Source organism: Streptomyces sp. NPDC054783 (assembly GCF_053611725.1).
On sequence record NZ_JBSHAY010000039.1, the window covers coordinates 1 to 55,546 of the forward strand.

A 55,546-nucleotide genomic window follows, 5' to 3' on the forward strand; every position below is an offset into this window, starting at 1 on the left:
GCGGGGCGGCGGCCCGCCGGCCGCCGGACCTGCGCTGATTTCGTCGCCGAACGCGGTGCCCCGAGAGCAGCACCATCACCGCCGACGACCACCGGGGACGGCGGCCGCCGGCAGCCAAACCTGCGCCTTGCATCAGCGAACACCGTGGCCCTGGGGGGAACGCCATCGCCGCCGGCGGCCGACGGGAGCAGCCGCCCGGTGGCAGCCGGACCGTGCGGCTTACGCCACCGGATGCGGGGGCCTGGGTGGAGGGCCTTCGTCGTGGGCGGCTGTCGGGGGCTGGTGGCGGACGGCTGTCGCCCATTGAGGTCCGAGGGTGGCGGATGGTGGCGGGGACAGGTGGCCCGCGAGGTCTGCCCTGGCGAGGGCGGTCAGGAGCCGGATACGGGGCGCAAGGGGGTTCTGGCTGGTGGTCGGCCATGTGCCCGCGGCCCTCGGCGGCGGGCACCGCACCGCAGGGGTCACCCGCATCCGGCGACCAGAGCCGCGCGGGGGGGGGCGGGCGGGAAGCACAAAGCGGCCTACGGCGGAGCCGCGGCCGCTTGTGCGACGTCAGGATCAGACCTGAAGCAGTGCCTCCAGCGGGGCCCCGCCCAGCGCCGGCTCCAGCCGGACCCGGCCGCCCAGGAAGCCCAGTTCCATCAGCACCGCCAGCCCGGAGACCTCGGCGCCGGCGCGCCCGATCAGCTGGATCGCGGCCTCGGCCGTACCGCCCGTGGCGAGGACGTCGTCCACGATCAGCACCCGGTCACCCGTGGCCAGGTCCTCCGCGTGCACCTCGATCTCGGCAGAGCCGTACTCCAGGTCGTAGGCCTGGCGCAGCGTCGCTCCGGGGAGCTTGCCCGCCTTGCGGACCGGGATGAAGCCGAGGCCCGCGCGGACGGCGACCGGGGCGCCCAGGATGAAGCCCCGGGCCTCCAGGCCGACGATCTTCGTCGCGCCGGTGTTCGCGGCGATCTCGGCCAGCGCGTCGGTGAGCGCCGTGAAAGCGGCCGGGTCCGCCAGGAGCGGGGTGATGTCCTTGAACATCACGCCCGGCTCCGGGTAGTCGGCGACGTCCCGGATCCGGCTGAGCAGCAGTTCCCTGATGTCGGTCATCGGCGCTTCCCGGAAGGCCGACCACGGCCCCGGCTGCGGGACGCGGGCTGGTTACGGGGGCCCACGACAGCGGGGGCCGCATCGGCGGAGTCGTCGGCGCCCGAGCGCTCCGCGGCGAGGTCCTCCTCGGCGGCGGCCTGGGCGCGCTTGGCCAGGACCCGCTTGGTGAGGGCCTTCATCGCCGGCTCGCGCTCCTTGAGGTCGGCGACGAGCGGCGTGGCGATGAAGATCGAGGAGTACGCACCGGCCGCGAGGCCGACGAACAGCGACAGCGAGATGTCGTTCAGCGTGCCGGCGCCGAGGAAGCCGCCGCCGATGAACAGCAGGCCCGCCACCGGCAGCAGCGCCACCACGGTGGTGTTGATCGAACGGACCAGGGTGCCGTTGATCGACATGTTGGCGATGTCGCTGTAGGTGAAGCGGGTCTGCTTGGTGATGTCCCTGGTCTGCTCCTTGAGGCTGTCGAAGACGACGACCGTGTCGTAGAGCGAGTAACCGAGGATCGTCAGCAGACCGATGACCGTACCGGGCGTGACCTCGAAGCCGACGAGGGCGTAGATACCGGTGGTGATGGTGATGTCGTGGATCAGCGCGACCAGGGCCGCGACGGCCATGCGCCACTCGAAGGCGATGGCCAGGTAGATCACCACGAGCACCATGAAGATGCCGAGACCCTCCCAGGCCTTGTTGGCGATCTGCTGGCCCCAGCTCGGGCCGACCAGGTCGGCGGCGAGCTTCTCGGGGTTGAGGTTCAGGTCCTTGGCCAGTTCCTGCTTGATCTTGTCGGACTGGCCGGTGTCGATGCCGGCGATCTGGATGCGCAGGCTGCCGTTGCCGAGCTTCTGCACGATCGCCTCATGGCCGGAGGCGTCCTTGGCGTAGGTCTCCGCCTGGGTCACCGAGGTGCTCATGTGGGTCGGCGTGGTGAAGACCGCGCCGCCCTTGAACTCGATGCCCATGTTCAGCCCGCGCACCGCCAGGCCGAGGATGGCCGTGATGGTGATCAGGATGGAGACGCCGTACCAGATCTTGCGCTTGCCGACGAAGTCGTACGAGATCTCGCCGCGGTGGAGTCGAGCGCCGAGGTTGCCGAGTTTCGACATCTCAGGCCTCCTTCGGGTCGACAGAGCCGGCGGCGGGGCCGGCGGGACGGCGGGTGCGGCGCAGCGGCGGCTTGGCACCCAGGCTCTTCGGGTCGAGGCCGGACCACTTGTGGCCGCTCGCGAAGAACTTGCGGCGGGCGAGGAGCGTCATCAGCGGCTTGGTGAACAGGAAGACGACGACGACGTCGAGCACGGTGGTCAGGCCGAGGGTGAACGCGAAGCCCTGGACCTTGCCGACGGTCACGATGAACAGGACGGCGGCGGCGAGGAAGGACACGAAGTCGGAGACCAGGATGGTGCGCCGGGCTCGCGGCCAGGCCCGCTCGACGGCGGGTCGCAGCGAGCGGCCCTCGCGGATCTCGTCCCGGATGCGTTCGAAGTACACGATGAACGAGTCCGCGGTGATACCGATGGCGACGATGGCACCGCAGACGGCCGGCAGGTTCAGCGCGAAGCCGATGGCCGGGCCGAGCAGCGACATGATCACGTAGGTCAGGATCGCGGAGACCAGCAGCGAGGCCATGGCGACAAGCGACAGACCGCGGTAGTAGACCACCAGATAGAGCACGACGAGCGCGAGGCCGATCGCGCCGGCGAGCAGACCTGCGTGCAGCTGCTCACCGCCGAGGGCGGCGGTGACGGTGGTGACCGACTGCTCCTGGAAGGAGAGCGGCAGGGCGCCGTACGACAGCATGTTGGCGAGGCTCTGGGCGTCCTGCTGGGTGAAGCTGCCGGAGATCTCCGCCTGGCCGCCGGTGATGGCCTGCTGCACGAACGGGCTGGAGACGACCTCGCCGTCCAGGACGATGCCGAACTCGTTCTGCGGGGACTGGTTCTTCGCCAGCTGGCCGGTGATGTCGGCGAACTTCTTGGCGCCGCTGTTGCTGAAGGTCATCTGGACCTGCCAGCCGGAGGCGCCCTGGGTGTCGAAGACGGCCTGCGCCTTCTTCACCTCGGTGCCGTCGACGGCGGCCGGGCCGAGCACGTACTTGTACCAGACCTTCCGGATCTGGCCGCAGGCAACCGTGGGCTCGCTGGGCTTCGCGGCGCCACCGACCTTGGCCCGCTCGGCGGGCTTGGAGCAGTCCAGGGCGGCGTACTGGGCCTGGAGCTTGGCGGCGCTGGAGGAGGCCGAGGGGGTGGCCGAGGGGGTGGCCGACGGCTTGGAGCTGCCGGAGGCGGAGGTGCTCGGCGAGGGCGTGGAGCCGGCCTTCAGCGCGTCGGTGACGGCGCGGCCCTGCGAGGTCGCCGAGGCCGTGGGGGACGCGGTGGAGGACGAGGACGCCTTCTGCTTCGAGGACGCGCTGGTGGAGGGGCTCGCGCTCGGCTTCGGCGAGGAGCTGCCGCTGGGGGTCGCGCTCGGCGACGGGCTCTTGGGGGCGCCGCCGCTGGGCTCGCTGGCCAGGACCGGGCGGAAGTACAGCTTGGCGGTGGTGCCGACCTGCTGCTGTGCTTCCTTGGAATTGGTGCCCTTGGGGATGTTGACGATGATGTTGTCGGTCCCCTGGGTCTGCACCTCCGCCTCGGAGACGCCCAGGCCGTTGACACGGTTGTTCATGATGTCGACCGCGGTGGCCATGTTGGCCGCGTTGATCGCGGACCCCTGGTCGGCCTTCGCCTTGAGCGTGATGCTCGTACCACCGGCGAGGTCGATACCGAGACGCGGAGTCTTGTTCCCCGAGAGGAACATGCCTCCGGTCAGCGCCACGATGGCGATCAGGATGAGGGCCAGCGAGCGCCCTGGCTTGCTCTGGGCACTCGCGCTCCGGCCCCTCTTAGGTGCTGCCACCTTCTCGTACTCCCTCTCGGGCCGGCCCGCGCGGTCGGCGCGGTCGGCCATGACATGGTGTCGGGCTGTTCCGTTCGGGAAACAGACGCGCCCGGTGGTGCGCGGGGCGGGATTATGCCGCGCGGCGCACCACCGGGACGTGACTACTTCGCGTCGGAGTCGCCGTCGGTCTTCTTCGGCTCGTCCTCCGCCTTGGCCTCGGCGGCCTCGGCCGTGTCGGTGCCGTCCTCGTCGGCGTCCTTCTTACCGAGGTCGACGGCCTTGTCGTCGGAGGCGGCGGCAGCGGGCGAGTCGGACTCGTCGGTCTCGGTGAGGGAGGAGGCGTCGTCCGGGACGATGTCGGCGTCGGACTTCAGGTCGTGCTCGACGCCGTGGACGATGCGGTTGTACTCGTCGTCGGTGAGGACGGCGCCGATCGCGTTCTTGGCGAAGAGGAGCTCGACGCCCGGGCCGGCGTCGAGAAGGACCGTGTCCTCGTTGACCTCCTTGACCGTCGCGTACATCCCCCCGATGGTGCGGACACCGGAGCCGGGCTGCATCTCGTTCCGCATGGTGGCGGCCTGCTGCTGCTTCTTCTTGGCCGAGCGTGTCATCAGGAACATGGCCGCGATGAGCACGATGAAGGGGAGAAGGGTAAAGGCATTCACGGGACGGGGTTTCCTTCGCGCGACCGCGACGGGAAGCGGCCTATGGGATGGGGGTGTGGGTCGGCGCCGCCCGCAAGGGCGGCATCGGCGGAGTCTAAGCGAGTCCGCGCGCATGGAACAACGCTCAGCATGGCACCTGAGTTCCTGCCCGGGCCAATGCCCTCGCCGTCACTCATACATCATCGCGCAGTCAGGTCCCGAACAGGTCCTGTTGTCCGTTTCCCCCGGTCGTCCCGCCGCTCGCCGAGGGGGGCGGGGTCAGGCCGAGGTGCGCCCAGGCGGCCGGTGTGGCGACCCGGCCGCGCGGGGTGCGGGCCAGCAGTCCCTCCCGGACGAGGAACGGTTCGGCGACCTCCTCGACGGTCTCCCGCTCCTCCCCCACCGCGACGGCCAGCGTGGACAGGCCGACCGGACCGCCGCCGAACAGCTTCAGCAGGGCTTGCAGGACGGCGCGGTCGAGACGGTCGAGGCCACGCGCGTCGACCTCGTAGACGGCGAGGGCCGCCTCGGCGATGTCGCGGGTGATCAGACCGTCCGCCTTGACCTGCGCATAGTCGCGGACTCGGCGCAGCAGGCGGTTGGCGATGCGGGGCGTGCCCCGGGAGCGGCCGGCGATCTCGGCGGCGCCGTCCGGCTCGATCTCGACGTCCAGCAGGCTCGCCGAGCGGTGCACGACCCGCTCCAGCTCGTGCGGCTCGTAGAACTCCATGTGCGCGGTGAAGCCGAAGCGGTCGCGCAGCGGGGGCGGCAGCAGGCCCGCGCGCGTGGTGGCGCCGACCAGGGTGAACGGCGGCAGCTCCAGCGGGATCGCGGTGGCGCCGGGGCCCTTGCCGACGATGACGTCGACGCGGAAGTCCTCCATCGCCATGTACAGCATCTCCTCGGCGGGTCGGGACATGCGGTGGATCTCGTCGAGGAAGAGGACCTCGCCCTCCTGGAGTGAGGACAGGATCGCTGCGAGGTCGCCGGCGTGCTGGATGGCGGGACCGGAGGTGATGCGGATGGGGGCGCCCATCTCTGCGGCGATGATCATGGACAGGGTGGTCTTGCCGAGGCCGGGCGCGCCGGAGAGCAGTACATGGTCGGCGGTGGCGCCCCGCGCGCGTGCCGCCCGCAGGACGAGGTCGAGCTGTTCGCGGACCTTCTCCTGGCCGATGAACTCGCCGAGGTCCTTGGGGCGCAGGGCGGCCTCGACGGCCTGGTCCTCCCCGTCGGCGGACGCGCCGACGAGCCGCTCGGGGGCGGGGGTGTCGGTCGTGTCGTCCCAGTTCATGTGGTGTGCCTCGATCGTCGTGGGTCAGCGGGCGCGGTTCGGCGGGCCGGGTTCGCGGGGGATCAGCGGGCGCGGTTCAGGGTCTGCAGGGCGGCCCTCAGCAGCTGTCCGACCTGCGGGGTACCGCCGGCGGCCTCGGCCTGGGGCGCCACCGCGGTGACGGCCTCGTCCGCCTCGCGGGTGGCGTAGCCGAGGCCGATGAGGGCCGCGTGCAGCTGGTCGCGCCAGCCCTGGGTGACCGGGGCGCCGACCACGGGCGCGCCGACGGGCTCGCCGAGCCGGTCCTTCAGCTCCAGCAGCAGCTTCTGGGCGCCCTTCTTGCCGATGCCGGGGACGGCGGTGAGGGCCTTCTCGTCACCGGTGGCGACGGCGCGGCGCAGGGCGTCCGGGGTGTGCACCGCGAGCATGGCCTGGGCCAGGCGCGGGCCGACTCCGCTCGCGGTCTGCAGCAGCTCGAAGACCTGGCGCTCGTCGTCGTCGGCGAAGCCGTACAGGGTCAGCGAGTCCTCGCGGACGACGAGCGAGGTGTGCAGCTTGGCGGACCGGCCGACACGGAGCGTGGACAGCGTGTTCGGGGTGCACTGGACGGCCATGCCGACGCCGCCGACCTCGACGACCGCAGTGTCCGGGGCGAGCGCGGCGACCGTGCCGCTGACGAAGGCGATCATGCCGTACGGCCTTTCGTTGCGTTGACTGTGTGGCGGGCGACCGCCTGCTGGAGCCGGTTCTGGGCGGGGGCGCGCCAGATGTGGCAGATGGCGAGCGCGAGGGCGTCGGCGGCGTCGGCCGGCCTGGGCGGTGCCGACAGCCGGAGCAGCCGGGTCACCATGGCCCCGACCTGCGCCTTCTCGGCACGGCCGCTGCCGGTCACGGCGGCCTTGACCTCGCTGGGGGTGTGCAGGGCGACCGGGATGCCGCGGCGGGCGGCGCACAGCATGGCCACGGCGCTGGCCTGGGCGGTGCCCATCACCGTGCGCACGTTGTGCTGGCTGAAGACACGCTCGACGGCGACGCACTCGGGCCGGTGCTCGTCCAGCCACTGCTCCAGGCCCTGCTCGACGGCGAGGAGGCGGCGGCTGAGATCGGCGTCCACGGGCGTGCGTACGACACCGACGCCGAGCATGGTGAGCGGGCGGCCCGCGACGCCTTCGACGACGCCGACACCACACCGGGTCAGTCCCGGGTCCACCCCCATCACCCGCACCGGGCCCCTCCTTCGCCGACTCGTTCGCCCCCGGCCACCGCTGGGCACTACCCCCAGTTCGTGCAGGCTATCGGGTGCCACTGACAATGACGGCGGGCCGGTGGGACGTGTCCCACCGGCCCGCCGGAAATCCGCTGAACCCGCGCGGCGTTACGCGTCGACCTTCTCCATGATCTCGTCGCTCACGTCGAAGTTGGCGAAGACGTTCTGCACGTCGTCGCTGTCCTCGAGTGCGTCGATCAGCTTGAAGATCTTCTTGGCGCCCTCCTCGTCCAGCTCGACCTGCATGGTCGGGACGAAGTTGGCCTCGGCCGACTCGTAGTCGATGCCCGCCTCCTGGAGGGCGGTGCGGACCGCGACCAGGTCGGTGGCCTCGCTGATGACCTCGAAGTTCTCGCCGAGGTCGTTGACCTCCTCGGCACCGGCGTCCAGGACGGCGCCGAGCACGTCGTCCTCGGTCAGCTCGCCCTTGGGGACGATGACCACGCCCTTGCGGTTGAACAGGTACGACACCGAGCCCGGGTCGGCCATGGAGCCGCCGTTGCGGGTCATGGCCACGCGGACGTCGGAGGCGGCGCGGTTGCGGTTGTCGGTGAGGCACTCGATGAGCACGGCGACGCCGTTCGGGCCGTAGCCCTCGTACATGATCGTCTCGTAGTCGGCGCCGCCGGCCTCGAGACCGCCACCACGCTTGATCGCGGAGTCGATGTTCTTGTTCGGCACCGACTGCTTCTTGGCCTTCTGGACGGCGTCGTAGAGCGTCGGGTTGCCGTCGACGTCGACGCCGCCCATGCGGGCCGCGACCTCGATGTTCTTGATCAGCTTCGCGAAGAGCTTGCCGCGCTTGGCATCGATCACGGCCTTCTTGTGCTTCGTCGTGGCCCATTTAGAGTGGCCGGACATCTGCCTGTCTCCTTCGCGTAACCAATCTCTGTACGAACGTCAGAGATCCTACAAGGACTCCGGCGCTCGGTTGGCGCGCACCATGTCGACGAACAGGGAGTGCACGCGGTGGTCGCCGGTCAGTTCCGGGTGGAACGACGTGGCGAGCACGTTGCCCTGGCGGACGGCGACGATGTGACCGTCGTGCTCGGCGAGCACCTCGGCCCCGGCGCCCACGGACTCCACCCAGGGGGCGCGGATGAAGACGCCCTCCACAGGATCGCCCGCGACGCCCTTCACGTCGACCGCGGCCTCGAACGACTCGTTCTGCCGCCCGAAGGCGTTGCGGCGCACGATCATGTCGATGCCGCCGATGGTCTCCTGGCCCGAGCGCGGGTCGAGGATCTTGTCGGCGAGCATGATCATGCCCGCGCAGGTGCCGTAGACGGGCATGCCGTCGGCCACGCGCGCGCGAAGGGGCTCCATCACGCCGAAGAGGATGGCCAGCTTGGAGATGGTGGTGGACTCGCCGCCGGGCAGGACGAGGCCGTCGACCTCGGCGAGTTCCTCGGGGCGCCGCACCGGCCTGGCCACGGCGTCGGCCGCGGCCAGGGCGATGAGGTGCTCCCGTACGTCGCCCTGGAGGGCCAGGACGCCTATGACGGGTGCGTCAGTCATGTGTTTCGTGCAGTCCTCTGGGGGTGGGAATTACCAGCCGCGGTTCGCGTAGCGCTCGGACTCGGGGAGGATGTCGCAGTTGATGCCGACCATGGCCTCGCCCAGGTTGCGGGACGCGTCCGCGATGATCTTCGGGTCGTCGTAGAAGGTGGTGGCCTTCACGATGGCGGCGGCGCGCTTGGCCGGGTCGCCGGACTTGAAGATGCCGGAGCCGACGAACACGCCCTCGGCGCCGAGCTGACGCATCAGGGCCGCGTCGGCCGGGGTGGCCACGCCGCCGGCGGAGAAGAGGACCACCGGGAGCTTGCCCAGTTCGGCGACCTCCTTGACCAGCTCGTACGGGGCGCGCAGCTCCTTGGCGGCGGCGTACAGCTCGTGGTTGTCGAAGCCGCGCAGCTTGGCGATCTCGTTCTTGATCTGGCGCAGGTGGCGGACGGCCTCCACGACGTTGCCGGTGCCGGCCTCGCCCTTGGAGCGGATCATCGCGGCGCCCTCGGCGATGCGGCGCAGGGCCTCGCCCAGGTTGGTGGCACCGCACACGAACGGGGTGGTGAAGGCCCACTTGTCGGAGTGGTTGACCTCGTCGGCCGGAGTGAGGACCTCGGACTCGTCGATGTAGTCGACGCCGAGGGCCTGCAGCACCTGGGCCTCGACGAAGTGGCCGATGCGGGACTTGGCCATGACCGGGATCGAGACGGCGTTGATGATGCCCTCGATCATGTCCGGGTCGGACATGCGGGCCACGCCGCCGTCCTTGCGGATGTCGGCCGGGACCCGCTCCAGGGCCATGACCGCGACGGCGCCCGCGTCCTCGGCGATCTTCGCCTGCTCCGGCGTGACGACGTCCATGATCACGCCGCCCTTGAGCTGCTCGGCCATGCCACGCTTCACGCGCGCGGTGCCGGTCTCGGGAGCCTGGTTCTCGGTGGTGGACACGGGTGACCTCACTGAAGTGAAAGAGGGTTTCTCTGCAGCATCGAGGAAACGTGAGTGGACCAGGCCACAGCAAGGGCCAATGGCAAGCCGGTGGATCCTTTTCGTGCAGGGAGGGTTCTCCCGGGGTTCAGACGGCCCGCTCCACCAGGGCCGCGGGGGGCTCGTCGTCCATCTCGAAGGCCAGGGGGAACGGGGCGTGGCCGGCCAGCCGGAACCAGCGGACCTTGCGGTGCTCGCGGAGCCTGCGGGCGGCTCCTACGGCGTCGTTGTGGAAGCGGCGGGCCATGGGGACCCGGCGGACGGCCTCGGCCAGCTCATGGGCCGCCTCCTCCCCTCCTGGGGCCTCCCGTACGGCCTCCACCTGGGCCGGATCCTCGAAGACCGCGCGCAACGCCTGGCTCAGCTCGCTCTCGGCGACCTCCCGCTGCTCCTCCTCGGCCTGCCGGGCGGCGTGCGCGGCCTCGTAGAGCACGATCGAGGCGGCCGGGTCCAGCACGCCCGAGGTGGCCAGTTCCTGGGCCACGGAGGCGCGGCGCAGCAGCTGCGCGTCGAGCGCGGCCCGCGCGGCGTCCATCCGCACGTGCAGCCGGTCCAGCCGCCCGGCCGTCCAGCTCAGGTACACGCCGATCGCGACGACTGCGACGAGGATCCAGATGAGGGTTGCGGTCACGCCGGAAGGCTATCGGCTGCGGGAACCGGCCCCTCACGGCGATCCCACCCCGGCTCCGCCGCCCGGCGGGCGGCTCGGCCCACACGCCCGAGGGCCGCTGCCGTTCGGCCCGGCCCATGGCCGCGGCCTCAGTCGCGGGCCAGTCCGAAGCGTGCTCTGAGTCCGGTCGTGCGCTCGTCCGCCGCGACCGCCGCCGCGCCGGCCGTGACCGTCTCGTAGACGGACAGGATGTCCGCGCCGACCGTGGACCAGTCGAAGCGCCGCACGTGGGCGCTGCCGCGCTCGCGCAGTTCGGTGCGGCGGGTAGGGTCCGCCAGGAGCCGTACGGCGGCGTCGGCCAGCGCGTCGGCGTCCTCGTTGGCGAAGACCTCGCCCGCCGCGCCCTGGTCGAGGACCTGCACGAAGGCGTCCAGGTCGGAGGCGAGCACGGGGGCGCCCGCCGACATCGCCTCGACCAGGATGATGCCGAAGCTCTCGCCGCCGGTGTTGGGGGCGACGTACAGGTCGACGCTGCGCAGGAGGCACGCCTTGTCCTCGTCGCTGATCATGCCGAGGAACTCCACACGCGCGCGTAGTTCCTTCGGCAGGTCCTCGACGGCCGCCTCCTCGTCGCCGCGGCCCGCGACCAGCAGGCGGGTCTGCGGACGGGCGGCAAGGATCTCCGGAAGGGCCTTCATGAGGACCGGCAGGCCCTTGCGGGGCTCGTCGATACGGCCGATGAAGCCGATGGTGTCGCCCTGCCACTCCGGCTTGGGCTCTGCCTTGGCGAAGAAGTCCACGTCGACGCCGTTGGGGATGACGACCGCGTCCCCGCCGAGGTGCTCGACCAGCGTCCGCCGGGCGTACTCGCTGACCGCGATCCGGGCGCTGATCTTCTCCAGGGCCGCCTGGAGGATGGCGTAGGCGGCGATCATCGCGCGCGAGCGGGGGTTGGAGGTGTGGAACGTGGCCACGATCGGGCCGGAGGCCGCCCAGCAGGTCAGCAGGCCCAGCGAGGGAGAGGTCGGCTCGTGGATGTGGACCACGTCGAAGGCGCCCTCGTGCAGCCAGCGCCGTACCCGCGCGGCCGACAGGAAGCCGAAGTTCAGGCGGGCCACGGAACCGTTGTAGGGCACCGGGACGGCGCGGCCGGCCGAGACGACGTACGGCGGCAGCGGGGTGTCGTCGTCGGCCGGGGCGAGCACGGAGACGTCGTGGCCGAGGCGGAGGAAGTACTCGGCGAGGTCGCGGATGTGGAACTGGACGCCGCCGGGCACGTCCCAGGAGTACGGGCAGACGATCCCGATTCTCACGAGGGTCCCTTCGCGGGGTCGAGGTCGGCGAGCCACAGCCGCTGGAGCATGTGCCAGTCCTCCGGATGGTCGGCGATCCCGGTGGCGAAGGCGTCGGCCAGCGCCTGTGTCATGACAGACGTCTTCTCGGCCCTGGTACCTGACTCGGGTACGTCGATCGGGGGGTGCACACGGCCCTGCATGACGGGTGAGTCGTCGTACCAGAGCGTGACCGGCAGCAGCAGCGCGCCGGTCTGCTGGGCGAGAAGGGCCGGGCCCGCGGGCATCCGGGTCTTCTCGCCGAAGAAGCCGACCTCGACGCCGGAGGCGGACAGGTCCCGGTCGGCGACCAGGCAGACCAGGCCGCCGTCACGCAGCCTGCGGGCCAGGGTACCGAAGGCGGAGCCGCCGCTGTGCGGCAGGACCTCCATGCCGAGGCCCTCGCGATAGGCGACGAAACGGTCGTACAGCGTCTCGGGCTTGAGCCGCTCGGCGACCGTCGTGAACGGCGTCTCCAGCTTGGTGGTGACCCAGGCGCCCGCGAGGTCGTAGTTGGCCATGTGCGGCAGCGCGAGGATCAGGCCCTGGCCGGAGGCGAGCCCGTCGGTCAGGAAATGTATGTCCTTCGGGTCGAAGCCCGACTTCACGCGCTCCCGGCTCCAGGCGGGCAGCCGGAAGGACTCCATCCAGTAGCGCAGGTACGAACGCATGCCCGCGCGGGACAGCTCGCGCAGGCGCTCGGGTCCGGCGTCGGGCAGCACGCGCGCGTAGTTCGACTCCAGGCGCTGTACGCCCTTGCCGCGCTGCTTCCAGGCGAGGTCGGCGATGGCGTGCCCGAGACGGACCGCGACGGGTTCGGGGAGCTTCTTGACGGTGCTCCAGCCGAGCCCGTACAGCCCGTCGGTGAGCCGTTCGGCGGCGCTCACTTGGCGGCCTCACTGGGGCTCTGCCGGGCCGCGGCGGCCTCCGCCTCGGCGGACTCGCGGCGCACGGTGACGACCCGCTGGATCAGCGTGACGAGGCTGCCGACGGCGACGATCCACAGGGCGATCGGCAGCAGCCACTGGATGCCCGGCACACCGAACTTGTGCATGCCCGCGAAACCGGCCGCGACCAGCGAGATCACCAGCCGTTCGGCGCGTTCGACGAGGCCGTTGACGGCGACCGGCAGCCCGATCGACTCGCCTCGCGCCTTGGTGTACGACACCACCTGCCCGCTGGCCAGGCAGAAGATCGAGACGGCGCACAGGACGTTGTCGTTCCCGTTGCCCGCGTACCAGAGCGCGAAGCCGCCGAAGATCGCGCCGTCGGCGACCCGGTCGAGGGTGGAGTCCAGGAAGGCCCCCCAGCGGCTGGAGCGGCCCAGCTGGCGGGCCATGTTGCCGTCGACCAGGTCGGAGAAGACGAACAGGGTGATCACGACCGTGCCCCAGAAGAACTCGCCCCTGGGGTAGAAGACCAGCGCGCCCGCGACCACACCGGCCGTGCCGATGAGCGTGACCGTGTCGGGGCTCACGCCCCGGCGGATGAGAAACGCGGCGAACGGTGTGAGGACACGCGTGAAGAATGCACGCGCGTACTTGTTCAGCATGGCCTTCCCGACGGTCGGTGTCGCCGCGGCCCCTGGTGGCCTCCGGCTGGCCCATCGTAGTCACGCGCGCGCGTGCGCGGCGGGCGGGCACCCGCGGCCCGTGGCGCGAACCGGTGTGTGCCGCCGTGCGCGGGGCGCGCGCGGCGCGATCGGCGGCCGCCGCTGTCGTTCGTATGGACGCAACGTGACGGGAGTGGAAAGCTCGAATAACCGCGGGCGTCGCCGGAGCCGCCAGTGCACGCGGGTCCCGCGTGTCCGCGCCCACAGTGACCTCACCGTGCACGGGAGGCAGGATCATGGGCGACAAGACTCAGACACACCACCCCGGGGCCGCCGGCAGGGCTCTTGAGGCCGACCAGCCCGCATCCGTACGGAACGTGGTGCTGGTCGGCCACTCCGGTTCGGGCAAGACGACTCTGGTGGAGGCCCTCGCCCTGAGTGCGGGGGCGGTCAACCGGGCGGGCCGCGTGGAGGACGGCGGCACCGTCTCGGACTACGACGAGATCGAGCACCGGCAGCAGCGCTCCGTACAGCTCTCCCTGGTGCCGGTCGAATGGGACGGCATCAAGATCAACCTGCTCGACACCCCCGGGTACGCCGACTTCGTCGGGGAGCTCAGGGCCGGTCTGCGCGCCGCGGACGCGGCCCTCTTCGTCGTCTCGGCCTCGGACGGCGTGGACGGCTCCACCCGGATGGTCTGGGAGGAGTGCGCGGCCGTCGGCATGCCGCGCGCGATCGTGATCACGCACCTGGAGGCGGCGCGCGCCGACTTCGAGGAGATGACCCGGATCTGCGCGGAGGCCTTCGGCGGGGACGACCCCGATGCCGTACTGCCGCTGTACCTGCCGCTGCGCGGGCCCGAGGCTCCCGACGGGCACGCGCCCGTGACCGGGCTGGTCGGGCTGCTGTCGCAGAAGCTGTTCGACTACTCGACCGGGGAGCGCAAGGACTCCGAGCCCGGCGAGGACCAGCTGCCGGGCATCGAGGAGGCCCGCAACCGGCTCATCGAGGGGATCATCGCCGAGAGCGAGGACGAGACCCTCATGGACCGCTATCTCGGCGGCGAGCAGGTCGAAGTCAAGACGCTGATCCAGGACCTGGAGCGGGCCGTCGCCCGCGGCTCGTTCTTCCCCGTCCTGGCGGCCGCCCCCGCCGCCGACGGCGCCAAACAGGGGCTCGGCACGGTCGAGCTGCTGGAGCTGGTCACGGGTGGGTTCCCGACCCCCTTCGAGCACCCGCTGCCCGAGGTGACGACCCTCGACGGCAAGTCGCGCGAGCTGAAACCCTGCGACACCGGCGGCCCGCTGGTCGCCGAGGTCGTCAAGACCTCCTCCGACCCCTACGTCGGCCGCGTCTCGCTGGTGCGCGTCTTCTCCGGCGCCCTGCGCCCCGACCAGACGGTGCACGTGTCCGGGCACGGGCTGGCCGACCGCGGCCACGAGGACCACGACGTCGACGAGAAGGTCGGCGCGCTGTCCATGCCCTTCGGCAAGCAGCAGCGCCCGGTGACGCACGCCGTCGCCGGCGACCTGGTGTGCGTGGCCAAGCTCGGCCGGGCCGAGACCGGGGACACGCTCTCCGGGAAGGACGACCCGCTGCTGATGGAGCCCTGGCGGATGCCCGACCCGCTGCTGCCGCTCGCCATCCAGGCGCACAGCAAGGCCGACGAGGACAAGCTCTCGCAGGGCCTGTCCCGGCTGGTGGCCGAGGACCCGACCATGCGGCTGGAGCAGAACCAGGACACCCACCAGGTGGTTCTGTGGTGCCTGGGCGAAGCCCACGCGGACGTCGCCCTGGAACGGCTGCGCAGCCGCTACGGCGTCCAGGTCGACGTCGTCCCGCACAAGGTCTCCCTGCGGGAGACGTTCGCGAACAAGGCGACCGGGCGCGGGCGGCATGTGAAGCAGTCCGGCGGGCACGGGCAGTACGCCATCTGCGAGATCGAGGTGGAGCCGCTGCCGGGCGGCTCGGGCATCGAGTTCGTGGACAAGGTGGTCGGCGGCGCCGTACCGCGGCAGTTCATCCCGTCCGTGGAGAAGGGCGTACGGGCCCAGGCCGCCAAGGGTGTCGCCGCCGGATATCCGCTGGTGGACGTGCGGGTCACGCTCCTGGACGGCAAGGCGCACTCGGTGGACTCCTCCGACGCCGCCTTCCAGACCGCGGGCGCACTCGCGCTGCGCGAGGCCGCGGCCGACACCCGCATCCATCTGCTGGAGCCGGTGGCCGAGGTGTCCGTGCTGGTCGGCGACGACTACGTGGGTGCCGTCATGAGCGACCTGTCCAGCCGGCGCGGCCGGGTGCTCGGCACCGAACAGGTGGGTTCCGGGCGGACCGTGATCAAGGCCGAGGTGCCCGAGTTCGAGATCGGCCGGTACGCCGTCGACCTGCGCTCGCTGTCGCACGGCACCGCACGGTTCGACCGCTCCTACGCCCGGCACGAGCCGATGCCGCCGCAGATCGCCGAACGGATCCGCGAACAGGCGGGTGACAACGGGTAGTTCAGCGCCCGCGAGCCGGGTGCGCGGGCGGGCGGCTTCGGCCGTCCGCCCGCCGGTTGTCGGTGGGGGCGGATACGCTGATCACCTGATCGCGTCGTGCCGCAGTCGTCCGGTTGTGACGGGTAATCGACGCGACGGCCTGTTCAACAGGTGTGCGGAGCGAGGAAGTCGGGAAGGCCGCAGAAGCGACACCGGCGGCGATGGGGGCGGGAATGTCGTTGGGAACGGAGTGGGACGGACCCCAGGTGCCCGTCTCGGGAGACGAGGGGCAGGCGGCGACCTCCGCGCTGGCCTCGGCGGCGTACCGGGACAGCCCGATGGAGGAGATCAAGAAGGCCGACAACGAGTGGCACGAGTCGACCCTCAAGCCGGGCAGGATCGCGCTGCTGAGGCCCAACCTCGGTGAGGCGTTCTCGCGGGCCGTGATCGGCCGGATGCTCCCTCCCGACCGCAAGCCGCTCATCCAGTCCTTCGGCACGGAGCCCCAGTTCGTCGTCGAGCACTGCCTCGCCGCCAACAACATCCGCCGGGAGCGCGACAACCGCCTGACCGCCGTGACGGTCCTGTGCGGCGTGCTCTTCCTGCCCGGGCTGGTCGCCTGGCTGATCGTCTTCCAGCTGCGCACGTTCGTCGCCACGCGCGAGGACAAACGGGCGGGTGCGCTCGCCACCGCTCTGCTCCTGGGTGTCGGCGTGCTCGCCGCGCTGTTCCTGATCAAGATGCCGTTCACCGGCTTCTGGGCGTGGTACGCCCGGGCGTGCGTCGTGCTCCCCGTGCTCGGCTGGTTCTGGGCCAAGCGGATCTGTGAGCGCACGGCCAAGGATCTGCGGGCCCGCTGGGACGGCCTGCTCTCGGGGACCAGTGTCGGCGCCAAGGTCCCCGAGGCCGTGCCGCGCGGCCCCAACCAGACCGCGGCCGAGGAGCTGCGCCAGTCGCTGGCCCGGCTGAGCGCCGAGCAGCAGTCCAACGCGGTCTTCTACGCCGGCCCCAAGGGAATACTCGGCATGGGCACCCGCTGGGGCGCCTGGCAGCTCGCCGAGGACCTGGTGTCCGCCGACCCGACCCGGGAGATCCACCCCTTCCGCAGCTGGGACGTCATACGCGCGATCCACGACCAGCTCGCCCGGCTGGAGCGCGGCCCGCTGAACACCGGCGGCTTCCCCAAGCCGTCCATCAAGCACTGGATCGTCACGCCGATCGGCGAGAAGGCCGCAGCGGTGTCCCGGCCCGAGGGCACCGATGTCGAGGCCTTCCAGGTCAAGCCGCACGCGATACAGGAGATCTGCAACAAGCAGCAGTTCGGCAGCGGCGACCGGCACTATCTGGGCGTGCAGTGGACGCTGTGGGACGGGCAGCTGGTCCTCACCACGCTGATCACGGTGACGGTGCTGCACGAGACGCTGCGCATCGAGGTGACCGGGCACGCGCTGGGGCCGGTGAACCCGCTGTTCACCTCCAAGCCGGAGCCGCCGAGCAAGGAGGTCTCCAAGTCCCTCAAACCCTGGGAGACCAGGAAGGTCATGCTGCCGCTGGTCACCACCGACGAGGTGGTACGGCTCGCCACGCGCGCCCCGCTGACCTGGTACCCGCCGCTGCTGAACTGGCTCGGCGGCTCGCTCGTCCTGCCGGAGCCGTTCGGGCTGCGGCACGCCTGGGCCGACCAGCCCTGGCGGCACCGCTTCATGGCCGACGACGCGCTGCGCGCCGCCACGCCGGTGCTGCGGGTGGTGCACTCGGCGGCGATCAGGGTGCTGGAGGAGAACGGCGTGGACACGGAGAAGTTCGGCACGCGCTCGGCCTTCCTCAGCGGACAGGTCCAGGACCCGACACCTAAGAAGGCGGACCTCTACGACGCGTGAGCGGTGCCCTCTGCGGAGGGCACCCTGGGCCTATGCCGGCCAGGCCTCCGCCAGCATCTTCCTGGTGTCGGCCAGGAGCTGCGGCAGCACCTTCGTGTGGCCGACCACCGGCATGAAGTTCGTGTCGCCGCCCCAGCGCGGGACGATGTGCTGGTGCAGGTGGGCGGCGATGCCGGCGCCCGCGACCGTGCCCTGGTTCATGCCGATGTTGAAGCCGTGCGCGCCGGACGCGGTGCGCAGGGCGGTCATCGCCTGCTTGGTCAGCTCGGCGAGCTCCGCGGTCTCCGCACCGGTCAGGTCCGTGTAGTCGGCGACATGGCGGTAGGGGACCGTCATCAGATGGCCGCCGTTGTACGGATAGAGGTTGAGGACGGCGTAGACGTGCTCACCGCGCCGGACGATCAGTCCGTCCTCGTCGGACTTGGCCGGGATGGTGCAGAAGGGGCAGCCGTCGTCGGCCCCCGGACCGGTCGGCTTGTTCTCGCCCTGGATGTAGGCCATCCGGTGGGGCGTCCACAGGCGCTGGAACGCGTCCTGCGTCCCCACTCCGATCTGCTGCTCCGGCTCACTCGTCATGCTAGGCAGCATATGGCTTCGCCCGTTCGCGGCGTGTCGCCGGGGCGGCGCGAGAAGGGTCACCGGCCAAGCTTGGCCGGTGGTCGACGACAGCCGTGTGAAGCGCTGGGAGCAGCGCACCGAGATCCCCCTCTTCCTGGCGTCGCTGGTCTTCCTGGCCGCGTATGCCACCCACGTCCTGGTGCCGGACCTGCCCGACTTCTGGCACGGCGTGTGCAAGTTGGTGATGCTCGCCCTCTGGGTGCTCTTCGTCGCGGACTACGGGGTGCGCTGGCGGCTCAGCGGGCAGGGGCTGCGCTTCGTCCCCACGCACGTGCTGCACACGGTGGTGGTCATTCTGCCGCTGCTGCGCCCGCTGCGGATCGTTCCGCTGTACGACGCGGTACAGCGCAAGGCCGGACAGCCCCGGATCTCGCTGCACGCGCGCGTGATCTCCTACGCCGGCCTGTCCACCCTGCTGCTCGGTTTCTCCGGTGCTCTCGCGGTCTACCAGGCGGAGCGCGGCGCCCCCGGCGCCACCATGCGCACGTTCGGGGACGCCGTGTGGTGGGCGGCGTCGACCCTCACCACGGTCGGGTACGGCGACGTCACCCCGGTCACCCCGATGGGCCGGACGATCGCCATCGGGATGATGATCGGCGGCCTCGCCCTGCTCGGCGCGGTGACGGGCTCGTTCTCGTCCTGGCTGATGCAGACCTTCACCCGCGAGGGAGACGAAAGGCCCCCGGGAGGCTGAACCTCCCGGGGGCCTTCGTACGGAGCGGGCGCCGGATCAGACCTGGACCCGCTCCTGAACGACCTGCGCGATCTTCGCGATGGCCTCGTCGAACGGGATGCCGTTCTCCTGGGAGCCGTCGCGGTAGCGGAACGACACCGAGCCGTTCGACATGTCCTCGTCGCCCGCGATGACCATGAAGGGCACCTTCTGCTTCTGGGCGTTGCGGATCTTCTTCTGCATGCGGTCCGAGGAGGAGTCCACCTCGACGCGCAGGCCCTGCTTCCGGGCCGCGGCGGCGAACTTCTCCAGGTACTCCACGTGCGCGTCGCCGATCGGGATGCCGAGCGCCTGGACCGGGGCCAGCCAGGCCGGGAAGGCGCCCGCGTAGTGCTCCAGCAGCACGGCGAAGAACCGCTCGATGGAGCCGAACAGGGCGCGGTGGATCATGACCGGGCGCTGCTTCGCACCGTCCGGGCCCGTGTACTCCAGGTTGAACCGCTCGGGCAGGTTGAAGTCGAGCTGGATGGTCGACATCTGCCAGGTGCGGCCGATCGCGTCCTTGGCCTGGACGGAGATCTTCGGACCGTAGAAGGCGGCGCCGCCCGGGTCCGGGACCAGCGGCAACCCCTGCTTCTCGGCGACCTGGCGCAGGGTCTCGGTCGCCTCCTCCCAGACCTCGTCGGAGCCGACGAACTTCTCCGGGTCCTTGGTGGACAGCTCCAGGTAGAAGTCGGTCAGGCCGTAGTCGCGCAGCAGGCCGAGGACGAAGGTGAGCGTCTTGTCCAGTTCCTCGGGCATCTGCTCACGGGTGCAGTAGATGTGCGCGTCGTCCTGCGTGAAGCCGCGGGCACGGGTGAGGCCGTGCACGACGCCCGACTTCTCGTACCGGTACACGGTCCCGAACTCGAAGAGGCGCAGCGGCAGTTCGCGGTAGGAGCGGCCGCGCGCGTCGAAGATCAGGTTGTGCATCGGGCAGTTCATGGGCTTGAGGTAGTAGTCCACGCCCTCGTCGAGCTGCATGGGCGGGTACATGCCCTCGGCGTACCAGTCCAGGTGTCCGGACGTCTCGAAGAGCTTCCCCTTCGTGGCGTGCGGGGTGTAGACGAACTCGTAGCCCTCCTCCTCGTGGCGGCGCCGCGAGTAGTCCTCCATGACCCGGCGGACGATGCCGCCCTTGGGGTGGAAGACGGCGAGGCCGGAGCCGATCTGCTCCGGGATGGAGAACAGGTCCAGCTCGTTGCCGAGCTTGCGGTGGTCGCGCTTCTCGGCCTCGGCGAGGAAGTCCAGGTACGCCTTCAGCTCGTCCTTGGACGGCCAGGCGGTGCCGTAGATGCGCTGGAGCATCGGGTTCTTCTCGCTGCCTCGCCAGTAGGCGGCCGCGTTGCGCATCAGCTTGAACGCCGGGATCAGTCGGGTCGAGGGCAGGTGCGGACCGCGGCAGAGGTCCTTCCAGCACAGCTCGCCGGTCTTGGCGTCCAGGTTGTCGTAGATCGTCAGCTCGCCGGCGCCGACCTCGACGTCCGCGCCGTCGTCGGAGGAGGCCGAGCCCTTGAGGCCGATCAGCTCCAGCTTGTACGGCTCGGCGGCCAGCTCCTCGCGGGCGGCCTCGTCGGTGACCACACGGCGGGCAAAGCGCTGCCCGCGCTTCTGGATCTCCTGCATCTTCTTCTCGATGGCCTTGAGATCCTCGGGCGTGAACGGCTTCTCGACGTCGAAGTCGTAGTAGAAGCCGTCCTTGACGGGCGGGCCGATGCCCAGCTTGGCCTCGGGGAACAGCTCCTGCACGGCCTGCGCCATGACGTGCGCGGTGGAGTGGCGCAGGATGTTCAGGCCGTCCTCGGACGAGATCTCGACGGCCTCGACGGTCTCGCCGTCCTCGACCTCGTGGGCGAGGTCCTTCAGCTCGCCCCCGACACGCGCGGCGATGATCGAGCGCTCGCCCGCGAAGAGGTCGGCGGCCGTAGTGCCCGTCGTCACCACGCGTTCTTCCCGCTCGGAATCGCGTTGGATGATCACACGGACGTCTGACACCGGTCTCTCCTGACTGAAGGTGGGGTGCGGCGCCATACCAGGAGCGCGCGCACAGGCGATCGTACCGACCCCACGGCACCGACCGCGAAACGGTCACCCACAGTCCCCTGTCCGATACTCCTCAGTCCTCGTCCCCGTACGCCTCCCCGCAGGCCTCCTCGAAGAAGTCGAGGTTCTCCTGCAGGGACTTCAGCAGCCGGTCCCGCTCGCCCTCGTCCACCTGGACGGGTACGACCCCGGAGGCGCCGGTGAGCCGGCGGAAGCCGCCCCGGCGCTCCAGCCGGCCATGCACGCGCACGGGGAGTCCGACGAGGTGGGCGTGGCCGGCGATGCGGTAGTCCTCCTCGTCCAGGGTGACGCGGACGTGCGTGACGTCGGCGCCGGCGAGGACGCGCAGCCGCACGATGCCCTCGCCGCCGGGTCCGGAGCGGCGCATGCGGACGACGGCGCCGGTGACGCGGACCGGCACGGAGGGTTCCTCGCGCAGATAGCGGGCGGCGGCCTCACGCAGCACGGGCAGGTCGCCGGGTGAGAACTCGACGGGCTCGGCCGAGGGGGCGCAGCCCTCGGGGACGCCGGCGCCGGGTGCCCAGGCGACGGCGATCCGGGCGCCCTCGGTGCCCCGGACGAGCGCGGCGAGCGCCTCGGTCAGTTCGCGGCTGACGCCGGCCTCGACCGCGCCGTCGAAGGCGTCCATGCCGCCGGTGGCCCGCTGGTAGTCGACGGCCTCGCGGGCGGCGTTGAGGGCCTGGTGCAGGCGTACGGCGAGCGGGCGGCCGGTGGGCACGGGCACGAAGGCGGTGAGGTGCCGGCCCTCTGCGGCGGGGCCGACGAGGACGTCCTGAAGGAGTGCGGCGGCGGAGCGGCGGTGGCGGGCGCCGTAGTAGCCGGCACGCGCGCGTGTGGCGAGCGCGGCGGCGAGCAGCATCTGCCGGGCGGCTGCGCGCAGTTGCTCGTCGGCGGTCCAGGGCGCGGCGCCGACGGGTCCGCCCGGGGTGTCGCGCCACCAGCGGATCTCGTCGCTGGGCACGGCGAGGGAGATCAGCACCTCGCGGGCCGCGGGCGTGGCGCTGCGGGCGAGGGCGTCGAGGGCCTCGCCGAGCAGGTCGTCGCTGTCGGGGAAGGCACGGCTCTCGGGCACCAGCAGGCTGGTCCCGCCGGCGCCCGGTCCCGGCGGGGTCCAGCGGCCGTAGCGCCCGGGGGCTCCGCCGCGCCGCTGCCAGCCGTGCCGGTGCAGCAGGGCGCCGAGCACGGCGGGGTCGACCTCGGCAGGTTCCGGGGGCCGGTTCCAGGAGAGGTCGTCGGGATGCGGCCGGACCTGGCGCGGCAGTTCCTCGTACGGACGGCTCCTCATGGCCTGCCTCCCGTCCCGACCCGCGTCATGATCTCGCAGAGCGCCCGGTCGTCGAAGATGCGTGTGGTCGGTATCCGCACGGTGGTCCGGTGCCGGCCGGTGATGGGGTGGCCGGCGAGGTTGACCCAGTAGCAGCAGTGCCTGAGGTCGAGCCGGTCGTGGCTGGCGCGCAGCCAGTCGTCCTGCGAGCGCGGGACGAGCATGACGACCAGGATCTTGTGCACCGAGACGGGTGTGCGGGCGAGCTTGCGCAGATGGTCGTTGTCGAGGGTGAAGGAGAACGTGCGCCCCGGCGGGTTCGGCGCGACCTGGTACGTGGCCTTCAGCTGCACCTTGATGGTGACCTCGTCGTCGACGGTGTGTCCGGCCGCGCTGTGGCTGACGTGCCAGTCGATGCCGTTGTCCGGGAAGGGCTGGGACAGCGAGCAGCCGGCCGCGGCGGCGACCGCGTGCAAGTAGCCGACCTGCAGTGTCTCCATGCAGGCGGTGGTGGCGAGCGTGCCGCGAAGGGGGCCCGTGCGATCGGGCAGCAGCCCGCCCCGCTCGGGCTGCGCTATGGCCATGACCAACAGCCTTCCAAGCCAAGAGTTTCCCCGCTGCGGGCCGCTGAACTGCAAAGACCCGTACTCCTGTTGTCTCCCACCGGCGTACGGCGCAAACGGCCCGGGTATCACCAAACGGGCAGAAGACGGAACGTCACCTGCCCTGGGTGAACGAGGAGTTGGGTTGGGATGACGTACTGGTACGAGGGGCCGCTGGCCGCCTTCGACACGGAGACGACGGGCGTGGACGTCGAGACCGACCGGATCGTGTCGGCCGCCGTCGTCGTCCAGGACGCGCCGGGGACCCGGCCCCGGGTCAACCGCTGGCTGGTGAACCCGGGTGTCCCGGTGCCCGAGGAGGCCACGGCGGTGCACGGTCTGACGGAGGAGCACCTGCAGCGCAACGGCCGCTGGCCGGCGCCGGTGATGTACGAGATAGCCGAGCAGCTGGCGGAGCACGCGGCGATGGGCCGCCCGCTGGTGGTGATGAACGCGCCCTTCGATCTCACGTTGCTGGACCGGGAGTTGCGTCGGCACCGGGCGTCGTCGCTGGACCGCTGGTTCGAGGCGGCCCCGCTCAGGGTGCTGGACCCGAGGGTGCTGGACAAGCATCTGGACCGCTACCGCAAGGGCCGCCGCACACTGACCGACCTGTGCGACCACTACGGCGTGACACTGCAGGGCGCGCATGACGCCGGGGCGGACGCGCTGGCCGCGCTGGACGTCGTACGGGCCCTGGGCCGCCGTTTCGCGACCCGTCTGGAGCGCCTGACCCCCGCCGAGCTGCACACCCTCCAGACGGGCTGGCACGCGGCACAGGCCCGCGGGCTGCAGGCGTGGTTCGCGCGCAGCGGCTCGGAGGAGATCGTCAGCACGGACTGGCCGCTCAGGCCGGAGCTGCCGGCGGCGGCGTGACCTTGCGGCTCCGGCCGGCTGCGGCACCGGGGACGGCGGTGTGGGTGGCGGAGCCCCCACTTCGCACGGCGAAGCGGCGCAAAAAACGAAGAGAGCGACGTGGTCCGCGCCTTCTGCGGACACACGTCGCTCTCGCGAACGTGGGCGATACTGGGTTCGAACCAGTGACCTCTTCGGTGTGAACGAAGCGCTCTCCCACTGAGCTAATCGCCCGGGAACGCACTGAACAATACAGGCCCCGGCGCCGATCCTTCAAACCGCTTGGAGGCGGCGCAGCAGTCCGCGACGTCCGGACCGCATCATGAAGCGGTGGTTGGCGCGGAAGACCGGGCGGCCGGGTACGGCGAGCCGGCGCAGCAGCGGCTTGTGCACGTCCACTTCCTGGTCGTAACGGGCCAAGGTCCCCGGGCCCTCGGCCGTTACCGTCCAGCGCACCCAGCCCTCGATGTCACCGGACAGGGTGACCTCCAGCACACCGGCGCCGGGGTCGCGGCGGCTCTGCCGGGCGGTGAAGGTCATGTCGTACGGCAGGACGGACCGGACGGTGATCACGCCGGTGTCCGCGTCCAGCCTGGTCACCGAGCGGACCTGCGGCCACCAGCACGGGTAGTCCTCGGGCCGCTCCAGCACCGCGTACACGACGGCCGGCGGGGCGGGCAGGGACCACAGGCTGCGGAAGCGGTAGTGGGTCCAGTCCATGGCGGAAGTCTGCCCGGCCGGACGCATCAATCTGAGTACGGGTACTCATGCACCACACCGTGGCGCGGGCCACACTCTTCGGGAGCGCCGTCGCCCGTGCGTCGGCGCTCCCCCGTCCACCGGCTACGACGGCATCCAGTCGCCGAGCAGCGCCAGGTTCTCGATGGCCGCGAGGCCGTAGAGCGCGGTGTCGTTGCTGGACACCCAGCTCGCCTCGCCGTCCTCGACCAGGGCGACGGGGCCGGTCAGCCTCTCGGTCCTCCACGGCGAGGACTCGGTGTAGCCGTCGGAGCCGCAGAACTTGGTCCAGGCGCGCTGGGCCAGCGTCGCGTCGCCGGTCTGTACGGCGGCATAGGCGTCGAGGCGCGAGTGGCCCTGGAAGAGCAGCAGGGTGCCGAAGTCGGAGCCGTAACGGGCCTTCTGTTCGGCCTTGGTGGCGTTGAAGTAGCGGCAGTAGTCCAGGTAGACCTCCTTGAACTTCGGCATGTCGACGAGGTGGATCAGCTCGGCGCACAGTTCGTTGAGGCCGAAGACGGCCGAGAGGTGGGAGACGGAGACGACCGGCCGGCCGGCGACGGCGAACTCGCCGGTGTCGAGGTCGTACAGCCCGCTGCCCTGGACGAAGCCGTTCGGCTGGGCGGCGATGCCCTCCATCGTGGACAGCACGCGCGCCTTGGCCTTGTCCCGCTTGGGTCCCTTGCGCTCCCACTCCGTGAGCCACGCCGACACCAGGCCGCTCCAGTCCGTGCCGAAGCCGATCGACAGGGCGTGCCGGTCGGGGGTGTAGGGGTCGGTGCGGACCTTGCGCTGGGGGTCGAGGACGAGGAAGGTCTCGTCGGAGTCGACGTTGGCGTGCATGAGGTCGCCCACGCGTTCGTCGGCGGTGAGGAAGTAGTAGAAGCGCCGGTAGGTGGTGTTGGCGATGCGCTGCTGTTTGGCGCTGTCGCCGAAGTGCTGCACGCCGTGCCGGGTGCCGAGGCCGGCCCACTTGCCGAGGTGGTAGACGTCGACCTCGCCGGTGTGCCGGGTGAGCGCCTCGGCGAAGCGGAAGAGGTCGGAGCGGCCGCTCCGGAGGTACGCGTACCAGAGCCACAGGTCCGGCGAGAGCTCGGAGTTGTCCCAGGCGTAGCCGCCGACGTCGTACCGCCACTGGTGGCGCACGGTGTCGTACGTGTGCATGAAGTCGCCGTAGTCCCAGAAGCCGTACCAACGGCGTTGCTCCACCTGGTCCTTGTAGTAGGTGAAGAGGAAGTCGAGGTGGTCCTCGATCCTCGCCTTGGCCGGGGTGGAACGGTCGGGCTCGGAGTACAGGCCGGGGCCGAAGACCCCGGCCCTGATCGGTTGCCTGGGCGGGGCCGCGAGCTGCGGCAGCACCCGGACGGCCTGGACCTGCCGGGCGAGGGTGTCGGCGTCGGGGGTGGAGGCGTTGGCCCAGAAGAGGAGTTCGGAGGTGCGGGCGATGCCGTAGGGGGTGCCGAACCCGGGCTCGTAGTCCTCGTAGGTGATGTTGAGGCCTTCGAGCTGCTCGGCGTAGGTGTCCTGGCCCATGCCGTCGTGGTAGAAGCGCAGGTCCATGGGCTGGGCCTCGGGCGACCAGAGCCAGAGGGTGACGGTGGCCTCGTCGGTGTGGGCGTCGCGGATGTCGAGCTGGGCCGGGAACTTCTCCCAGAAGTCGCGCAGTCCGAAGGAGAGTCCGCCGCTCGCGCCGCCGACGTACCCGAAACCGGAGGCCCGCTTGCCGCCGCCGGCGGCGATCCAGCCGTAGCCCTTCTTGGTGCGCTTGCGCAGGGTGAAGCCGTCGGCGGAGAGCTGGGAGAGGGTGTAGTCGCCCCAGTGCGGGATGTACTGCAGGCGGCTGGTGACCCGCTGGTCCCAGGTGGACGGGGCGGGCAGCTTCCTGCCCTCGTACTGGGCCGTCTGGACGGCCGCGCCGGGGTCGCGGCGCAGCCCGGTGATGCCCTGCACCGCCTCGCGCAGCAGGCCGGTGCCCTCGCCGCCGATGCGGATGTGCCGGTCGTACGCCGCGTCGCGCATCGGCACCGTGAAGCGGACGCCGAGCCCGCGGACGAAATCGCCGCTGCTTTCGCCGGGTTCCTGTTTCCCGTCGTAGGTGATGGTGTGCACCATGCGGAAGGAGTCGGCGCCGGCGTAGAAGTAGAGACGGAGGGAGAACGGCAGCCAGCCGCGGTCGCCCTTGCGGTGCTTGCCGTCGATGCGGACGACCGCGCGGACCGGGCCGTCCTGTTCGACGGTCACCTCGTCGACGGCGCCGTCGAACCGCTCGGTCTTCACCGTGCCCTGGTCCTCGTCCTCGATCTCGGGCTGCCGGATGAGGACGAGCCGTCCGTTCTTGGCGATCTCGGTGGAACCACGGGTGACGGTCTTGATCAGCGTGGCACCGTCCTTGCCGATCTTCGCGGTGATGACGCCGGTGGAGACGTCGACGGTGCCGCCGCTCCGGTCGACGGTGACCGTCCTGTCCGGTGCGGCGGGCGTCCCGGGACCCAGCGTCAGCTTTCCGCTGCCCGAACTCACCGCGTGCGCCGTCCACTTGAGGGAGCCGTCGGGCCAGTGGGCGAGGGGCCAGCTCTGGACGGGGACGTCCTTGCCGTCGGCGTCGGTGAGCGCGAAGGCCTGGTCCTCCTGGTGGGTGCCCATGGGCCAGGGCACACCGACCGTGGAGCCGGGGGCGGCGCCGAGGCCGCCGCCCTCCAGCCAGTCGAGGGTGACGGGGTCGGCATCGCCGGCCGCGGCGGCGGGCGCGGCCTGCGCGTTCCGTGCCCCGAGCGCCCAGCTGAACTGGGCGGCGGCGCCGGCCGCGGCGGCCGCCTTGAGGAGGGATCTGCGGGGGATGGGAGACATGGCCTTCCTTCCAGGGTGATCCAGGGTGGATGGTCAGGGGCATGACAGAGACGGGACTTACGGCACTCGGGGCGCCGATCTTGCATGCGGGCACCGCCGGCTCAGCGGCGCCGGTACCGCTCCTCCACGGCGACGGCCGCCGCCGCGACGGCCCCGAGCACCGGGACCGCCAGCGGGGCGATGAGCAGGGCGGAACAGACGACGAGAACCGCTCCGCCGACCAGCAGGAAGGATCCGGCGGGGTCGCGTACGGTACGGCGCCCGGCTGCGGCGAGCAGCACCCGCCACCGCTCCCCCGGTGTCCACACGGCCGCCGCGCGCAGTCCGGCCACGGCGAGCCCGGTCAGCGCGAACAGCCCCACGGCCCCCGCCGCCGGCCCGCCGGGCAGCCCGGCGCGTACGGCCTGTACGTCCACCCAGGCCAGGGCCGCGAAGGTCCAGCCGGCGAGCCCGCCCGCCCAGCCTCCACGCAGGGCGGCCCGGAAGTCGGCGGCGAACTCCCGCCAGCCGCCGCCCCGGTGGCCGGTACGGCGGCGCAGGTGCCGGGCGCCGGCGGCGAAGGCGGCCGGGTAGGTGACGACCCCGAGGGAGGCCACCGCGATCCACACGCCGGTGAGCAGACACTCGGCGAAGACGGCGAACCTCTCGGCGAACACGGACTCCCTGCGTGCCTTCACACGTGCTTCGGCCATGCCGGTCGCCTCAGCCCTTCAGTCCGGAGGTCGCCATTCCGTCGATCAGATACCGCTGGAAGGCGAGGAAGAACAGCAGCACGGGCACCAGCGCGACCAGGGACATGGCGATCATGCCGCCGTAGTTGGCCGCCACGCCGTCGGAGTCGCGGAACATCATCAGGCCCAGGGAGACCGTGTACTTGCCGGGCTCGTTGAGGTAGATCAGCGGGCCCATGAAGTCGTTCCAGGCGTTGATGAAGGTGAAGATCGCGCTGGTGATGAGCGCGGGCCGGCACAGCGGCAGCACGATCGACCAGTAGATGCGCGGATGCCCGCAGCCGTCGAGCCGGGCGGCCTCGTCCAGCTCACGGGGCAGGTTGCGCATGAACTGCACCATGAGGAAGACGAAGAACGCCTCGGTGGCCAGGTACTTGCCGATCAGCAGCGGGGCGTAGGTGTTGATCCAGCCCAGCTTCTGGAACATCACGTACTGCGGGATCAGCAGCACGTGGTACGGCAGCAGGAGCGTGCCGATCATCAGGGAGAACAGCAGGTTGCGCCCGGCGAACCTGATGCGCGCGAAGGCGTACGCGGTCAGCGAGCAGGAGATCAGGACGCCGACGACGGCACCGACGGCGTAGACGAGCGAGTTCTGGAAGAAGGTCCGGATGCTGATGTCCGCCATGCCGTCGGCGAGGCCCTTGAAGTTGGACAGGATCGGGTGGGACGGGACCAGCGTGAGGCTGTTGATGACGTCCTTGCTGGGCTTGAACGAGGCGCCGATCACCCAGACGACCGGGTAGAGGATGACGGCCAGGATCAGCAGGGCGCCCACGTGCCAGGCGAGCGAGCCGGTGCGCTTGCGGGTGAGTCCCCCGCCGGGGGGTGTGGCGGTGGACGGGGGCGCCCCCGGCTCGAGCGAAGCCGGGAGGAGATCGGGGGAGCTCATCGGACGTCCTCCTCGTAGTGCACCCACTTCCTCTGGGACCAGAAGAGGACGGCCGTCACCAGGCCCACGGCGAGCAGCAGCATCCAGGCCATGGCGGAGGCGAAGCCCATCTGGGCGTTCTTGAAGCCCTGCTGGTACAGGTAGCAGGTGTAGACGAGCGTGGCGTCGGCCGGACCGCAGGAGGTGTTCGAGACGACGTAGGCCGAGCCGAAGATCTGGAAGGAGTGGACGGTCTCCAGGAGCACGTTGAAGAACAGCACCGGGGAGATCATCGGCAGGGTGATGTTCCAGAACCTCCGGAACGGGCCCGCGCCGTCCATCTCGGCGGCCTCGTACAGTTCCTTCGGCACCTGCTTCAGCCCGGCCAGGAAGATGACCATCGGCGCGCCGAACTGCCACACCGTCAGTGCGACCAGGCAGTACAGCACCCAGTCCGCGTTGCCGACCCAGCCGCCGACATGCCAGCCGAAGAACGTCTGGGTACGGTCCACGATCGCGCCGTCGGAGAACAGCGACCGCCAGACGAAGCCGACCGAGACGCTCGCGCCGATCAGCGAGGGGGCGTAGAAGGCGGCCCGGTAGAAGGCCTGCCCGCGGCGGCTCTGCGCGAGCAGCAGGGCGACGCCGAGGGCGAGCAGCAGCTTCAGCGGGGTGCCGATGATCACGTACTTCGCCGTCACCTCCACCGACTTCTGCCAGCGGGGGTCGTCGAACATCTTGGTGAAGTTGTCGAGCCCGACCCACTTGGGGGTGTTGAAGAGGTTGTAGTCGGTGAACGCGAAGTACAGCGAGGCGACCATGGGGCCGGCGGTCAGCAGCAGGAAGCCCGCGATCCACGGGGACATGAAGAGGTAACCGGCGAGGTTCTCGCGGCGGCGGCCGGGCCGCCCCGTGGTGGCGGGGGCGGCCGAGCGCGCCCCGCGGGCGGCGGGCAGGGAGTCCTTGACGAGCGTCACGGCGCGTCCCATCAGGCCTGGAAGGCGGCCTCGGACTCGGTGAAGAACTGCTTCACCGCGTCCGCGACCTTCGTCCTGCCCTGCCCGAGGTCGCCGCCTATGCGCAGGAAGGAGGCCTCGATGGTGTCGGCACCGGAGGGGTGCGGGGTGATCTCGCCGAGGACGCCCGCCTTGGCGGTGTCGACCTCGTACTGCGCGATCTCCTTGTTCACCTCGTCGGTCGGCTTGTACGCCGCGTACTGCGCGGTGCTGGCGAGGATGCCCCGGTCGTAGCCCATGATCCTGCCCACCTCGGGGTCGTGGACCATGAAGTCGATGAACTGCGCGACCTCCTTGGGGTGGGAGGTGTGGGCGGAGGCGCTGAGCATCAGCGAGGCGAGGTACTGACCGGTGTGCTTGCCGTCCGTGGTGGGGATGGGCGCGAGGCCGTAGGTGCTGTTGCCCTCCGCGGAGTAGCGGACGGTGAAGTTGTCCCAGGTGAACTCCGAGGCGCCGTGGCCGGCCGAGAGCGAGGACTTGGGCGTGTCCTGCTGGACGACCTTCGGGTCGGTGACGATGCCCGCCCTGACGCGGTTGTAGCCGTCGGTCCACCACTCCGTCAGGTCGGCCTTGTCGAAACCGAGTCCGTCCTTGGTGAAGAACGCCTTGCCGTTCTGGCGGAGGTAGAGGTCGTACAGGTACATGATGGCGAAGTAGCCGGTGTCCCCGGGGACCTTCGTCCTGTCGTGGATGGTCTTCAGGGCCTTGAAGTAGTCGTCCCAGGTCCATCCCGGGTGCGGCTCGACGCCGGCCTTCTGGAACACCTTCTTGTCGACGACGAGCGCCATGGTGTTGGACCCGACGGGAATTCCGAGCTGCTTTCCGTCGACCTGGCCGACCTTGGTCACGCCCTCCCGGAAGTGATCCAGGATCAGATTACCTGCCTGGGCCTGGGACTTGAGGTCGAGGAGAATTCCCCGCTTGTCGTACTTCCGAAGAAAGGTGACGGCATTTTGGAAAACGTCCGGGGGATTTCCGCCGGCGGCCTGGGTCTGGAACTTCTCCCAGAAGGACGCATACGTCTGGAAGTCGGTCTTGACCTTGATCTTCGGGTACTTCTTCTCGAAGAGGGCGATGGTCCGGTTGATCTTCTTGGCCCGCTCCTCGGCGCCCCACCAGGAGTAACGGATCGTCACCGTCCCGTCCCCGGAACCGCTTCCGCCTCCGCACCCGGTCGTCGCGGCGAGCCCGAGCGCGGCCGCCGAGGCCCCGGCCGCCCTCAGGATCGTACGCCTCTCAAGATTCCTGCTGGTTCCCATGGTCGGGCCCTCCCCGCGACGTCGTCTCCGCCGTCATGAACGTGGTCATGGACGTCGCCATGAACATCGTCATGAACATCGTCATGAATCGTTTCAAGTAAGCGCTTGCTGGCACAAGTTACGGAGGGGTCCGGGGTGCGTCAATGATTCGGACAGGATTTTCTTGTGGGCCGGGGCGGCGCCGGGGTGGCGTGGCGGCTGTTCTCGCAGGTGGGGACGGTGTGGCCGACGGGCCGAACGGACGGGGCGGAGGGTGCGGGGCGGGTGGGGCCGATGGAGGGTGCGGGGGCGGGTGGGGGCCGGCGGAGGGGTGCGGGGCGGCTGGGGTCCGGCCGCGAGGGGGTGGGGGTCGGCCACGAGGGGTGGGGCGGCCGGGTGTCGGGCGGAACGGTGCAGGGTGGCCGGTTGTCCGGACGATCGACGCGGGGCGGCCGGATGTCGGGCGGAAGGGTGCGGGTGGCCGGGTACCCCGCCGATCTGTCTGGGGCGGCCGGATGTCGGACAGAACGGTGCGGGGGTGGCCGGGTGCCCGGCCGATCGGCGCGGGGACGGCCGGAGACCGGGCAGAACGGGTGCGGGGCGGGCGGAACCCAGGCGCCACGGGTGCAGGACGGGCGGAACCCAGGCGCCACGGGTGCAGGACGGGCGGAGCTCAGGCGGAACGGTGCGGGGTGACCGGAGCTCAGGCGGGTAGGGAGGCGAGCCAGTCGATCAGGATCCGGTTCGTCTCCTCCGGGCGCTCCTGCTGGACGAAGTGGCCGCAGCCGTCGAGGACGTGCGAGCCGAGCAGACCGGGCAGGGTCTCGGGGTACGCCTCGACCGCGTCGCCCAGCCACGCGAGCGAGGCGTCCAGCGCGCCGCCGATGAACAGCGAGGGCTGGGTGATCGGGGCACCCTCGTGACCGGCCAGGTCCGCCCAGTCCCGGTCCATGTTCCGGTAACGGTTCAACGCCCCGGTCGTCCCGGTGCGCTCGAACTCCCCGGCCAGGAAGTCGAGGTCGCCCTCGTCCAGCCAGGTCGGCAGCGGGCCGGTGGGGAAGCGTTCGCGCAGGGTGCCGCCGCGGCCGACGAAGTGCGGGTCGGGGGCGCCCGGCGCCGCCATGGTGCCTGCGGACAGGGCGGCGTAGAAGCCCGCGACCCAGCCGCGCACGTCCGGCTCGATCTCCGCCTCGGCCCGGCCCGGCTGCTGGAAGTACGAGACGTAGAACTCCTCCTCCCCGCCCATCCGCGCGAAGACCTCGCTGGGCCGCGGGCCGCCGGGCGGGGTGTACGGCACGCCGAGCAGGGCCACGGCCCGGAAGACATCGGGCCTGGTCAGGGCGGAGGTGGCAGCGATCGTGGCGCCCCAGTCGTGCCCGACGACCACCGCGGCCTCCTCCCCGAGGGCCTCCACCACGGCGACGTTGTCCGCCACCAGCTCCAGCATCCGGTACGCGTCCACGTCCGCCGGCTTGGACGAACGGCCGTAGCCCCGGACGTCGACGGCCACGGCGCGGTAACCGGCGGCGGCCAGGGCCGGCAACTGGTGCCGCCACGAGTACCAGGACTCCGGGAAGCCGTGCACCAGCAGCACGAGGGGGCCGTGGCCCTGCTCCACAAGATGCAGGCGACCGGCCGGGGACGGCACCAGGTGGTGGGCGGGGGCGTGGGTCTTGGGCGCGGGTGTGGGGCCTTCTGGGGTGGTCTCGGGCGGCATGGGGGCTCCTGGGTCTTCGGGACTGGGTGGCGTGGGCAAGCGTGCTGGTGGGGGTGGGATGTTGGCGGAGAGTCGGTGGTGAGGCGGTGTGGGGCCGGGTACGGGTCGGGGGGTGGGTGTCCTGCGGGCGGCGGGCGGTCGGCCCAGGCGGCGAACTGATCGGGGCCGAGCGGTGCGAGGTAGGTGGCGGCGGGCGGCTTGTGGACGCGGCGCGACGACGACCGGGCGGCCGCACCGGTGCGATCGCGGTCGGTGTCGACGATCGTGCGGTGGGCGAACCGGCGGGCACGAGTGATGTTGCCGGTTCGGCAAAAAGGCGAGCTGCTCGCGCGGCCTCGGCGCAAGGGCGCCTGCACGACCTGGACCTGCGTCGATCGCCGGCCTCGGCGGAGGCCCGGGAGCCGGCACTCGCACCCGGAGTCGGAGCACGGGGCCCGCGGCCGGCACTCGCACCCGGAGTCGGAGCACGGGGCCCGCGGCCGGCACTCGCACCCGGAGTCGGAGCACGGGGCCCGCGGTCGGCACTCGCACCCGGAGTCGGAGCCGACCCGGTTCGCAGGCGCATACGCCGACGGCCCACCTGCTCTTTCGCAGGTGGGCCGTCGGTCCGGGTGGGCGATACTGGGTTCGAACCAGTGACCTCTTCGGTGTGAACGAAGCGCTCTCCCACTGAGCTAATCGCCCGGGCGCAGGAAGAACATTACCCCATGTCAGGCCGTGCTTCCGACCACGGGCCGGGGCGCGGGGCGACCGGGCGGCGGAGCCGGGTCACTGATCTTTGATCTTCCATGGCATGACGAGGCCGAACTTCGACACGTAGATCCCGGCGAGCCCGGCCACGATCACGAGCCCGATCACGGTGAGCGCGATGTTGCGGCGGCGCACCTTGGGATCGAGGGCCCGCTGCGCGGCCTCGGTGACCTTGCGCTTGGTCCAGCGGAGCACGAGCTGCGCCCAGACGAACTCGGTCGCCCAGATCGCCATGCCGCCGAAGATCACCACCCAGCCGGGTCCCGGCAGCGGCAGCATGACGATCCCGGCGACGACGACCGCGAGGCCGACCACGAAGACACCGACCTGCCAGCTCAGGTGCAGCAGTCGGCGAGCCTTGATGAATTCCGGCGCCCGGGAGCCCAGCCCGTCACTCGCGCTATGTCCGGTCTGCCCGGCTTTCTGCCGATCCGTTCTCTCCTTGCCAGCCGCCACGACGACCTCGCCCGGCTCGTCACTCCCCGTATTCATACAGACAAACCCTACCGGAGTGAATCCAGTCACCGGAATGGTCGTAGATCCCGTACGAGTTCTCGGCCGGAAGAGTTACGTAAAGACACGCAAAACACTCAGAGGGGTTTACAACGGCATCGTAGGTGGCATGTCGATTTCGCCGACGTGCGAATCCCCGAGCGCACACTGAGCGAAAGGCCCTGGCGCTTATGAACACCACGGTCAGCTGCGAGCTGCACCTGCGCCTCGTTGTGTCGAGCGAGTCCTCCCTGCCTGTCCCCGCAGGCCTGCGGTACGACACGGCCGACCCCTACGCCGTGCACGCCACCTTCCACACCGGAGCCGAGGAGACCGTCGAGTGGGTGTTCGCCCGCGACCTCCTCGCCGAGGGGCTCCACCGGCCCACCGGGACCGGCGACGTCCGTGTCTGGCCGTCGCGCAGCCACGGTCAGGGCGTCGTGTGCATCGCCCTCAGCTCCCCGGAGGGGGAGGCCCTGCTCGAGGCCCCGGCGCGGGCCCTTGAGTCCTTCCTGAAGCGAACAGACGCCGCCGTGCCGCCCGGCACGGAACACCGGCACTTCGATCTGGATCAGGAGCTCTCGCACATCCTGGCGGAGAGCTAGGTCGCGGCCGAAAGCAGCCCGGCGCCGTCCACTCGGGGAGACGGCTCGGGCCAAGACAACCGCATACGGCACAACCCGGCGCCGTCACCGTGAGCGATTCACGTGGACGGCGCCAACCTGTGCGCCCGATTCCGCCATGCGCATGACCTGCGCACGCCGCCCCGGGCGGGAACCACCTCGGGCGCGCAGGCGTTCTACCGGCAACCGAGGTCGGACGGAGGCCGGTGCGGTGGGCGGGGTTGTCGCTACCATCGGCCAGCATCGGCGGGCGTCCGCCCGACCCTCAGGCCAGGGAGCGAAACGTGCTGATCACCCACGACACCCGGTGCGCCCTCGACACCGTGGTGGATCTGGTGAACACCGCGCCGGAGGACGACGCGGCGGCCGACGGACTGCCCGATGTCCCGGCTCTCGCGGATTTCGTACGAAACCACGAGATCAGCGATGTCGGTGTGCTGTCGGAGTTCGATCTCTCGGCGGTGCGCAGGGTCCGGGGGCGCTTCGCGGCGATCTTCGCCGCGACCGACGCCCGCTCCGCCGCCGGGCTGATCAACGAGCTGGTCGCCGCGGCGGGCACCACCCCGCGTCTGACGGACCACGACGGCTACGACTGGCATGTGCACTACTTCGCACCCGGCGCCTCCGTGGCCGACCATCTCGCCGCCGACTGCGGAATGGCGCTCGCCTTCTTCGTGGTGGCCGGGGAGCAGGAGCGGCTGCGGCGCTGCGAGGCACCGGACTGCCGGCGCGCCTTCGTCGACCTCTCCCGCAACCGCTCGCGCCGCTACTGCGACAGCCGCACCTGCGGCAACCGACTGCACGTCGCCGCGTACCGGGCCCGCCGCAAGGAAGCGACGGGCTGACCTTCCCCGCAGACCGGCCGACAGCGGAGATCGGCAGGTGGGGGCGACGTCGGTCCCGGCGGGTGGCGCCGGGACGGACGTGTACGGCTCACAGCAACAGCAGGTCGTGCAGCGCAGCCATGAGGAGCAGACACCCGATCACCGCAAGGAAGATCATCAGCGGTGGCTGGGATAGGGCGAAAAGGCACCCGCGCGGCTCGTCCTTCGGCGGCGCGGCCTCGCTCTGTCTCGTGTCCAGCATCTCGCCGCAGATCATGGCGCACAACGGGCCCCGTGCGCGATCAACCCACCCGCAGGATGCGGGAGTTGCCGTATATCGCGCCGTCTCGTCCGACTTGCTTCGGGTTGTGAACGATTCGGGATGTCCGCGCGATGCTCTGTGTCGTTTCAGTCCGAAGGGGTCGGTCCGGGAGCGAGCGCCGACAGGGGCATGTGGGCACCCCGCGGCCTGCGGCCGTCATATGCCGTGCTTCTTGAGGATGGCCTCGATGTCGCTGAAGTCGTCGGAGGAGCCGGTGGCGCGCGGGGCGGTGGCTGAGCCGGTCGCGGGCCGGGTGCCCGGGCCCAGGGAAGGCGCGGAGGCCCCCGGGGCCACAGCCCCGGCCCGGTCCTCAGCGCGGGCCGCCTTGCGCTCGGCGCGGGTGCCACCGCGCCGGCGCTCGACCGCCCGGGTGCCCGCGAACAGGAGCCAGGCCGCGCCCAGCACCCCGAAGCCCGCCCAGGCGGTGGGGCTGAACGCGGTGTCGGCGAGCCAGCCGACGACCCCGGTCATCACCAGGCCCACCGGCACCAGCGAGTAGGCCGCGATGCGGGTCGCCGCGAGGAAACGCTTGCGGTAGGCCGTGACCACCGCGATACCCAGGCCCGCCGCGGACACGGCGGAGCAGACGGTCTCGGCAATCATCCGGTCCTCCTGGCGGGCTCGGTCGGGTGGCAGGCGACGCTCGGCGGACCCGGCACACCGGCACGGCGCGCCGCCTCCGTCCCCTCCATCCTGCACCGGCCGGTCCTGTCGATGCCATGCCCCCACGGGACATCAGGGACATCTCCGGGTCGTCTCCTACTGGAGTGCCGGTGCGGTGCCCCGCGGCCGTACCGCCCCGAGCCGTACCGTCCCGAGCCGTGCCGTCCCGATTGGGTCGCCCGCGTCCGGCCTGGGAGACTGGTCGGCATGAGCGACTCCTCCCCCGCACGCACCGACACCCCGGTCCTCGACGTGTGGTGCGAACTGCAGTGCCCCGACTGCCGCACCGCCCTGGACGACGTCCGCGCCCTGCGCGCCCGCTACGGCGACCGGCTGGAGCTGCAGCTGCGGCACTTCCCGCTGGAGAAGCACAAGCACGCCTTCGCCGCCGCGCAGGCCGCCGAGGAGGCGCTGGCGCAGGGCAAGGGCTGGCAGTACGTGGAGGCCGTGCTGGAGCGCGTCGAGGAACTGGACCGCAGGGGCGAGGCCTTCCTGGTCGAGGTGGCCCGTGAACTCGGCCTGGACGACGGGGAGTTCGACACCGCACTGATCGACGGCCGGCACATCCTGATCGTGGACGCCGACCAGGCCGAGGGCAAGGCGATCGGTGTGACCGGCACCCCGACGTACGTCATCGGCGGCGAACGCCTCGACGGCGGAAAGAGCCAGGAGGGGCTGCGCGAGCGCATCGAGGAGATCGCCGACCGGCTGCTGGGCGGCCAGGAGGCCTGAGCCGCTCCCGCACGGTCCGGTGTCTACAGCAGGGGCTTGGAGAGGGCGTGGCTCGTCGTCTCGTAGCCGAGTGACTCGTACAGCCGCTCGGCAGGGGTGTTGCCCGCGAACACATTGAGGCCGAGGACCGGCCGGCCGGCCTCGATCGCCTGGCGCTCGGCCAGCAGCATGAGCGTACGGCCGTGTCCCCGTCCGCGGTGGGCCGCGTCGGTCTCGACGTCGAACACGAACGCCCTGTCGTCCCGCAGGGCCAGCCACAGCGTGCCCACCCGGGCCCCCTCGTGCTCCAGGACGCTGAAGACCATCCCGTCGGTCGCGAGACCGTGCGGCAGCAGTGTCTCGTGGTCGCGGCGGGCCTTGGCGTGGGCCGTGGCCTCGGGGACGCCGCGCTCTGTCCACATGCGCGCGTAGTGCTCGCTCTCGTACGCGTGCCACGCGGCGAATTCGGCTCCCGTCATGGGCCGCGCGCTGCTGCCGGGCGGCAGTTCGGGCGGGGTGGTGCCGAGGCGTTTCTCCATGCCGCGGTTGCGCGGGGTGTAGCCGAGGGCGCCGAACATCCGCAGGGCTATGCCGGCCGAGGCGGGGACGAGGGTCTCGATCTGCGTGCAGCCCCAGCCGCGCGCGACCTCCTCGGCGGCGAGCGCGGCCACCGTGCCCCGGCCGCGCCGCCGGGCGGGCTCGGCGATCCGCAGGTCGATGACGCGGGCCACCGAGTCGCCGAGGGACGGCGAGGTGCCGAGGTGGATCTCGCCGACGGGGCGGCTGTTCACGCACACCTGGTAGCGGCGCGAACGGGTGCCGTCGGCGTTGTGCTGGAGCGGCTCGGTCGGCCGCAGGGTCGTGGTCATCACCGGTGTTCTACCCGCGGCCGACCGTCAAGTCAGCCCGTTTTCCGGTACCGGGTGAGCGGCCCCGCAGGCCCGGCTCAGGGGTCCAGGTCCTGCCCGGACCGCTCGTCGAAGATCCGCATGGCCTTGGCGGTCACCGGGCCCGGCGTGCCGGGCAGCTCGCGGTCGTCGACCCGGTGGACGGCCTGGACGTCGCGCAGGGTCGAGGTGAGGAAGACCTCGTCGGCACGCCGCAGGACGTCCAGCGGCAGGTCGGTCTCCTTGGCGCCGGTCCACTCGACGGTCAGTGCGCGGGTGATGCCGGGCAGGCAGCCGGAGGCGACGGGCGGGGTGTGGATCTCGCCGTCGAGGACGACGAAGACGTTCGACCCGGTGCCCTCGCAGAGCTGTCCGACCGTGTTGCCGAACAGCGCTTCCGACGCGCCGTGTTCATGGGCGCGGGCGAGGGCGACGACGTTCTCGGCGTACGAGGTGGTCTTCAGGCCGGTGAGGGCGCCGCGCTCGTTGCGGGTCCACGGGACGGTGATCACGGCGGTGGAGTCCGGGCGGCGAGTGGTCCCGCCGAGGGCGACCACGAGGGTCGGGCCGTGCTCTCCACGGTCGGAGCCGAGCGGGCCGTGGCCGCCGGTATAGGTGATCCGCAGCCGCCCGAGCGGCATCGGGTTCGCCTCCAGGACCGCCGCGCAGGCTTCGCGGACCTCGTCGTGGTCGGGGTCGGGCAGGCCGAGGCCCCGGGCCGAGCGGGTCAGCCGGTCCAGGTGCCGGGTGAGGGCGAACGGCCTGCCGTGGACCGCCTTCACCGTCTCGAAGATGCCGTCGCCGACCGTCAGCCCGTGGTCGAAGACGGAGACACGGGCGGAGTCCAGGTCCCGCAGCCCGCCGTCCAGCCAGATCTTCATGCGAACACCCCTCCACTCACGTCGTACGACCCCGACGCTACCGCGAGCAGCCGGGACGCCTTCAGCTCGGTCTCCCGCCACTCCCCCTCCGGGTCCGAGCCCCAGGTGATGCCGGCGCCGGTGCCGAAGCGCAGCATCCCGGCCTCCCGGTCGATCCAGAAGGTGCGGATGCCCACGGCCAGCTCGCCGGTGCCCCGGTCGGCGTCGACCCAGCCGACGCCGCCGCAGTACGGCCCGCGCGGGGCCGTCTCCAGCTCCTCGATGATCCGCAGGGCACTCGACTTCGGCGCGCCGGTCACGGAGCCGGGCGGGAAGGCGGCGGCCAGCAGGTCCGGCCAGCCGGCCCCGTCCCGCAACTCGCCGCGCACGGTGGAGACCAGGTGGACCAGGCCGGGGTGCTTCTCCACGGCGCACAGATCGGGGACGCTCACGCTGCCGGTGGCGCAGACACGCCCGATGTCGTTGCGGACCAGGTCCACGATCATCACGTTCTCGGCGTAGTCCTTCTCCAGCAGGTCCGCCTCCGTGCGTCCGGTGCCCTTGATCGGCCCCGACTCCACGACACGCCCGACCCGGCGCAGGAACAGTTCCGGCGAGGCGGTGGCGATCTCCACGCCGTGCTCCGGCAGCCGGATCGTCCCCGCGTACGGCGCCGGGTTGCCGCGGGACAGCAGGCCGGTCAGGGCGTCCACGTCCGCGTCCGGGGCGACCGGCGCGGACAGCACCCGGCAGAGATTGGCCTGGTAGACCTCGCCGGCCGCGATGTACTCACGTATCCGGCGGACGCCCGCCGTGTACGCGGCCCGGTCCAGGGAAGAGGTCCACTCCCCCGCCCCCGGACCCCGCCAGCCGCCCGGCACCGGCGCGGGCACCGGCTCCTGGCGTACGTCCGCGAAGCGTGCGCAGGTCAGCCGCCCCTCGAAGTCCGCACAGACGGCCCAGAAGCCCGCGGACTCCAGGGCGGCAGGATCGCTGGTCACATCGAGGAGGCCGGTGGCGACGCGGTCGCCGAAACGGGCCAGGGCAGGGAGGCGGGAAGGGTGGTGCAGCACGTGGTCGAGTCTAGGTCGGGTGTCCGACGGGTGGCCCGGGGATGTCCTGGAGGGGGCTGCGGCCACGGGGTCCGCCGGGGGCAGCGCAGCACGCTGCGCAAACGCGTTTTTGTGCTGGCCCGGGAATCCGCTAGAGTTCAACACGTCGCCGGGACGCGGAAGCGGACCGAAACGACAGGCGGACGTAGCTCAGTTGGTAGAGCGCAACCTTGCCAAGGTTGAGGTCGCGAGTTCGAGCCTCGTCGTCCGCTCGAAGGAAGAGGGGTCATCCCGATCCCCTACACTCCTGGTGGAGTGGCCGAGAGGCGAGGCAACGGCCTGCAAAGCCGTCTACACGGGTTCAAATCCCGTCTCCACCTCCAAGGACGATTAGCTCAGCGGGAGAGCGCTTCCCTGACACGGAAGAGGTCACTGGTTCAATCCCAGTATCGTCCACTGGATCTTCTCGCAAGATCCACGGGTCTCCTCGGAGATCCCCGCCCGCGCGATTAGCTCAGCGGGAGAGCGCTTCCCTGACACGGAAGAGGTCACTGGTTCAATCCCAGTATCGCGCACTGCCTGTGACTTCAGGGTCACGGTCTGCGGACGATTAGCTCAGCGGGAGAGCGCTTCCCTGACACGGAAGAGGTCACTGGTTCAATCCCAGTATCGTCCACACAGCAGGAAGCCCCCGGCCGTCTCGTACGGCCGGGGGCTTCTTCGTGCGCTCAGCTGGAGAAGAGCATGTGCGCCCAGCTCTTGTGGTGGCCGTGGTGTCCGTGATGGTCGTAGTGTCCGTGGCCGCCGTGGTGACCGCCGTGCGGGGCACCCCAGGCGGGCGCGGGCGCCGCCGGGTACGCCTGCGGGGCGGGCGGGGCGGGCTTGGACCACTGGGCCTCCAGCTGGGTCAGCGCCTCCAGCTCGCCGTAGTCGAGGAAGATGCCGCGGCAGCCGCTGCACTGCTCGATCTGGACGCCATTGCGGTTGTAGGTGTGCATCGGCGCGTGGCACTTCGGACAATGCATGGTCGGCTCAACTCCTCGCCGGTCGGTCCCGCTTCATGTTTCCCCAGGACAGACTCCGTCCAGCCCCGGTCGGTTGCAGCCTAGTCCCTGGCTTCGGGCGCCAACCGGTGCGGAATCGGGGCCATTCGGGCACATGCGTCGACGACCGCCTGTTCCACCTCGTCCAGCGGACGGCCGGCGGCGAGGGCCTTGGCGACGGCCAGGGCGGCTGTCTGCACGGTCAGCGTGCGGGCCGGGACGTCCAGGGCGGGCCAGGGGTCACCGTTCACGGGTACGGCCGGGCCGCCCGCCCGCTGGTACGTGCCGAGGAAACGGGTCCACTCGTCCGGCGGGAGGAGCCCGCAGGCGTACCAGGCGGCGGGGCGGGCGAGGTCCCAGGCCGGAACGCCGGTTCCCAGGTCGTCGACGTCGATCAGGCGCCAGGGGCCGTGCGGTGCCGGGTGGCGGACGAGCTGGCCGAGGTGCAGGTCGCCGTGGCAGAGGGCGGGCGGGCCGGGCATGGGGGCCTCGGCGCGGGCCCAGGCGGGGAGCGCGGCCCAGGCGGCGAGGACGGGGCCGGACGCCGGATGGGACTCGGCGCGCAGGGCCGAGCGCAGCCGGGCGACGGCGCGGGCGGCCTTGGCGGGGCCGCGCATCGGGGGCAGGCCGGCGGGCGGGGGCGTGCGGTGCAGGTGTGCGAGGAGGGCGGCGGTGGCCTCCCAGGGCGCCGCGTCCCGGTCGTCGGGGTCCACGGGAGCGCCGTACGGCCAGAAGGTCACCAGGCGGCCCAGTACGGGGGCGGGGGCCGGGGAGAGCGGGGGCAGCAGCACGTCCGGGAGGCGGGTGGCCACGGCGAGGCGCCGGGCCAGCTCGGCGCGGTCGGTACCGGGGGTGTGGGCCTTCGCGACGGTGTCGGCGTGTCGTACGACGGTGGCGTCGGGGCGGTCGGCGAGGGGGGAGCTGTCGCAGGCGCAGGGGTCGTCGGTGCGGTCCGGGTGGGCGACGGCTCTGGCTTCTGCGGTGAGCGCGGGTATGAGGGCGGGGCTGTCTGCGGTCAACGGTGCCTCGGAAAGGTGGACTGGCACCTGAGCGTACTGGCGTCGGCACTGCAGCTCCCCAGGGCCGCGGGGCTGATCGACATGGGGGTGCGCCGCGTGGGCGCCACCGGCCACGACGAACCCGCGTCCGGCCATGCACCGCACGCCAACGGCGGGACCCCGCAGCCGCGCCCGGAAACGGCGCATGCCGGCGCAGCTCCCCAGCTGCGCCGGCATTTGTGCCGTCCGCCGTACCCCCGTCCCCACGGGGTTTCCTGGATGGATGTCCCCGCCCGGACCGCTCTTCCGGGCCTGGGGTCGCCGCTCAGCGCCCCAGCATCGCACCCACGGACGACGCCTGTGTGGCCACCGTCTCCCAGCCGTCGCAGACGAGCAGGAGCAGGGCCGCCAGGGGAAGGGCCATGAGCGTCGCCACCAGGGGGTGGCGGCGGCCCGTCCGGCGCGGTGCGAACGCCGGGCGTCGCGGTGCCGTGTGGGCCATGGTCCCTCTCCTGACCGTGTCGGTTGTCGTCGGCAGCGGCGGGTGTCTGACCTCGGGGGACGAGTGCTGCACCCGCCGCTTGACCTCAAATCTAGGCGCGGGGCGGCTGCCGGGCGTCATGCCTTCGTATCGATTGCCGGGCCTCCCCGAGGATGAGCCACAACTCGGGACGTACTCCCCTGGGTGGAGACGCGGGTCGGGGTCTCGGGGTCTTCCCGGAAGGGTGGCCCGCCGTGTCCGGTCATTTCCGAAGCGTCCGACGGCCACAAGGAGTGACTTCGATCACTCCGGACGGGTGTGGGACATGCGCCGCGTCCGGTGCCCGGCCCGTCCCGCGCCCGGGTTCGCGACCGGTCCGCGCCGGGTGTCGGACGGCCGCCCGAACCGGCACCACCTGCCGCCTGCTGACCTCAACACCCGGACGCCGAGGATCGGTTGAGGGTGCGGGCGGCTCAAGGACCCCTTTCACGCCTGCTTCCTGACCGCCTTTCATGTCGTGCCGGCGGTCGGCGCAATCCGTCCGGCCCGGAGGGCGCGGCCTCTGCGCGCAGGCGGCCGTGGAAACGTAAGCTGTGCCACGTCACAGGGACCGGGCAGCGGGGATGAACATGGCGATGATGCGCCTGAGGCGCGAGGACCCGCGCGTCGTCGGCTCGTTCAGGCTTCACCGACGGCTCGGCGCGGGCGGGATGGGTGTGGTCTACCTCGGCTCCGACAAGAAGGGGCAGCGGGTCGCGCTGAAGGTCATCCGGCCCGATCTGGCGGAGGACCACGAGTTCCGTTCCCGGTTCGCCCGTGAGGTCTCGGCGGCCCGGCGGATCCGGGGCGGCTGCACGGCCCGGCTGGTCGCCGCGGACCTGGAGGCCGAGCGGCCCTGGTTCGCCACGCAGTACGTACCCGGGCCCTCCCTGCACGACAAGGTCGCCGACGAGGGCCCGCTGAGCGCGGCCGACACCGCGGCGGTCGGTGCGGCGCTGTCCGAGGGCCTGGTCGCGGTGCACGAGGCCGGTGTCGTCCACCGGGACCTCAAGCCGTCCAACATCCTGCTGTCCCCGAAGGGGCCGCGGATCATCGACTTCGGCATCGCCTGGGCCACCGGCGCCTCCACGCTCACCCATGTCGGCACGGCGGTCGGCTCCCCCGGCTTCCTCGCACCCGAGCAGGTGCGGGGCGCGGCCGTCACCCCGGCGACGGACGTGTTCTCCCTGGGCGCGACCCTCGCCTACACCTCCACCGGCGACTCGCCCTTCGGGCACGGCAGTTCCGAGGTGATGCTGTACCGGGTGGTGCACGAGGAGCCGCAGCTGCACGGCGTACCGGACGCGCTCGCCCCGCTGGTGCGGGCCTGCCTGGCGAAGGACCCCGAGGACCGGCCCAGCACGCTGCAGCTGTCGCTGCGGCTCAAGGAGATCGCGGCCCGTGAGGCGCAGGGCCTGGACGGCGTACGGCCGCCGTCGCCGCGCGCCGCGGAGGCGGACCGGCCCACCGGGCGGCTCGCCGACACCTACCCCGAGCAGCAGCGCACCCAGCGGCGCACCGCCCCCGGCACTCCGGTGCCGCGCGCCGGTGCGCCCGCCCGAGGTGGTGCGCCGGCGCGCGGCGGGGCGCCCTCGCGGACCGGCAGCGGCCAGCGCGGCAACGGTACGGGCGCCCCCGCGCGGCCCGGCTCGGCGCGCCCGACCCCGGAGCCGCGCGGCGCCGGCCCGCGCTCGGGCGGTGGGAGCCGTCCCGCTGCCCGGGGCGGTTCCGGGCGGTCGGCGCAGCGTACGACGGGCACCGGGCTGCGGCCCGCCAATCCCCGGCTGCTGCGCCAGCGGCTGTTCGTGTTCGTCGTGGTGACGCTGCTCGTGGCGCTCGGCATCGCCGTGGCCCAGGGCTGCCAGGGCCCGGCCCGCGGCCTCGGTGACGAGGGCAGCCGACGTCAGCAGCACGCGCAGCCGAGCCGTCCGTCGGCGGACGCCGACCGGGCGGACGCCGACCGGGCGAAGTCCGACCTGTACGGGTCGACGCCTGGCGGGGACTTCGGGAGCTGACCGGCGGTCCGTGAAGCGGGCCGGGGAGGGTCAGGCCGAGGATCGGTCCGAAGGTCAGGCCTCCGGGCGGCCGCTGGTCACCGCGTAGAAGGCGACCGCCGCGGCCGCGCCCACGTTGAGCGAGTCGACGCCGTGGGACATCGGGATGCGAACCCATTCGTCGGCGGCGACCAGAGCCTGCGTGGACAGCCCGTCGCCCTCGGCACCGAGCATCAGGGCCACCCGGTCCATCCGGTGCGGGGCCGCCTCGTCCAGGGTGCGGGCCTTGTCGTCCGGGGTGAGCGCGAGCAGGGTGAAGCCGGCCTCGCGGACCGACTCCAGCCCCTTCGGCCAGGTCTCCAGCCGGGCGTACGGCACCGAGAACACCGCGCCCATGGAGACCTTGACGCTCCGGCGGTACAGCGGGTCGGCGCAGTCGGGCGACAGCAGGACCGCGTCCATGCCGAGGGCGGCGGCCGAGCGGAAGATGGCACCGATGTTGGTGTGGTCGTTGACGGACTCCATGACCACGACCCGGCGTGCGGAGCGCAGCAGTTCGCCGGCCGTGGGCAGCGGCTTGCGCTGCATGGAGGCGAGCGCGCCGCGGTGCACGTGGTAGCCGGTGACCTGCTCGGCCAGTTCGGGGCTCACGGCGTAGACCGGGGCGGGGAGTTCGTCGATGACGTCGCGCATGACGTCGATCCACTTGGCCGAGAGCAGCATGGAGCGCATCTCGTAGCCCGCTTCCTTGGCCCTGCGGATGACCTTCTCGCCCTCGGCGATGAACAGGCCCTCGGCGGGCTCGCGCTTGCGGCGCAGCTCGACGTCGGTCAGGCCTGTGTAGTCGCGCAGGCGCGGGTCGTCGGGATCCTCGACGGTGATGAGATCGGCCACAGGGTGATACTGCCTTGTCCTGGGTGTGCTGCCAACGGCTGGGAACGGGTAGGTTACCCCGGGTTACGCGTGATCAAGCGGTGGATGATCAGGCGGCGGGCTGCGGGCCGACCGTCACGACCTCGCCGATGACGATGACCGCCGGGGGCTTGACCTCCTCGGTCCGTACCGTCTCGGCGACCGTGGCGAGAGTGGCGTCGACGCGGCGCTGCGCGGCCGTCGTGCCCTCCTGCACCAGCGCGACCGGGGTGTCCGGGGACTTGCCGTGCGCGACGAGCGTCTCGGCGATCTTCCCGATCTTGTCGACGCCCATCAGGATCACGAGCGTGCCGGTGAGCTTCGCCAGCGACGGCCAGTCGACCAGCGAGCGCTCGTCGTCCGGGGCGACATGGCCGCTGACGACCGTGAACTCGTGGGCGACACCCCGGTGGGTGACGGGAATGCCGGCCGCGCCCGGCACCGAGATCGAGCTGGAGATGCCCGGGACGACCGTGCACGGGATACCGGCCTCGGCGAGCGCCTGGACCTCCTCCATGCCCCGGCCGAACACGAACGGGTCGCCGCCCTTGAGCCGTACGACCGACTTGCCCTGCTTGGCGTGCTCGATGAGCGCGTTGTTGATGGCCTCCTGGGCCATGAACCGGCCGTACGGGATCTTCGCCGCGTCGATCACCTCGACGTGCGGCGGGAGTTCGGCGAGCAGGTCGCGCGGGCCGAGCCGGTCGGCAATGACGACGTCCGCCGCGGCGAGCAGCCGGCGCCCGCGGACCGTGATCAGGTCGGGGTCACCGGGGCCGCCGCCGACCAGGGCGACGCCGGGGGTGCGGGTGCGGTGGTGGGGCGCCACCAGCGTGCCGTCGCGCAGGCCCTCCACCACCGCGTCCCGGATGGCGGCGGTGTGGCGGGGGTCGCGGCCGCGCACGTCCGTGGTGAGCACGGCGACGGTGACGCCCTCGCTGTGACCGGTGGCCGGGGTCCAGGCGGTCGCCCGGTCGGCGTCGTCCGAGCGCACGCACCAGACGCGGTGGCGCTCCGCTTCGGCGGAGGCCTGTGCGTTGGCCTGGGGGTCGCTGGTGGCGATGAGGGCGTACCAGGCGTTCGCGAGGTCGCCGTCCGTGTAGGGGCGCCGTTCCCAGGTGATCTCTCCCGCGTCCGCCATCGCCTCGACGGAGGGGGTCGCCTCGGGGGACACGACGACGATGTCCGCGCCGGCCGCGATGAGTGCCGGGAGGCGGCGCTGGACCACCGTGCCGGCGCCGAGGACGACCACGCGGCGGCCGGAGAGGCGGAGGCCTACGGGGTAGGCGGGGTGTTCGGCCATGAGGGGCGGCTCCTCGTGCAGCTGTGCGGTGGGGGCGCGCTGCACCTTCGGAGCGGCCCTGACGTGCGATTTTAGCTATGCGCAGGGCAGAGGGCACCGGGTGGTCCGGCAGCTGAACACCGGACCACCCGTGCCGTGACGCCTACTTCTCGGTGACGCCCGCCGAATCGAAGGTCGCCACCTCGTGCATCGCCCGTGCCGTGCTCTGCACCAGCGGAAGCGCGAGCAGCGCGCCCGTGCCCTCGCCCAGGCGCAGGTCGAGGTCGACCAGCGGGCGCAGGCCCAGCTTGTTCAGGGCGGCCACGTGGCCGGGCTCGGCGCTGCGGTGGCCCGCGATGCAGGCCGCCAGCACCTCGGGGGCGATCGCGCGGGCGACCAGGGCCGCGGCGCCGGCGCTGACGCCGTCCAGGATCACCGGCGTACGCAGCGAGGCGCCGCCGAGGAGCAGGCCGACGATGGCCGCGTGCTCGAAGCCACCGATGGCCGCGAGGACGCCGATCGGATCGGCCGGGTCCGGCTGGTGCAGTTCCAGGGCGCGGCGGACCACCTCGGTCTTGCGGGCCAGGGTCTCGTCGTTGATGCCCGTGCCGCGGCCGGTCACCTCGGCCGGGTCGGCGCCCGTGAAGACCGAGATGAGGGCGGCCGAGGCCGTGGTGTTGGCGATGCCCATCTCACCGGTGAGCAGCGCCTTGTTGCCGGCGGCCACCAGGTCGCGGGCGGTCTCGATGCCGACCTCGATGGCCGCCTTGGCCTCCTCGCGGGTCATCGCCGCGCCGGTGGTCATGTCGGACGTGCCGCCGCGGATCTTGCGGGGCAGCAGGCCGGGCGTGGCCGGGAGGTCGGCGGCGACACCGACGTCCACGACGCACACCTCGGCGCCGACCTGGCTCGCGAAGGCGTTGCAGACCGCTCCCCCGCCCAGGAAGTTGGCCACCATCTGGGCGGTGACCTCCTGCGGCCAGGGGGTGACGCCCTGGGCGTGCACGCCGTGGTCGCCCGCGAAGATGGCGACGGCCGCGGGCTCCGGGATCGGCGGCGGGCACTGCCGGGACAGCCCGGACAGCTGCGCGGAGATGATCTCCAGCATGCCGAGCGCGCCGGCCGGCTTGGTCATGCGCTTCTGGCGCTCCCAGGCCTCGCCGAGGGCTTTGGCGTCGAGCGGGCGGATCTGTGCGACGGTCTCGGCAAGCAGGTCGTGGGGTTCCTCTCCGGGCAGGGCGCGGCGGCCGTACGTCTCCTCGTGCACCACCCAGGACAGGGGGCGTCGCTTGGACCAGCCGGCCTGCATCAGCTCGGGCTCGTCCGGGAACTCGTCGACATACCCGACGCACAGGTAGGCGATGACCTCCAGGTGCTCGGGCAGGCCGAGCGCGCGGACCATCTCGCGCTCGTCGAAGAAGCTGACCCAGCCGACGCCGAGGCCCTCGGCGCGGGCGGCGAGCCACAGGTTCTCGACGGCGAGAGCGGCGGAGTACGGCGCCATCTGCGGCTGGGTGTGCCGGCCGAGGGTGTGCCGGCCGCCGCGGGTGGGGTCGGCGGTGACGACGATGTTGACCGGGGTGTCGAGGATGGCCTCGATCTTCAGTTCCTTGAACTGCTTGGCCCGGCCCTTCGGCAGCGACTTGGCGTAGGCCTCACGCTGACGCATCGCCAGTTCGTGCATGCTCCGCCGGGTGTCGGCGGAGCGGATGACGACGAAGTCCCAGGGCTGCGAGTGACCCACGGAGGGCGCCGTGTGGGCGGCCTCCAGGACGCGGAGCAGCACCTCGTGCGGGATCGGGTCGTTGCGGAAGCCGTTGCGGATGTCGCGGCGCTCGCGCATGACCTTCAGGACGGCCTCGCGCTCGGCGTCGTCGTAGCCCGGCGCGGCCGGGCCGGTGGACTGTGGTGCTTCCGCCACGGCGGCCGTGCTCTCTTCTTCCTGGTCGGCGGCCCTGGTCTGCAGGTCCTCCGCGTGCTGTACGACGTCGGGGGCCGACGCGGGTGCGGGTTCGCCCTCGCGCGGCGCGGGCACCATGGCCACCGGCTCCTGCGCGTCCTCGGTGGGGAGGACCAGGGGCTGCGGCGGGGTCGGCGCCAGGTGCGGGGTCGTGGGCACCTGGCCCTCGACCGGCACGAACTGCCCGAGCGGCTGCGCCGGGTGCGCCTGAAGCGGAACGTTGGACGGCAGCGGCTCGGCCTGCTCGGCGGTGTCCGGGTGCGCGGGGGAACCGTCGGCGGGGCCGACCGGCGTGGCCCCGGTCGGCACCGGTGCGCCCTCGGCGGCCGGTACGGTGGGCTGCGTCTGCGGTCCGGCGGGCGCGTCCAGGCCGTGCGCGGGCGTCGTCCCGGCGGCGGCAGCGACCTGAGCGGCCTGCTGGACCGCGTCCTCGGCGATCGGCTCTTCCTGAGCCTGCGGCTGTGGTACGACGGCGGGCTGGGCCGGGCCCGGCGCGGGCTCGGCCGTGGCCGTGGCCGCGACGGGTTCCGCCAACTGGGGGCCCTGCGCCGGGTGGGGCTGCGGCTCCGGCGCGCCGGTGCCGTCAGCTGCGACGGCTGCCGGTGCGGCGTCCTGCGTCGGGGAGGGTGCGGGGGCCGCTGCCTGCGCGGGCTCCGGAGCGTGGGCCGCAGCCCCGGGCTCGGACACGGCTGCGGGCTCGGGCGCCGGTACGGCTGCGGCGGGGGACGCCTCCTGGGCGGCGGAGGGCTGACGCTCCGTCATTCCGGGCCGGCTTTCCACCAGGTCGGGCCGGCCCTCGACCATGGCTGGCTGCGGCTCCACGGCAACGGGGCTGTTCGGGTCCGGCTGTGCCGGGGCGGCGACGGCCTCGCCCTGGGCGGGGACCACCTCCTGGGCGAACTGAACCGCGCCCGGCACCTGCTGTGCGGGAACGGAGTCCGCCGTCTCGGCGGCGCCGTGCGCCATGAGCGTCCCTGCAGCAGGCGTGGCGGTCTGTCCGGCGTCGGTGAGGGGCGCGCCCTCGCCCTGCTCCGGGGCCTCGCCGGGCCGAGCGGGAGCCGACGGCTGAGCCGGCGTGAACGGCTCGGCGCCGGTGACCGCCCGAGCGTCGTCGGCCACCTGAACGGGCACGGGCTCGCCCGGCACCGCCTGGAACCGGGCCTGGGGCTGGGCCGCATGAGCCGCAGCCGGATCGGCCGGGTTCGCCGGCGCCGTCTCCGGCGCGGGGGCGGCGTCGGCCACCGGGGCAGCCGCGGCCGGATCGGCCGGTGCGTCGGGCTCCACGGCGGCGGCCTGCTCGGCCTCGGGCGCCACCACGGCACCCTCGGCAGCCGGGCCGGCCTCCGCCGGTGCCACAGGCGCACCGGTACCGGCGGTACTGTCCACGGCGCCCGCAGCGTCCTCGTGCTGCGCACCGGCCGAGCCCGGACCGGCCTCGCCCGCCTCGCCGGAGAGCTGCTGGACACCCGCGGCACCCTGGCCCGGAACAGGCGAGGGCACGCCCTCGGGGCCTGCGGCCACGGCAGGGTCGAAAGCGCCCTCGGGCCCGTGACCGGCGACCAGTGGCTGAATGCCCTCGGGCACCGCCCCCGCAGGAGCCGCGTACACACCGTCGTGGGCATGCACCGGCTGTACGCCGTCGTGGCCGTGGACCACCTGCGCTGCGCCCGGTGCCGGTGCGGTCGCCTGGGTGGCGAGGCGGGCGACGGCGGCCTGGGCGGCGCCGGAGGGGTCGGTCCGGTCGGCGGCGTCCGCGGCGACCGGGTCAACCGTTTCGGCAGCCGGCGCCTGTGTACCGACCGGGGCCACCGCGGCCGGTGCCGGTGCGCCGGCCTCGGCCACCGCGGCGGCGGGCGGCGCACCCCAGGGAGCCGCGCTCTGCGGTGCCATCTCGCGCAGCGGCTGGGCGTCGAAGTACTCGGGGCCGGTCGTGGGCGGACCGGGCTGCCGTACCGGCGCTCCGGCCGGGCCGCGGTCGGCGAGGGAGCGGACCGGGCTGGCGGAGGCGTCGGGGATCGGCGGGCCGAGGTGCAGCGGACGGCGCGGCGGCTGCGGGGCGGCCGGCTGCTCCTGCGGGGCCGCGAAGACCGGCGACGGCGGCGCGGACGCCGGGGCCGGGTCCGGCAGGCGGACGCCGCTGAGGTCGACGGAGCCGCTGTCGCGGCCGGCCGTCTCGTGCGGGCCCGGCTCGTGGACGGCCTCGACGACCGGTTCCGGAGCTGGTGGCGCAACCTCGTTGCCCCACGCGCCCTGGGCACCCGGCAGCAGCAGGTCTTCGTCCTCGGCGGGTGCCTCGGAGAGGTAGGTGTACGCACCGTGCGCGGCGACGCCCGGCTGCTCCACCATGCCTGCACTCTCCGGCTGCCCCTCGCCCGGGACCTGGCCGGTGTCGGTCATGCGTACCCCTCGCCCATCGGTTTAGTGCTCCTACGACCAGCTCACCCGGAACGGCGCACCGACCGCCCGTAGTGAAGAACGAGCGTCCGTGCCCAGCGGCACGAAAGACCCGCCGGAAAAGGCGACAAAGCCATTCAGTGGCATTGTCCCGGCCGTCACGCCGTCGCGACAGCATGATCCGCGACAGCCCTCTGTGGACTGCGCCACGTTGCGCGTCCTCCGGTTCCGCAGTACCACACCCACCCCAAAACGGGCGTGCTTTCCGGACATTGGCGAACGAAGTTCCGGGTCGCCCGGTGTGGCACAACGATCGGCCAGCCTACCGCGCGCAGTACGACAACAGGATCACGGGCCGCGATCCGGGAGAATCCCGGTGAGCAGGAACGCGACGCTCCGCTCGGTCTCGGTCCAGGCGCGGGTGTCGAGTTCGACGCACTGCACCAGCGCGCACTCGACCCGGTATCCGTGCTCGGTCAGGTCGCGCCCGACGAGTTCGGCCGCGTCGCGGGTGGCGGCGTGGGTGACGATGCGCTGCGGGCGCCGGTCGGCGACCGCGGAGACCACGGCCACGCCCCCGCCGCCGACCCGGACGACGTCCGGTTCGGGCAGGTTCTCCAGGACGTGCGGGGCCGTGCCCCGGACCACTTGGAGCTGGACGCCGTACCGGCGGGCGGCCGCCTCGGTCCGGGCGCAGGACCCCGGGTCCCGGTCGACGGCGATGACGGCCGCTCCGCCGCGCGCGGCCTCGGCGGCGAACGCGCCCGAGCCGCAGCCGATGTCCCAGACCAGGTCGCCGACCCGGGGTCCGAGGCGGGCCAGTTGGGCGGCGCGCAGCAGCTCCGTCTCGCCCTCGCCGAGACCGCCGCCGGGTCCGTCGCCGTACGACGCGTCGGGCTGCACCCAGCCGCGCGGGCCGGCGCCCGGGTCGCGCCCGGCGATCCAGCCGCCGCTGTCACCGGCTGCCACGGGCCCGCCGATGACGATGACCACGTTGGGGTCGCGCCAGGTGTGGTCGGCGGCCTTGTCGGAGGTGACGACGGTGACCTGCTCGCGTTCGGTGCCCAGTTCCTCGCAGATGACGAAGGTGCGGTGGACGCCCTCCAGCAGGAGTCCGAGTTCGGCGGGTCCGACGCCGGGTGCGGTGAGGACGGCGACCTTGGTGTGGGCTCGGCAGACGTTCACGGCCCGGCGCAGGGTGCGCGGGTGGGCGACGACCACCTGGGCGTCGTCCCAGGGCATGCCGGCGCGGGCGAAGGCGGCGGCCACGGAGGAGACGGCGGGGACGACCTCGACCTCCAGGCCGAACTCCGGGGCGCGCAGGGTGCGTACGACGCCGAAGAAGCCGGGGTCGCCGTCGGCGAACACGACGGCGGTGCCGCGGTGCGCGGCGATCCGGCGGGCGGCGAGCGCGACGCTGCCCAGGCGGACGCGTTCGGCGGTGGGCGGGACCTCGGGCCGCGCCAGGTGGTGGGCCGCGCCCGCCACGAGCGTGGCGGCGCCGAGGGCGGCGCGTGCGGCGTCGGTCAGCGGCGAGCCGTCCCAGCCGATCACCGTGACCCGGTCGGCCATCGTCGTCTCTCCAGGTCTTCGCAGGTCGTCAGGGGTACGGGCCCATAGCGGGCTCCCTGAGCGTACCTGGTGGGGCCGGGGGGCTCAGTTCCAGTCGGAGTACGAGGTGAAACCGCCCGTGTCGGCCAGCTGCTCGCCGGCCCCGGCCAGGTCTTCCGGCAGCAGGCTCCAGACGATGACGTCGGTGCGGACGTCGTTCCATGTGCCGTCGGCCGTTCTGCTGCGCGCTATCCAGGCGCCCCGCAGGACGCCCTCGCTGATGCAGCCGATCTTCTGGGCGACCTGCTGGGAGGCGGTGTTGTCGGCGGCGGTGCGCAGCTCCAGGCGTTCGAACTTCTGGTCGTGGAACAGCCACTGCGCGGTGGCCAGGGCTGCCTCCGAGGCGTAGCCCTCGCCGCGGGCCCATGGCGCGACGACGTAGGCGATCTCCGTCGAGCGCACCCGCCAGTCGGTGTTCCGGAGATGGACGATGCCGACGAGGCGCTGGGTGAGGAACTCGTCGACCGCGAAGACGATGCCGCGGCCGCCGGCGCGTTCGGCCGGGGCGATCTGCGTGATCCAGGCCCGGGCGTCGGCCTCGGTGTAGGGCTGGGGGACGGAGGTCCAGGTGGTGACCAGCTCGTCGTTCATCATCTCGGCGAAGGCCTCGATGTCCGACTCCTCGAAGGGGCGCAGGACCAACCGCTCCGTGCTGATGGAGATGTTGGGAAAGGTGCCAGTCATGCGCCGCTCCGTAACTTCTGAAAAACCTTCAGGGCCTGCTGAACTGCCCAGCATGCAGCATGAAACCACTGAACCGCACGACGGGGTCCACCCCCGGTGAGGGAGTGGACCCCGTCAGTGCGCGGGTCGGCTCAGAAGGACGGGATGACCGAGCCCTGGTACTTGTCCTCGATGAACTTCTTGACCTCGGGCGAGGTGAGGAGCTTGGCGAGCTTCTCGACCCGCGGGTCCTTCTCGTTGCCCTTCTTCACGGCCAGGAAGTTGGCGTACGGGTTGTTCTTGGCGGACTCCAGCAGGACGGCCTGGGTGGCGGGCTTCAGACCGGCCGAGATGGCGTAGTTGCCGTTCACCACGGCCGCGTCCACGTCGTCCAGGGAGCGCGGGGTCTGGGCCGCCTCGACCTCCTTGAACTGGAGGTGCTTGGGGTTCTTGGTGATGTCCTGCGGGGTGGCCTCGTTGCCGACGCCGGCCTTCAGGGTGATGAGCCCGTTGGCGGCGAGCAGCTTCAGGGCGCGGGCCTCGTTGACGGCGTCGTTCGGGACGGCGATGGTCGCACCGCTCTTCAGCGCGTCGGCCTTCTTGACCTTGTGGGAGTACAGGCCGAGCGGCTCCAGGTGCACCGTGACGACGGGCACGATGTGGGTGCCGCGCTTGTTGTTGAAGTCGTCCAGGTACGGCTGGTTCTGGAAGTAGTTGGCGTCCACCGAGCCGTCCTCGGTCGCCGTGTTCGGCGTGATGTAGTCCGTGAACTCCTTGACCTCCAGGTCGAGGCCCGCCTTCTTCGCCAGGTTCTTCTCGACGAAGTTCAGGATCTCGGCGTGCGGGGTCGGGCTCGCGGCGACGACCAGCGGGCCGCTGTAGTCGTGGGAGGTGGAGGAGCTGCCGGAGCCGCAGGCGGTCAGCCCGGAGGCGAGGGCTCCGGCGGCGAGGACGGCGGTGGTGAGCTTGGCGGTGTTACGCACGAAAAGTGCCTTTCCTTAAGGGTGGTGCGACCCCGTGTACGGGTGAACGGGGAGTCTCGAAAGCGCTGCGGCCTACGCGGCCTTGCCGACGTCGGCCGCGGCAGGCTCCTCGGCCTTCAGCAGGCGGAGCTTCGGCGCCGGGCCGGAGCGGCCGCCGCGGCTGTGCAGGGAGCGGGCCGCGAAGTCGCCGGCGAACTGGATGAGGGAGATCACGACGGCGAGGATCGCGACGGTGATCCACATCAGCTCGGTCTCGAAACGCTGGTAGCCGTAGCGGACGGCGAGGTCGCCGAGGCCACCGCCGCCGACCGTGCCGGCCATGGCGGAGTAGCCGATGAGCGCGATGACCGTGGTGGTGGTGCTGGCGATCAGCGAGGGCAGGGCCTCGGGGACGAGGACCTTGCGGACGATGGTCCAGGTGTTGCCGCCCATGGACTGCACGGCCTCGACGAGACCGTTGTCCACTTCGCGGACAGCCGTCTCGACGAGGCGGGCGAAGAACGGGATGCCGCCGATGGCGAGCGGCACGATCGCGGCGGTCGTACCGATCGTCGTTCCGGTGACCCAGCGCGTGAAGCTCATCAGCGCGACCATCAGGATGATGAACGGCATGGACCGGCCGACGTTCACGATCTGGCCGATCACCTTGTTGGCGAGGACGTTCTGCAGCAGCCCGCCCCGGTCGGTGAGAACGAGGAGGATGCCGAGCGGAAGGCCGACGGCGACGGCGATCAGGGTGGACCACAGCACCATCGACAGCGTCTCGGAACACGCCTGCGACAGCAGCGGCTGCATCTCGGACCAGGTCACTTGGCACCTTCCTTCACCAGCAGGGCCTCCTGGCCCACCACATCGATCTGCAGGCCCTGTTCGCGCAGGAACCCGATCGGCACCACGTTGTCCTCGTAGCGGCCGGGGAGCTCGATGCGCATCCGGCCGATCTGCAGGCCGCCGACGGTGTCGATGGCGGCGCCGAGGATCGAGATGTCGATGTTGTAGGTGCGCGCGAGCTGGGAGATGACGGGCTGGGTGGCGGCCTCACCGTGGAAGGTGACGTCGACGACGGTCCGGTCGGCGCCCGTGCGCTCGCCGCTCACCGGGAACAGTGCGGCGGCCAGCTCCGAGCCGGGGGTGGCCAGCAGCTCGCTGACCGTGCCGGACTCCACGATCCGGCCCTTCTCCATCAGGGCGGCGGAGTCGCAGACCGACTTCACGACGTCCATCTCGTGGGTG

The 55,546-nt window shown here is 71.8% G+C and carries 50 protein-coding genes and 7 tRNA genes (1 of these 57 cut by a window edge); 13 read left to right on the plus strand and 44 right to left on the minus strand.

From position 1 onward, the window contains the following. Positions 1-558 precede the first annotated feature (558 nt). The 14 genes from ACWGJ5_RS39935 to pgsA form a co-directional block, all read right to left on the minus strand. Positions 559-1,098, minus strand: coding sequence for an adenine phosphoribosyltransferase (locus ACWGJ5_RS39935; RefSeq protein WP_453314529.1), 540 nt, complete (start codon positions 1,096-1,098; stop codon positions 559-561). Continuing rightward, complete coding sequence (secF, locus tag ACWGJ5_RS39940; RefSeq protein ID WP_453314530.1) at positions 1,095-2,201, minus strand: protein translocase subunit SecF; 1,107 nt, start codon at positions 2,199-2,201, stop codon at positions 1,095-1,097. Before secF ends, ACWGJ5_RS39935 begins: the two co-directional genes overlap by 4 nt. Before the next feature lies 1 nt (position 2,202). After that, positions 2,203-3,990 (minus strand): protein translocase subunit SecD, encoded by a 1,788-nt coding sequence (gene secD, locus ACWGJ5_RS39945; RefSeq protein WP_453314576.1) that lies wholly within the window; start codon positions 3,988-3,990, stop codon positions 2,203-2,205. 143 nt (positions 3,991-4,133) lie between these two features. Then, positions 4,134-4,637, minus strand: a complete 504-nt coding sequence (gene yajC / locus ACWGJ5_RS39950; RefSeq protein ID WP_453314531.1) for a preprotein translocase subunit YajC — start codon at positions 4,635-4,637, stop codon at positions 4,134-4,136. Between the two features lie 190 nt (positions 4,638-4,827). Further along, entirely contained in the window at positions 4,828-5,910 is a 1,083-nt protein-coding gene (gene ruvB / locus ACWGJ5_RS39955; RefSeq protein WP_228618866.1) for a Holliday junction branch migration DNA helicase RuvB, read from the minus strand. Between the two features lie 62 nt (positions 5,911-5,972). Then, positions 5,973-6,578: a Holliday junction branch migration protein RuvA gene (ruvA, locus tag ACWGJ5_RS39960; protein WP_453314532.1), complete on the minus strand. Its 606-nt coding sequence runs from the start codon at positions 6,576-6,578 to the stop codon at positions 5,973-5,975. Continuing rightward, a complete protein-coding gene (ruvC, locus tag ACWGJ5_RS39965; RefSeq protein ID WP_453314533.1) occupies positions 6,575-7,114 on the minus strand; it encodes a crossover junction endodeoxyribonuclease RuvC in 540 nt (179 codons plus the stop codon). Before ruvC ends, ruvA begins: the two co-directional genes overlap by 4 nt. A gap of 150 nt (positions 7,115-7,264) precedes the next feature. Further along, positions 7,265-8,017, minus strand: a complete 753-nt coding sequence (locus ACWGJ5_RS39970) for a YebC/PmpR family DNA-binding transcriptional regulator (RefSeq protein WP_453314534.1) — start codon at positions 8,015-8,017, stop codon at positions 7,265-7,267. Positions 8,018-8,065: 48 nt separating this feature from the next. Beyond that, a complete protein-coding gene (pdxT, locus tag ACWGJ5_RS39975) occupies positions 8,066-8,674 on the minus strand; it encodes a pyridoxal 5'-phosphate synthase glutaminase subunit PdxT (protein WP_228618860.1) in 609 nt (202 codons plus the stop codon). Positions 8,675-8,704: 30 nt separating this feature from the next. Then, positions 8,705-9,610, minus strand: a complete 906-nt coding sequence (gene pdxS, locus ACWGJ5_RS39980; RefSeq protein WP_453314535.1) for a pyridoxal 5'-phosphate synthase lyase subunit PdxS — start codon at positions 9,608-9,610, stop codon at positions 8,705-8,707. A 127-nt stretch (positions 9,611-9,737) separates the two neighbouring features. Further along, positions 9,738-10,280, minus strand: coding sequence for a hypothetical protein (locus tag ACWGJ5_RS39985; protein ID WP_453314536.1), 543 nt, complete (start codon positions 10,278-10,280; stop codon positions 9,738-9,740). 128 nt (positions 10,281-10,408) lie between these two features. Continuing rightward, complete coding sequence (locus ACWGJ5_RS39990) at positions 10,409-11,572, minus strand: glycosyltransferase family 4 protein (protein WP_453314537.1); 1,164 nt, start codon at positions 11,570-11,572, stop codon at positions 10,409-10,411. Next, the gene (locus ACWGJ5_RS39995; protein WP_453314538.1) at positions 11,569-12,477 is read right to left on the minus strand and encodes a phosphatidylinositol mannoside acyltransferase; all 909 of its coding nucleotides are present in this window, start codon (positions 12,475-12,477) and stop codon (positions 11,569-11,571) included. The genes ACWGJ5_RS39990 and ACWGJ5_RS39995 overlap by 4 nt, the downstream gene beginning before the upstream one ends. Further along, positions 12,474-13,142, minus strand: coding sequence for a phosphatidylinositol phosphate synthase (gene pgsA, locus ACWGJ5_RS40000; RefSeq protein ID WP_453314539.1), 669 nt, complete (start codon positions 13,140-13,142; stop codon positions 12,474-12,476). Before pgsA ends, ACWGJ5_RS39995 begins: the two co-directional genes overlap by 4 nt. A gap of 296 nt (positions 13,143-13,438) precedes the next feature. Between pgsA and ACWGJ5_RS40005 the strand changes: the two genes are divergently transcribed. Both ACWGJ5_RS40005 and ACWGJ5_RS40010 read left to right on the plus strand, forming a co-directional pair. Further along, a complete protein-coding gene (locus ACWGJ5_RS40005; RefSeq protein ID WP_453314540.1) occupies positions 13,439-15,640 on the plus strand; it encodes an elongation factor G-like protein EF-G2 in 2,202 nt (733 codons plus the stop codon). 212 nt (positions 15,641-15,852) lie between these two features. Further along, a complete protein-coding gene (locus tag ACWGJ5_RS40010) occupies positions 15,853-17,499 on the plus strand; it encodes a hypothetical protein (protein ID WP_453314541.1) in 1,647 nt (548 codons plus the stop codon). 30 nt (positions 17,500-17,529) lie between these two features. Here the strand turns inward: ACWGJ5_RS40010 and ACWGJ5_RS40015 are convergent, their stop codons facing one another. Further along, positions 17,530-18,087 carry an HIT family protein gene (locus ACWGJ5_RS40015; RefSeq protein ID WP_453314542.1) on the minus strand — a complete coding sequence of 186 codons (558 nt, stop codon included), beginning with the start codon at positions 18,085-18,087 and terminating at the stop codon, positions 17,530-17,532. A 67-nt stretch (positions 18,088-18,154) separates the two neighbouring features. Here ACWGJ5_RS40015 and ACWGJ5_RS40020 point away from each other — a divergent pair, with 67 nt between their 5' ends. Then, positions 18,155-18,811, plus strand: coding sequence for a potassium channel family protein (locus ACWGJ5_RS40020; RefSeq protein WP_453314543.1), 657 nt, complete (start codon positions 18,155-18,157; stop codon positions 18,809-18,811). A gap of 36 nt (positions 18,812-18,847) precedes the next feature. Here ACWGJ5_RS40020 and thrS read toward each other — a convergent pair whose 3' ends face one another. The 3 genes from thrS to ACWGJ5_RS40035 form a co-directional block, all read right to left on the minus strand. Beyond that, a complete protein-coding gene (thrS, locus tag ACWGJ5_RS40025) occupies positions 18,848-20,824 on the minus strand; it encodes a threonine--tRNA ligase (RefSeq protein WP_453314544.1) in 1,977 nt (658 codons plus the stop codon). A gap of 121 nt (positions 20,825-20,945) precedes the next feature. After that, positions 20,946-22,178, minus strand: coding sequence for a hypothetical protein (locus tag ACWGJ5_RS40030; RefSeq protein WP_453314545.1), 1,233 nt, complete (start codon positions 22,176-22,178; stop codon positions 20,946-20,948). Continuing rightward, positions 22,175-22,741: a DUF4365 domain-containing protein gene (locus ACWGJ5_RS40035; RefSeq protein WP_453314546.1), complete on the minus strand. Its 567-nt coding sequence runs from the start codon at positions 22,739-22,741 to the stop codon at positions 22,175-22,177. The genes ACWGJ5_RS40030 and ACWGJ5_RS40035 overlap by 4 nt, the downstream gene beginning before the upstream one ends. A 168-nt stretch (positions 22,742-22,909) precedes the next feature. Here ACWGJ5_RS40035 and ACWGJ5_RS40040 point away from each other — a divergent pair, with 168 nt between their 5' ends. Further along, positions 22,910-23,635 carry an exonuclease domain-containing protein gene (locus ACWGJ5_RS40040; protein WP_453314547.1) on the plus strand — a complete coding sequence of 242 codons (726 nt, stop codon included), beginning with the start codon at positions 22,910-22,912 and terminating at the stop codon, positions 23,633-23,635. A gap of 141 nt (positions 23,636-23,776) precedes the next feature. Here the strand turns inward: ACWGJ5_RS40040 and ACWGJ5_RS40045 are convergent. From ACWGJ5_RS40045 to ACWGJ5_RS40090, 10 genes are all read right to left on the minus strand, one after another. After that, positions 23,777-23,848, minus strand: a tRNA-Val gene (locus tag ACWGJ5_RS40045). A gap of 39 nt (positions 23,849-23,887) precedes the next feature. Continuing rightward, positions 23,888-24,334 (minus strand): SRPBCC family protein, encoded by a 447-nt coding sequence (locus ACWGJ5_RS40050; protein ID WP_453314548.1) that lies wholly within the window; start codon positions 24,332-24,334, stop codon positions 23,888-23,890. A gap of 123 nt (positions 24,335-24,457) precedes the next feature. After that, positions 24,458-27,196: an exo-rhamnogalacturonan lyase family protein gene (locus ACWGJ5_RS40055; protein WP_453314549.1), complete on the minus strand. Its 2,739-nt coding sequence runs from the start codon at positions 27,194-27,196 to the stop codon at positions 24,458-24,460. 101 nt (positions 27,197-27,297) lie between these two features. After that, complete coding sequence (locus tag ACWGJ5_RS40060) at positions 27,298-27,888, minus strand: hypothetical protein (protein WP_453314550.1); 591 nt, start codon at positions 27,886-27,888, stop codon at positions 27,298-27,300. Between the two features lie 10 nt (positions 27,889-27,898). Further along, complete coding sequence (locus ACWGJ5_RS40065) at positions 27,899-28,819, minus strand: carbohydrate ABC transporter permease (protein WP_453314551.1); 921 nt, start codon at positions 28,817-28,819, stop codon at positions 27,899-27,901. Then, positions 28,816-29,775 carry a carbohydrate ABC transporter permease gene (locus ACWGJ5_RS40070; RefSeq protein ID WP_453314552.1) on the minus strand — a complete coding sequence of 320 codons (960 nt, stop codon included), beginning with the start codon at positions 29,773-29,775 and terminating at the stop codon, positions 28,816-28,818. Before ACWGJ5_RS40070 ends, ACWGJ5_RS40065 begins: the two co-directional genes overlap by 4 nt. Positions 29,776-29,786: 11 nt before the next feature. Next, positions 29,787-31,073, minus strand: a complete 1,287-nt coding sequence (locus tag ACWGJ5_RS40075) for an ABC transporter substrate-binding protein (RefSeq protein ID WP_453314553.1) — start codon at positions 31,071-31,073, stop codon at positions 29,787-29,789. Between the two features lie 682 nt (positions 31,074-31,755). Then, on the minus strand, positions 31,756-32,769 hold the full coding sequence (locus tag ACWGJ5_RS40080; protein ID WP_453314554.1) for an alpha/beta fold hydrolase: 1,014 nt from the start codon (positions 32,767-32,769) through the stop codon (positions 31,756-31,758). 612 nt (positions 32,770-33,381) lie between these two features. After that, positions 33,382-33,453, minus strand: a tRNA-Val gene (locus tag ACWGJ5_RS40085). A gap of 84 nt (positions 33,454-33,537) precedes the next feature. Continuing rightward, the gene (locus ACWGJ5_RS40090; protein ID WP_453314577.1) at positions 33,538-34,011 is read right to left on the minus strand and encodes a TIGR02611 family protein; all 474 of its coding nucleotides are present in this window, start codon (positions 34,009-34,011) and stop codon (positions 33,538-33,540) included. A gap of 191 nt (positions 34,012-34,202) precedes the next feature. On the opposite strand from ACWGJ5_RS40090, the gene ACWGJ5_RS40095 reads away from it, so the two are divergent. Together ACWGJ5_RS40095 and ACWGJ5_RS40100 are read left to right on the plus strand one after the other, a co-directional pair. Continuing rightward, complete coding sequence (locus ACWGJ5_RS40095) at positions 34,203-34,616, plus strand: SsgA family sporulation/cell division regulator (protein ID WP_004002642.1); 414 nt, start codon at positions 34,203-34,205, stop codon at positions 34,614-34,616. Positions 34,617-34,918: 302 nt separating this feature from the next. Then, positions 34,919-35,479 carry a CGNR zinc finger domain-containing protein gene (locus tag ACWGJ5_RS40100; RefSeq protein WP_228618833.1) on the plus strand — a complete coding sequence of 187 codons (561 nt, stop codon included), beginning with the start codon at positions 34,919-34,921 and terminating at the stop codon, positions 35,477-35,479. 88 nt (positions 35,480-35,567) lie between these two features. On the opposite strand, the gene ACWGJ5_RS40105 is transcribed toward ACWGJ5_RS40100, so the two are convergent. Then, positions 35,568-35,720: a hypothetical protein gene (locus tag ACWGJ5_RS40105; protein WP_165289388.1), complete on the minus strand. Its 153-nt coding sequence runs from the start codon at positions 35,718-35,720 to the stop codon at positions 35,568-35,570. Positions 35,721-35,936: 216 nt separating this feature from the next. Continuing rightward, a complete protein-coding gene (locus ACWGJ5_RS40110; RefSeq protein WP_453314555.1) occupies positions 35,937-36,383 on the minus strand; it encodes a hypothetical protein in 447 nt (148 codons plus the stop codon). 267 nt (positions 36,384-36,650) lie between these two features. On the opposite strand from ACWGJ5_RS40110, the gene ACWGJ5_RS40115 reads away from it, so the two are divergent. After that, positions 36,651-37,175: a DsbA family protein gene (locus tag ACWGJ5_RS40115; protein WP_453314556.1), complete on the plus strand. Its 525-nt coding sequence runs from the start codon at positions 36,651-36,653 to the stop codon at positions 37,173-37,175. 23 nt (positions 37,176-37,198) lie between these two features. On the opposite strand, the gene ACWGJ5_RS40120 is transcribed toward ACWGJ5_RS40115, so the two are convergent. From ACWGJ5_RS40120 to ACWGJ5_RS40130, 3 genes are all read right to left on the minus strand, one after another. Next, on the minus strand, positions 37,199-38,023 hold the full coding sequence (locus tag ACWGJ5_RS40120) for a GNAT family N-acetyltransferase (RefSeq protein WP_453314557.1): 825 nt from the start codon (positions 38,021-38,023) through the stop codon (positions 37,199-37,201). A 77-nt stretch (positions 38,024-38,100) separates the two neighbouring features. Then, entirely contained in the window at positions 38,101-38,922 is an 822-nt protein-coding gene (locus ACWGJ5_RS40125) for an aminotransferase class IV (protein ID WP_453314558.1), read from the minus strand. Further along, positions 38,919-39,974 carry a chorismate-binding protein gene (locus tag ACWGJ5_RS40130; RefSeq protein WP_453314559.1) on the minus strand — a complete coding sequence of 352 codons (1,056 nt, stop codon included), beginning with the start codon at positions 39,972-39,974 and terminating at the stop codon, positions 38,919-38,921. The genes ACWGJ5_RS40125 and ACWGJ5_RS40130 overlap by 4 nt, the downstream gene beginning before the upstream one ends. Before the next feature lie 178 nt (positions 39,975-40,152). Here ACWGJ5_RS40130 and ACWGJ5_RS40135 point away from each other — a divergent pair. The 5 genes from ACWGJ5_RS40135 to ACWGJ5_RS40155 all read left to right on the plus strand — a co-directional run bounded on the left by ACWGJ5_RS40135 (position 40,153) and on the right by ACWGJ5_RS40155 (position 40,629). Then, positions 40,153-40,225: transfer RNA gene (locus tag ACWGJ5_RS40135), tRNA-Gly, on the plus strand. 37 nt (positions 40,226-40,262) lie between these two features. Then, positions 40,263-40,336: transfer RNA gene (locus tag ACWGJ5_RS40140), tRNA-Cys, on the plus strand. A gap of 1 nt (position 40,337) precedes the next feature. Beyond that, positions 40,338-40,409 (plus strand) — tRNA-Val (locus tag ACWGJ5_RS40145). Between the two features lie 47 nt (positions 40,410-40,456). After that, positions 40,457-40,528, plus strand: a tRNA-Val gene (locus ACWGJ5_RS40150). Positions 40,529-40,557: 29 nt separating this feature from the next. Beyond that, positions 40,558-40,629: transfer RNA gene (locus tag ACWGJ5_RS40155), tRNA-Val, on the plus strand. A gap of 52 nt (positions 40,630-40,681) precedes the next feature. Here ACWGJ5_RS40155 and ACWGJ5_RS40160 read toward each other — a convergent pair. From ACWGJ5_RS40160 to ACWGJ5_RS40170, 3 genes are all read right to left on the minus strand, one after another. Further along, a complete protein-coding gene (locus tag ACWGJ5_RS40160) occupies positions 40,682-40,978 on the minus strand; it encodes a TFIIB-type zinc ribbon-containing protein (protein WP_228618822.1) in 297 nt (98 codons plus the stop codon). An 80-nt stretch (positions 40,979-41,058) separates the two neighbouring features. After that, positions 41,059-42,015, minus strand: a complete 957-nt coding sequence (locus ACWGJ5_RS40165) for a phosphotransferase family protein (protein WP_453314560.1) — start codon at positions 42,013-42,015, stop codon at positions 41,059-41,061. A 304-nt stretch (positions 42,016-42,319) separates the two neighbouring features. Beyond that, entirely contained in the window at positions 42,320-42,496 is a 177-nt protein-coding gene (locus ACWGJ5_RS40170) for a hypothetical protein (protein WP_228618820.1), read from the minus strand. 602 nt (positions 42,497-43,098) lie between these two features. Here ACWGJ5_RS40170 and ACWGJ5_RS40175 point away from each other — a divergent pair. Beyond that, on the plus strand, positions 43,099-44,529 hold the full coding sequence (locus tag ACWGJ5_RS40175) for a protein kinase domain-containing protein (RefSeq protein ID WP_453314561.1): 1,431 nt from the start codon (positions 43,099-43,101) through the stop codon (positions 44,527-44,529). Positions 44,530-44,583: 54 nt separating this feature from the next. On the opposite strand, the gene ACWGJ5_RS40180 is transcribed toward ACWGJ5_RS40175, so the two are convergent. The 8 genes from ACWGJ5_RS40180 to ACWGJ5_RS40215 form a co-directional block, all read right to left on the minus strand. Further along, positions 44,584-45,402: a TrmH family RNA methyltransferase gene (locus ACWGJ5_RS40180; protein ID WP_351623378.1), complete on the minus strand. Its 819-nt coding sequence runs from the start codon at positions 45,400-45,402 to the stop codon at positions 44,584-44,586. A gap of 88 nt (positions 45,403-45,490) precedes the next feature. Further along, entirely contained in the window at positions 45,491-46,723 is a 1,233-nt protein-coding gene (gene cobA, locus ACWGJ5_RS40185; protein ID WP_228618815.1) for a uroporphyrinogen-III C-methyltransferase, read from the minus strand. A 142-nt stretch (positions 46,724-46,865) separates the two neighbouring features. Then, positions 46,866-51,059: a nicotinate-nucleotide--dimethylbenzimidazole phosphoribosyltransferase gene (gene cobT, locus ACWGJ5_RS40190; protein ID WP_453314562.1), complete on the minus strand. Its 4,194-nt coding sequence runs from the start codon at positions 51,057-51,059 to the stop codon at positions 46,866-46,868. Between the two features lie 345 nt (positions 51,060-51,404). Then, complete coding sequence (cbiE, locus tag ACWGJ5_RS40195; RefSeq protein ID WP_453314563.1) at positions 51,405-52,628, minus strand: precorrin-6y C5,15-methyltransferase (decarboxylating) subunit CbiE; 1,224 nt, start codon at positions 52,626-52,628, stop codon at positions 51,405-51,407. A gap of 84 nt (positions 52,629-52,712) precedes the next feature. After that, a complete protein-coding gene (locus tag ACWGJ5_RS40200; RefSeq protein ID WP_453314564.1) occupies positions 52,713-53,351 on the minus strand; it encodes a GNAT family N-acetyltransferase in 639 nt (212 codons plus the stop codon). A 131-nt stretch (positions 53,352-53,482) separates the two neighbouring features. Further along, positions 53,483-54,313, minus strand: coding sequence for a MetQ/NlpA family ABC transporter substrate-binding protein (locus ACWGJ5_RS40205; protein WP_453314565.1), 831 nt, complete (start codon positions 54,311-54,313; stop codon positions 53,483-53,485). A 72-nt stretch (positions 54,314-54,385) separates the two neighbouring features. Then, positions 54,386-55,123, minus strand: a complete 738-nt coding sequence (locus ACWGJ5_RS40210; protein ID WP_453314566.1) for a methionine ABC transporter permease — start codon at positions 55,121-55,123, stop codon at positions 54,386-54,388. Then, positions 55,120-55,546 carry the end of a methionine ABC transporter ATP-binding protein gene (locus ACWGJ5_RS40215; RefSeq protein WP_453314578.1) on the minus strand. It continues 608 nt past the right edge of the window, so only the last 427 of its 1,035 coding nucleotides appear in the window; its start codon lies beyond the right edge, outside the window — the gene reads right to left on this strand; its stop codon occupies positions 55,120-55,122. Before ACWGJ5_RS40215 ends, ACWGJ5_RS40210 begins: the two co-directional genes overlap by 4 nt.

Bases quoted from the DNA above. Each gene is read 5' to 3' on its own strand.
- cobT (WP_453314562.1), bottom strand. From the start codon at position 51,059: ATGACCGACACCGGCCAGGTCCCGGGCGAGGGGCAGCCGGAGAGTGCA.
- ACWGJ5_RS40115 (WP_453314556.1), top strand. From the start codon at position 36,651: ATGAGCGACTCCTCCCCCGCACGCACCGACACCCCGGTCCTCGACGTG.
- ACWGJ5_RS40200 (WP_453314564.1), bottom strand. From the start codon at position 53,351: ATGACTGGCACCTTTCCCAACATCTCCATCAGCACGGAGCGGTTGGTC.
- ACWGJ5_RS40055 (WP_453314549.1), bottom strand. From the start codon at position 27,196: ATGTCTCCCATCCCCCGCAGATCCCTCCTCAAGGCGGCCGCCGCGGCC.
- ruvB (WP_228618866.1), bottom strand. From the start codon at position 5,910: ATGAACTGGGACGACACGACCGACACCCCCGCCCCCGAGCGGCTCGTC.
- pgsA (WP_453314539.1), bottom strand. From the start codon at position 13,142: ATGCTGAACAAGTACGCGCGTGCATTCTTCACGCGTGTCCTCACACCG.
- ACWGJ5_RS40040 (WP_453314547.1), top strand. From the start codon at position 22,910: ATGACGTACTGGTACGAGGGGCCGCTGGCCGCCTTCGACACGGAGACG.
- ACWGJ5_RS40010 (WP_453314541.1), top strand. From the start codon at position 15,853: ATGTCGTTGGGAACGGAGTGGGACGGACCCCAGGTGCCCGTCTCGGGA.
- ACWGJ5_RS40125 (WP_453314558.1), bottom strand. From the start codon at position 38,922: ATGAAGATCTGGCTGGACGGCGGGCTGCGGGACCTGGACTCCGCCCGT.
- ACWGJ5_RS40170 (WP_228618820.1), bottom strand. From the start codon at position 42,496: ATGGCCCACACGGCACCGCGACGCCCGGCGTTCGCACCGCGCCGGACG.
- ACWGJ5_RS40035 (WP_453314546.1), bottom strand. From the start codon at position 22,741: ATGGCCATAGCGCAGCCCGAGCGGGGCGGGCTGCTGCCCGATCGCACG.
- ACWGJ5_RS40060 (WP_453314550.1), bottom strand. From the start codon at position 27,888: ATGGCCGAAGCACGTGTGAAGGCACGCAGGGAGTCCGTGTTCGCCGAG.
- ACWGJ5_RS40095 (WP_004002642.1), top strand. From the start codon at position 34,203: ATGAACACCACGGTCAGCTGCGAGCTGCACCTGCGCCTCGTTGTGTCG.
- ACWGJ5_RS40110 (WP_453314555.1), bottom strand. From the start codon at position 36,383: ATGATTGCCGAGACCGTCTGCTCCGCCGTGTCCGCGGCGGGCCTGGGT.
- ACWGJ5_RS40120 (WP_453314557.1), bottom strand. From the start codon at position 38,023: ATGACCACGACCCTGCGGCCGACCGAGCCGCTCCAGCACAACGCCGAC.
- secF (WP_453314530.1), bottom strand. From the start codon at position 2,201: ATGTCGAAACTCGGCAACCTCGGCGCTCGACTCCACCGCGGCGAGATC.
- ACWGJ5_RS40015 (WP_453314542.1), bottom strand. From the start codon at position 18,087: ATGCTGCCTAGCATGACGAGTGAGCCGGAGCAGCAGATCGGAGTGGGG.
- ACWGJ5_RS40005 (WP_453314540.1), top strand. From the start codon at position 13,439: ATGGGCGACAAGACTCAGACACACCACCCCGGGGCCGCCGGCAGGGCT.
- cbiE (WP_453314563.1), bottom strand. From the start codon at position 52,628: ATGGCCGACCGGGTCACGGTGATCGGCTGGGACGGCTCGCCGCTGACC.
- ACWGJ5_RS39935 (WP_453314529.1), bottom strand. From the start codon at position 1,098: ATGACCGACATCAGGGAACTGCTGCTCAGCCGGATCCGGGACGTCGCC.
- ACWGJ5_RS40175 (WP_453314561.1), top strand. From the start codon at position 43,099: ATGAACATGGCGATGATGCGCCTGAGGCGCGAGGACCCGCGCGTCGTC.
- ACWGJ5_RS40065 (WP_453314551.1), bottom strand. From the start codon at position 28,819: ATGAGCTCCCCCGATCTCCTCCCGGCTTCGCTCGAGCCGGGGGCGCCC.
- ACWGJ5_RS40080 (WP_453314554.1), bottom strand. From the start codon at position 32,769: ATGCCGCCCGAGACCACCCCAGAAGGCCCCACACCCGCGCCCAAGACC.
- ACWGJ5_RS39970 (WP_453314534.1), bottom strand. From the start codon at position 8,017: ATGTCCGGCCACTCTAAATGGGCCACGACGAAGCACAAGAAGGCCGTG.
- ACWGJ5_RS40105 (WP_165289388.1), bottom strand. From the start codon at position 35,720: ATGCTGGACACGAGACAGAGCGAGGCCGCGCCGCCGAAGGACGAGCCG.
- ACWGJ5_RS40090 (WP_453314577.1), bottom strand. From the start codon at position 34,011: ATGAATACGGGGAGTGACGAGCCGGGCGAGGTCGTCGTGGCGGCTGGC.
- ACWGJ5_RS40030 (WP_453314545.1), bottom strand. From the start codon at position 22,178: ATGAGGAGCCGTCCGTACGAGGAACTGCCGCGCCAGGTCCGGCCGCAT.
- pdxT (WP_228618860.1), bottom strand. From the start codon at position 8,674: ATGACTGACGCACCCGTCATAGGCGTCCTGGCCCTCCAGGGCGACGTA.
- ACWGJ5_RS40160 (WP_228618822.1), bottom strand. From the start codon at position 40,978: ATGCATTGTCCGAAGTGCCACGCGCCGATGCACACCTACAACCGCAAT.
- cobA (WP_228618815.1), bottom strand. From the start codon at position 46,723: ATGGCCGAACACCCCGCCTACCCCGTAGGCCTCCGCCTCTCCGGCCGC.
- ACWGJ5_RS40050 (WP_453314548.1), bottom strand. From the start codon at position 24,334: ATGGACTGGACCCACTACCGCTTCCGCAGCCTGTGGTCCCTGCCCGCC.
- ACWGJ5_RS40075 (WP_453314553.1), bottom strand. From the start codon at position 31,073: ATGGGAACCAGCAGGAATCTTGAGAGGCGTACGATCCTGAGGGCGGCC.
- ruvA (WP_453314532.1), bottom strand. From the start codon at position 6,578: ATGATCGCCTTCGTCAGCGGCACGGTCGCCGCGCTCGCCCCGGACACT.